Annotated in this window: 48 protein-coding genes (2 of these 48 only partly in view); 25 read left to right on the top strand and 23 right to left on the bottom strand. The window is 65.7% G+C overall.

Features of this window, described 5'->3' with window-relative positions; genetic code table 11:
• The 8 genes from ABCN56_RS06235 to ABCN56_RS06270 all read left to right on the top strand — a co-directional run.
• Positions 1-76: the 3' portion of an ABC transporter substrate-binding protein gene (locus ABCN56_RS06235; protein ID WP_343079892.1), read on the top strand. The gene continues 1,514 nt to the left of window position 1, outside the view; 76 of the gene's 1,590 nt are visible here — the last part of the coding sequence; its start codon lies beyond the left edge, outside the window; it ends in the stop codon at positions 74-76.
• A gap of 1 nt (position 77) precedes the next feature.
• A complete protein-coding gene (locus tag ABCN56_RS06240) occupies positions 78-1,133 on the top strand; it encodes an ABC transporter permease (protein ID WP_425466075.1) in 1,056 nt (351 codons plus the stop codon).
• 2 nt (positions 1,134-1,135) lie between these two features.
• Positions 1,136-2,038, top strand: a complete 903-nt coding sequence (locus ABCN56_RS06245; protein WP_425466085.1) for an ABC transporter permease — start codon at positions 1,136-1,138, stop codon at positions 2,036-2,038.
• Positions 2,035-2,868: an ABC transporter ATP-binding protein gene (locus ABCN56_RS06250; RefSeq protein ID WP_343079895.1), complete on the top strand. Its 834-nt coding sequence runs from the start codon at positions 2,035-2,037 to the stop codon at positions 2,866-2,868. Before ABCN56_RS06245 ends, ABCN56_RS06250 begins: the two co-directional genes overlap by 4 nt.
• Complete coding sequence (locus tag ABCN56_RS06255) at positions 2,868-3,629, top strand: ABC transporter ATP-binding protein (RefSeq protein ID WP_425466076.1); 762 nt, start codon at positions 2,868-2,870, stop codon at positions 3,627-3,629. The genes ABCN56_RS06250 and ABCN56_RS06255 overlap by 1 nt, the downstream gene beginning before the upstream one ends.
• Positions 3,626-4,675: a dipeptidase gene (locus ABCN56_RS06260; protein ID WP_343079896.1), complete on the top strand. Its 1,050-nt coding sequence runs from the start codon at positions 3,626-3,628 to the stop codon at positions 4,673-4,675. Before ABCN56_RS06255 ends, ABCN56_RS06260 begins: the two co-directional genes overlap by 4 nt.
• On the top strand, positions 4,672-5,865 hold the full coding sequence (locus ABCN56_RS06265) for a winged helix-turn-helix domain-containing protein (RefSeq protein WP_343079897.1): 1,194 nt from the start codon (positions 4,672-4,674) through the stop codon (positions 5,863-5,865). The genes ABCN56_RS06260 and ABCN56_RS06265 overlap by 4 nt, the downstream gene beginning before the upstream one ends.
• A gap of 91 nt (positions 5,866-5,956) precedes the next feature.
• Complete coding sequence (locus tag ABCN56_RS06270; protein WP_343079898.1) at positions 5,957-6,847, top strand: DMT family transporter; 891 nt, start codon at positions 5,957-5,959, stop codon at positions 6,845-6,847.
• Positions 6,848-6,849: 2 nt separating this feature from the next.
• On the opposite strand, the gene ABCN56_RS06275 is transcribed toward ABCN56_RS06270, so the two are convergent.
• Positions 6,850-7,719, bottom strand: coding sequence for a MurR/RpiR family transcriptional regulator (locus ABCN56_RS06275; protein WP_343079899.1), 870 nt, complete (start codon positions 7,717-7,719; stop codon positions 6,850-6,852).
• Between the two features lie 141 nt (positions 7,720-7,860).
• Here ABCN56_RS06275 and ABCN56_RS06280 point away from each other — a divergent pair, with 141 nt between their 5' ends.
• From ABCN56_RS06280 to ABCN56_RS06325, 10 genes are all read left to right on the top strand, one after another.
• The gene (locus tag ABCN56_RS06280; protein ID WP_343079900.1) at positions 7,861-8,646 is read left to right on the top strand and encodes an N-formylglutamate amidohydrolase; all 786 of its coding nucleotides are present in this window, start codon (positions 7,861-7,863) and stop codon (positions 8,644-8,646) included.
• On the top strand, positions 8,646-9,152 hold the full coding sequence (locus ABCN56_RS06285; RefSeq protein ID WP_343079901.1) for a TRAP transporter small permease subunit: 507 nt from the start codon (positions 8,646-8,648) through the stop codon (positions 9,150-9,152). Before ABCN56_RS06280 ends, ABCN56_RS06285 begins: the two co-directional genes overlap by 1 nt.
• Complete coding sequence (locus tag ABCN56_RS06290; protein WP_343079902.1) at positions 9,152-10,477, top strand: TRAP transporter large permease; 1,326 nt, start codon at positions 9,152-9,154, stop codon at positions 10,475-10,477. Before ABCN56_RS06285 ends, ABCN56_RS06290 begins: the two co-directional genes overlap by 1 nt.
• A 48-nt stretch (positions 10,478-10,525) precedes the next feature.
• Positions 10,526-11,560, top strand: coding sequence for a TRAP transporter substrate-binding protein (locus tag ABCN56_RS06295; RefSeq protein WP_343079903.1), 1,035 nt, complete (start codon positions 10,526-10,528; stop codon positions 11,558-11,560).
• A 77-nt stretch (positions 11,561-11,637) separates the two neighbouring features.
• Positions 11,638-13,002, top strand: coding sequence for a glutamine synthetase family protein (locus tag ABCN56_RS06300; RefSeq protein WP_343079904.1), 1,365 nt, complete (start codon positions 11,638-11,640; stop codon positions 13,000-13,002).
• A gap of 22 nt (positions 13,003-13,024) precedes the next feature.
• On the top strand, positions 13,025-14,413 hold the full coding sequence (locus ABCN56_RS06305; protein ID WP_343079905.1) for an aldehyde dehydrogenase family protein: 1,389 nt from the start codon (positions 13,025-13,027) through the stop codon (positions 14,411-14,413).
• Complete coding sequence (locus ABCN56_RS06310) at positions 14,410-15,579, top strand: iron-containing alcohol dehydrogenase (protein WP_343079906.1); 1,170 nt, start codon at positions 14,410-14,412, stop codon at positions 15,577-15,579. The genes ABCN56_RS06305 and ABCN56_RS06310 overlap by 4 nt, the downstream gene beginning before the upstream one ends.
• Positions 15,576-16,817 carry an NAD(P)/FAD-dependent oxidoreductase gene (locus ABCN56_RS06315; RefSeq protein WP_343079907.1) on the top strand — a complete coding sequence of 414 codons (1,242 nt, stop codon included), beginning with the start codon at positions 15,576-15,578 and terminating at the stop codon, positions 16,815-16,817. The genes ABCN56_RS06310 and ABCN56_RS06315 overlap by 4 nt, the downstream gene beginning before the upstream one ends.
• 119 nt (positions 16,818-16,936) lie before the next feature.
• On the top strand, positions 16,937-17,677 hold the full coding sequence (locus ABCN56_RS06320; protein WP_343079908.1) for a sugar transferase: 741 nt from the start codon (positions 16,937-16,939) through the stop codon (positions 17,675-17,677).
• A gap of 63 nt (positions 17,678-17,740) precedes the next feature.
• Positions 17,741-18,541: a Stf0 family sulfotransferase gene (locus tag ABCN56_RS06325; RefSeq protein WP_343079909.1), complete on the top strand. Its 801-nt coding sequence runs from the start codon at positions 17,741-17,743 to the stop codon at positions 18,539-18,541.
• On the opposite strand, the gene ABCN56_RS06330 is transcribed toward ABCN56_RS06325, so the two are convergent.
• Positions 18,520-19,176: an ABC transporter ATP-binding protein gene (locus ABCN56_RS06330; protein WP_343079910.1), complete on the bottom strand. Its 657-nt coding sequence runs from the start codon at positions 19,174-19,176 to the stop codon at positions 18,520-18,522. The genes ABCN56_RS06325 and ABCN56_RS06330 overlap by 22 nt on opposite strands.
• Before the next feature lie 11 nt (positions 19,177-19,187).
• On the bottom strand, positions 19,188-20,414 hold the full coding sequence (locus ABCN56_RS06335) for a KpsE/RkpR family capsule polysaccharide export protein (protein WP_343079911.1): 1,227 nt from the start codon (positions 20,412-20,414) through the stop codon (positions 19,188-19,190).
• Positions 20,415-20,501: 87 nt separating this feature from the next.
• Between ABCN56_RS06335 and ABCN56_RS06340 the strand changes: the two genes are divergently transcribed.
• Both ABCN56_RS06340 and ABCN56_RS06345 read left to right on the top strand, forming a co-directional pair.
• A complete protein-coding gene (locus ABCN56_RS06340) occupies positions 20,502-21,317 on the top strand; it encodes an ABC transporter permease (RefSeq protein WP_343079912.1) in 816 nt (271 codons plus the stop codon).
• Complete coding sequence (locus ABCN56_RS06345) at positions 21,310-22,251, top strand: glycosyltransferase family 2 protein (RefSeq protein ID WP_343079913.1); 942 nt, start codon at positions 21,310-21,312, stop codon at positions 22,249-22,251. The genes ABCN56_RS06340 and ABCN56_RS06345 overlap by 8 nt, the downstream gene beginning before the upstream one ends.
• An 18-nt stretch (positions 22,252-22,269) precedes the next feature.
• On the opposite strand, the gene ABCN56_RS06350 is transcribed toward ABCN56_RS06345, so the two are convergent.
• On the bottom strand, positions 22,270-23,040 hold the full coding sequence (locus ABCN56_RS06350) for a hypothetical protein (RefSeq protein ID WP_343079914.1): 771 nt from the start codon (positions 23,038-23,040) through the stop codon (positions 22,270-22,272).
• 127 nt (positions 23,041-23,167) lie between these two features.
• On the opposite strand from ABCN56_RS06350, the gene ABCN56_RS06355 reads away from it, so the two are divergent.
• The gene (locus tag ABCN56_RS06355; protein ID WP_343079915.1) at positions 23,168-26,398 is read left to right on the top strand and encodes a rhamnosyltransferase WsaF family glycosyltransferase; all 3,231 of its coding nucleotides are present in this window, start codon (positions 23,168-23,170) and stop codon (positions 26,396-26,398) included.
• A 251-nt stretch (positions 26,399-26,649) separates the two neighbouring features.
• Here ABCN56_RS06355 and ABCN56_RS06360 read toward each other — a convergent pair whose 3' ends face one another.
• The 5 genes from ABCN56_RS06360 to rfbA form a co-directional block, all read right to left on the bottom strand.
• A complete protein-coding gene (locus ABCN56_RS06360) occupies positions 26,650-27,732 on the bottom strand; it encodes a GSCFA domain-containing protein (protein WP_343079916.1) in 1,083 nt (360 codons plus the stop codon).
• Positions 27,729-28,463 carry a hypothetical protein gene (locus ABCN56_RS06365; RefSeq protein WP_343079917.1) on the bottom strand — a complete coding sequence of 245 codons (735 nt, stop codon included), beginning with the start codon at positions 28,461-28,463 and terminating at the stop codon, positions 27,729-27,731. Before ABCN56_RS06365 ends, ABCN56_RS06360 begins: the two co-directional genes overlap by 4 nt.
• Positions 28,464-28,479: 16 nt before the next feature.
• The gene (locus ABCN56_RS06370) at positions 28,480-31,041 is read right to left on the bottom strand and encodes a glycosyltransferase (protein WP_343079918.1); all 2,562 of its coding nucleotides are present in this window, start codon (positions 31,039-31,041) and stop codon (positions 28,480-28,482) included.
• Positions 31,042-31,092: 51 nt separating this feature from the next.
• Positions 31,093-34,467 (bottom strand): calcium-binding protein, encoded by a 3,375-nt coding sequence (locus tag ABCN56_RS06375; protein ID WP_343079919.1) that lies wholly within the window; start codon positions 34,465-34,467, stop codon positions 31,093-31,095.
• A gap of 178 nt (positions 34,468-34,645) precedes the next feature.
• Positions 34,646-35,536: a glucose-1-phosphate thymidylyltransferase RfbA gene (gene rfbA / locus ABCN56_RS06380; RefSeq protein WP_343079920.1), complete on the bottom strand. Its 891-nt coding sequence runs from the start codon at positions 35,534-35,536 to the stop codon at positions 34,646-34,648.
• Positions 35,537-36,004: 468 nt separating this feature from the next.
• Between rfbA and ABCN56_RS06385 the strand changes: the two genes are divergently transcribed.
• Positions 36,005-36,994, top strand: coding sequence for an NAD-dependent epimerase/dehydratase family protein (locus ABCN56_RS06385; protein WP_343079921.1), 990 nt, complete (start codon positions 36,005-36,007; stop codon positions 36,992-36,994).
• A gap of 13 nt (positions 36,995-37,007) precedes the next feature.
• Here the strand turns inward: ABCN56_RS06385 and ABCN56_RS06390 are convergent, their stop codons facing one another.
• The gene (locus tag ABCN56_RS06390) at positions 37,008-37,637 is read right to left on the bottom strand and encodes a CAP domain-containing protein (RefSeq protein WP_343079922.1); all 630 of its coding nucleotides are present in this window, start codon (positions 37,635-37,637) and stop codon (positions 37,008-37,010) included.
• 152 nt (positions 37,638-37,789) lie between these two features.
• Between ABCN56_RS06390 and ABCN56_RS06395 the strand changes: the two genes are divergently transcribed.
• On the top strand, positions 37,790-39,094 hold the full coding sequence (locus ABCN56_RS06395; protein ID WP_343079923.1) for a UDP-glucose dehydrogenase family protein: 1,305 nt from the start codon (positions 37,790-37,792) through the stop codon (positions 39,092-39,094).
• A 33-nt stretch (positions 39,095-39,127) separates the two neighbouring features.
• On the opposite strand, the gene meaB is transcribed toward ABCN56_RS06395, so the two are convergent.
• Positions 39,128-40,120, bottom strand: a complete 993-nt coding sequence (meaB, locus tag ABCN56_RS06400; RefSeq protein ID WP_343079924.1) for a methylmalonyl Co-A mutase-associated GTPase MeaB — start codon at positions 40,118-40,120, stop codon at positions 39,128-39,130.
• A gap of 154 nt (positions 40,121-40,274) precedes the next feature.
• Between meaB and hrpB the strand changes: the two genes are divergently transcribed.
• Positions 40,275-42,731 carry an ATP-dependent helicase HrpB gene (hrpB, locus tag ABCN56_RS06405; protein ID WP_343079925.1) on the top strand — a complete coding sequence of 819 codons (2,457 nt, stop codon included), beginning with the start codon at positions 40,275-40,277 and terminating at the stop codon, positions 42,729-42,731.
• 5 nt (positions 42,732-42,736) lie between these two features.
• Here hrpB and gndA read toward each other — a convergent pair whose 3' ends face one another.
• From gndA to ABCN56_RS06465, 12 genes are all read right to left on the bottom strand, one after another.
• Positions 42,737-44,149, bottom strand: coding sequence for an NADP-dependent phosphogluconate dehydrogenase (gndA, locus tag ABCN56_RS06410; protein ID WP_343079926.1), 1,413 nt, complete (start codon positions 44,147-44,149; stop codon positions 42,737-42,739).
• A gap of 73 nt (positions 44,150-44,222) precedes the next feature.
• A complete protein-coding gene (gene argF, locus ABCN56_RS06415; protein ID WP_343079927.1) occupies positions 44,223-45,149 on the bottom strand; it encodes an ornithine carbamoyltransferase in 927 nt (308 codons plus the stop codon).
• 170 nt (positions 45,150-45,319) lie between these two features.
• Entirely contained in the window at positions 45,320-46,498 is a 1,179-nt protein-coding gene (locus ABCN56_RS06420) for an aspartate aminotransferase family protein (protein ID WP_343079928.1), read from the bottom strand.
• Between the two features lie 268 nt (positions 46,499-46,766).
• A complete protein-coding gene (locus tag ABCN56_RS06425) occupies positions 46,767-47,678 on the bottom strand; it encodes a Gfo/Idh/MocA family protein (protein ID WP_343079929.1) in 912 nt (303 codons plus the stop codon).
• On the bottom strand, positions 47,678-49,420 hold the full coding sequence (gene araD / locus ABCN56_RS06430; protein WP_343079930.1) for an L-arabinonate dehydratase: 1,743 nt from the start codon (positions 49,418-49,420) through the stop codon (positions 47,678-47,680). Before araD ends, ABCN56_RS06425 begins: the two co-directional genes overlap by 1 nt.
• 218 nt (positions 49,421-49,638) lie before the next feature.
• Positions 49,639-50,703, bottom strand: a complete 1,065-nt coding sequence (locus ABCN56_RS06435) for a Gfo/Idh/MocA family protein (protein WP_343079931.1) — start codon at positions 50,701-50,703, stop codon at positions 49,639-49,641.
• Between the two features lie 22 nt (positions 50,704-50,725).
• Positions 50,726-51,511: a ThuA domain-containing protein gene (locus ABCN56_RS06440; protein ID WP_343079932.1), complete on the bottom strand. Its 786-nt coding sequence runs from the start codon at positions 51,509-51,511 to the stop codon at positions 50,726-50,728.
• A gap of 85 nt (positions 51,512-51,596) precedes the next feature.
• Positions 51,597-52,601: an ABC transporter ATP-binding protein gene (locus tag ABCN56_RS06445; protein ID WP_343079933.1), complete on the bottom strand. Its 1,005-nt coding sequence runs from the start codon at positions 52,599-52,601 to the stop codon at positions 51,597-51,599.
• A gap of 15 nt (positions 52,602-52,616) precedes the next feature.
• Positions 52,617-53,450, bottom strand: coding sequence for a carbohydrate ABC transporter permease (locus ABCN56_RS06450; RefSeq protein ID WP_343079934.1), 834 nt, complete (start codon positions 53,448-53,450; stop codon positions 52,617-52,619).
• Positions 53,447-54,424 (bottom strand): carbohydrate ABC transporter permease, encoded by a 978-nt coding sequence (locus tag ABCN56_RS06455; RefSeq protein WP_343079935.1) that lies wholly within the window; start codon positions 54,422-54,424, stop codon positions 53,447-53,449. The genes ABCN56_RS06450 and ABCN56_RS06455 overlap by 4 nt, the downstream gene beginning before the upstream one ends.
• A 113-nt stretch (positions 54,425-54,537) precedes the next feature.
• On the bottom strand, positions 54,538-55,821 hold the full coding sequence (locus ABCN56_RS06460) for an ABC transporter substrate-binding protein (RefSeq protein WP_343079936.1): 1,284 nt from the start codon (positions 55,819-55,821) through the stop codon (positions 54,538-54,540).
• A 155-nt stretch (positions 55,822-55,976) separates the two neighbouring features.
• Positions 55,977-57,008 carry a substrate-binding domain-containing protein gene (locus ABCN56_RS06465; protein WP_343079937.1) on the bottom strand — a complete coding sequence of 344 codons (1,032 nt, stop codon included), beginning with the start codon at positions 57,006-57,008 and terminating at the stop codon, positions 55,977-55,979.
• 137 nt (positions 57,009-57,145) lie between these two features.
• Between ABCN56_RS06465 and ABCN56_RS06470 the strand changes: the two genes are divergently transcribed.
• Positions 57,146-57,671 carry the start of an alpha-amylase family glycosyl hydrolase gene (locus ABCN56_RS06470; RefSeq protein WP_343079938.1) on the top strand. It continues 1,067 nt past the right edge of the window, so the window shows 526 of its 1,593 coding nt (coding positions 1-526); its start codon is at positions 57,146-57,148; its stop codon lies beyond the right edge, outside the window.

Below are 57,671 nucleotides of genomic sequence, written 5' to 3' on the forward strand. Positions count from 1 at the left end.
GCGCCGGAAAAACGTCCAGGGCTTCGTCATCGGGCCGTCGTTCGACTCCAACAACTATGCGGGCGTGACCAAGTAAGATGCCCCTAATGACAAAGATCAGGGGGCGCCGCGGCGCCCTCTGGCTCTGGCGGATCGCGAAGCTTTTCGCGACCGTGGCGCTGACCTTCCTCGGCCTGCTGATCGTCACTTTCCTGATCGGGCGCGTCGTGCCCGTCGACCCGGTCCTGGCCGTGATTGGCGACCGGGCGCCGCAATCGGTCTATGACCGCGTCTACGTCGAGCTTGGCCTCGACCGGCCGCTCTACGAGCAGTTCTGGATCTACCTCCAGAAGGTCCTGAGCGGAGATTTCGGGCAGAGCTTCCTGACCAAGCGGGCCATCACCGACGACATCGCGCGCGTCTTCCCTGCGACAGTGGAACTCGCCACCGTCTCCATTCTGATCGGCACGCTCATCGGCATCCCGATGGGAGTTCTGGCCGCGGTGCGGCAGGGCCGGCTGGCCGACCAGATCGTGCGTGTCCTGGGGCTCATCGGCTATTCCGCCCCGATCTTCTGGCTCGGCCTCGTCGGACTTCTCGTCTTCTATGCCCGCCTGCACTGGGTATCCGGCCCGGGGCGGATCGACATCGCCTACGAGTACACCTTCACGCCCCGGACGGGGCTGCTCCTCTGGGACAGCGCGAGCCAGGGGCAGTGGGACGCCTTCCGCAACGTGCTGAGCCATATTCTCCTGCCGGCATCGCTGCTGGGCTATTACTCGATGGCCTATATCAGCCGGATGACCCGCAGTTTCATGCTCGCGGAACTGGCGCAGGAATACGTGACGACCGCGCGCGTGAAGGGCGTGCCGGAATGGCGGATCATCTGGGTCCACGCGCTCCGGAACGCCGCCGTGCCGCTCGTCACGGTGATTGCGCTTTCCTATGCGAGCCTCCTCGAGGGCTCCGTCCTGACCGAAACGGTCTTCGCCTGGCCGGGCCTCGGGCAATACCTTACGAACAGCCTCCAGAACGCCGACATGAACGCGGTCCTTGGCGGCACGCTGGTCATCGGCGCGATATTCGTCGGGCTGAACCTCCTGTCGGATCTGCTCTACACGCTGCTCGATCCGCGTGTCCGGAGGCGTGGATGACGGTGACGCGCGAATGGCTCCTGTCGGAACAACCCGCCTCGCGGCGGCAGGCGAGGCTCGGGCAGGCCTACCGGACATGGCTGTCCTTCCGCGGGAACTGGCTCGCCATGGTCGGGCTGGGGATCGTCATCGCGCTGGTCGTCGTGGCGGCTTTCGCCGACGTGATCGCACCGCACGACCCGGTCGTTGGCGGCGACCTGCGCACCGCGCGCCTTCTGCCGCCGGGCGCCGACGGCTATCTGTTAGGAACCGACGACCTCGCCCGCGACATCTTCAGCCGCGTGGTCCATGGCGCGCGGCTGACGCTTCTCGTCGTCACGCTCGTCGCAGTCATCGCGACGCCCATCGGCCTGCTCGTCGGCACGACCTCGGGTTATTTCGGCGGCTGGGTCGATACAATTCTCATGCGGATCACCGACATCTTCCTTGCCTTCCCGCGCCTCATCCTCGCGCTGGCCTTCGTCGCCGCACTCGGCCCGGGGATCGAGAACGCGATCATCGCCATCGCCATCACATCCTGGCCGCCCTATGCCCGCCTGGCCCGGGCCGAGACGCTGACCGTCCGGGGCAGCGACTACATCGCCGCGGTGAAGCTGCAAGGTGCGGGCCCGGTCCGCATCATCTGGGGGCATATCGTTCCGCTCTGCCTTTCGTCGGTCGTCATCCGCGTCACGCTAGACATGGCCGGCATCATCCTGACGGCAGCGGGCCTTGGCTTCCTGGGGCTCGGCGCGCAGCCCCCGCAGCCGGAATGGGGCGCGATGGTCGCGGCGGGGCGGCACTTCCTGATCGACCAGTGGTGGGTCGCCACGATCCCGGGCATCGCGATCTTCGTCGTCTCACTGGGGTTCAACCTGCTCGGCGACGGCCTGCGCGACGTCCTCGATCCGAAGGGGCGCAAATGACCGAGCTTCTGACCGTCGACGATCTTCGCGTCACCTACCCCACCCGGCAGGGCCCGTCCGAGGTCGTGCGGGGCGTCTCCTTCGCGCTTGGCCGCGAAAGGCTCGGCATCGTGGGCGAAAGCGGGTCCGGCAAGTCGCAGACGGGCCGCGCGATCCTGGGCCTGACACCGCCGCCGGGCGTCGCGACGTCGAAGCGGCTCGAATTCGACGGGATCGACCTGCGCGCGGCCTCGCCCGCCACCTGGCGCAAGCTCAGAGGCGCGCGGATGACGATGGTGATGCAGGACCCGAAATTCTCGCTGAACCCTGTCATGCAGATCGGCAGGCAACTGATGGAGGTCCTGAAGTTCCACGGCGGCGAAAGCCGCGCCGACCGAAGGGCGCGCGCCCTCGCGATGCTGGAGGCGGTGCAGATCCGCGACCCCGAGAGGGTCTTTCGCGCCTACCCGCACGAGCTTTCCGGCGGCATGGGGCAGCGCGCGATGATCGCGATGATGCTGGTGACCGAACCCGACCTCCTGATCGCGGACGAGCCGACCTCGGCCCTCGACGTCACGGTTCAGATCGAGGTTCTGCGGATCCTCGACAAGCTCGTGGCGGAGCGCGGCATGGGCCTCATCCTCATCAGCCACGACTTGCGGCTCGTGTCCTCTTTCTGCGACCGGGTTCTGGTGATGTATGCCGGGCGGGTGGTCGAGGAGCTGCGCGCCGCCGACCTGCACAAGGCGCAGCACCCTTACACGCAGGGTCTAATGAACTGTCTGCCGAAGATCGAGGGAGGCGCGCGGCCCCTTCCCACGCTTCGCCGCGACGCGTCCTGGGCGCTCTGATGCTGATCGAGATCGAAAACCTCCACGTCACCTTCGGCCACGGTCTCGACGCCGTCCACGCGGTGCAGGGCGTCAGCCTTGCGGTGAATGAGGGCGAAAGCTACGGGATCGTGGGGGAGAGCGGGTCGGGCAAATCGACCGTGCTGCGGGCCATATGCGGGCTCGCGCCGACCAGCGCGGGGGAGATCCGGATGGACGGCATGCCCCTGCGAACGCCGCGAAGCGCGGCCTTCTACCGCCGGGTCCAGATGGTCTTCCAGGATCCCTATGCCTCCCTCCATCCCCGCCACACCGTGGACCGGGTCCTTTCCGAGCCTCTGGCCATCCACGGCTTCGACCGGCGCGAGGAGCGGATCAACCAGGCGCTGGCCGACGTGGGCCTCGGCCAGGGCTTCCGCTTCCGCTACCCGCACCAGCTTTCCGGCGGGCAGCGCCAGCGCGTCGCGGTGGCGCGCGCGCTGATCCTGGAACCCAGGGTGCTCCTTCTGGACGAACCGACCTCGGCGCTCGACGCCTCGATCCAGGCGGAGGTCCTGAACCTCCTCGACCGGCTCCGCGCGGAACGGGGGCTGACCTACCTCATGGTCAGCCACGACCTCGCCGTGGTCGGGCACATGTGCGAACGGCTCCTGGTCATGCAGAATGGCGAGGGGGTGGAGGAACTGGCGCGCGCGGATCTTCGTGCCCGTCGCGCCGAGACCCCCTATACACGAAAGCTCCTTGCGGCGAGCGAGGGTTACAGACCGGCGGAGGCTTCATGATCCCGGTATTCGACGGCCACAACGACTTTCTGCTGCGGCTTCTGAAGGCGCCGGAAGACCGGGAGACGATCTGGCTCAAGGGCGACGGCAAGGGGCACCTCGACCTTCCCCGCATGAAGCAGGGCGGCTTCGCCGGGGGTTTCTTCGCGGTCTACATCCCCTCGCCCGAGGCCGGTGACGGGCACGATCACGACAAGCTCATGGACGCGCCGCCCTACGACCTGCCGCTTCCCGAACTCATCGGGCTCGACGGCGCGCTGCCGGTCGCGATGGCCATGGTCGGGCATCTCTGCTGGATGGAGCGGACGGGAACCCTGAAGATCTGCCGGAGCGTCCCCGAGATCCGCGACTGCATGGCGCGGGGCGTGATCGCCGCGATCCTGCACATGGAAGGCGCGGAGGCAATCGACGAGGATCTGGACGCGCTCCACGTCTGGCACGCGGCGGGGCTCCGGTCCCTTGGGCCGGTCTGGTCGCGGCCGACGATCTTCGGGCACGGCGTGCCCTTCCGCTTTCCGGGCGACCCCGATACGGGCGATGGCCTGACCGACGCCGGCAAGCGCCTCATCCGCGAGTGCAACGCGCTGAAGATCATGTTGGACCTGTCGCACCTGAACGAGAAGGGCTTCGACGACGTCGCCGCGATCTCGGACGCTCCCCTGGTGGCGACGCATTCCAATGCCCATGCCCTGACACGTTCGACCCGAAACCTGACGGACCGCCAGCTCGCGCTGATCCGCGAAACCGGCGGCATGGTCGGCCTGAACTTCGCCACCATCTTCCTGAGGGAGGACGGACGGAAGCGGCCATTCGAGGGCTGGGACCCGGTGCTGCGCCACCTCGACTACCTCATCGAACGTCTCGGAGAGGACCACGTTGGCTTCGGATCGGACTTCGACGGGGCGACCCTGCCCGCCGACCTCGGCGACGTCGCGGGGCTGCCGCGATTGACCGAGGAACTGAGGAAGCACGGATATGGCGAGACGCTGCTCAGGAAGCTCGCGCACGAGAACTGGCTGTCGCTGCTCGACTGCACCTGGAGATGAGCCTTCCGGTCCTGAAGAACCGCGCCGCTCGACGGCTGTTCCTGGATCGGCACGCGCTGGCCGAGCAGCCGGTCGGACCAGCCAAGGGCGATGACCTGCTGGCACTGATCCGGCGCCTCGGCTTCGTGCAGCTGGACAGCATCAACACGGTCGAGCGCGCGCATCACATGATCCTGTGGTCGCGGCGTCAATCCTACCGGCCCGGCGCGCTGAAACGGCTTCTCGAGAAGGACCGAAGGCTTTTCGAGCACTGGACCCACGACGCTTCGGTGATCCCGACGGAGTTCCTCGCACATTGGCGCCTTCGCTTCGCGCGGGACGCCGAAACGCTCAGAAGCCGCTATCGCGACTGGCAGGGCCCGGAATTCGAAGCGAAGCTCGACGAAGTTCTCGCGCGGATCGCGGCGGAAGGCCCGGTGCGGTCGGGCGAGGTCGGCGAGGACGAGGCGCGGGGCAAGGGCGGCTGGTGGGAATGGCATCCGTCGAAGACCGCGCTCGAATTCCTGTGGCGAAGCGGGCAGCTCGCCGTGACGCGGCGGGAGGGCTTCGCCAAGGTCTATGACCTGGCCGAGAGGGTCTATCCCGAGGCCCCGGCGCTTTCGGAGGCGGAGACGATCGACTGGGCCTGCGGCGCGGCGCTGGATCGGCTCGGCTTCGCGACGACGGGCGAGATCGCTGCGTTCTGGGCGAAGGTCCGGCCGGAGGAGGCGAAGGACTGGGCCGCCAGGGCGCTGAAGCGCGGCGAAATCGAGGAGGTCGCCGTCGAAGGCGCGGACGGGGCGCGGAGGCGCTCCTTCGCGCGGCCGGACGTGATCGGGGCGGCGGATAGCGCGCCGGAAGCCCCTGCCCGGCTGCGCATCCTGTCACCCTTCGATCCGGCCCTGCGGGACCGGGCGCGCGCGGAACGGCTCTTCGGTTTCCACTACCGGATCGAGGTTTTCGTGCCAGAAGCGCAGCGCCGCTACGGATACTACGTGTTCCCGGTGATGGAGGGCGATGCTCTGATCGGCCGCCTCGACGCCCGCGCACGGCGGGCGGAGGGCGTGTTGCAGGTGGCAGGTTTCTGGCCGGAGCCGGGCGTGCGGATGGGCAAGCTTAGGCTCCGGCGACTGGAGGCGGAGCTCGACCGGCTCGCCCGTTTCGCGGGCTGCGACCGCGTCGCGTTCGACCCGGGCTGGCTAAGGCCCTGATACAGTCGAAAAACCGACCTGCCAGTCGGTCGCAATCAAGACAGATTGCGGCACGCGCCCGCACGACTGTCGCGCTCGGGAGGAGCGTGACATGTCAGAGCCAAGTTACCGGGTCGGGGTGATCCTCGTGCTGATCGCGGGGCTCCTGTGGTCGATGATGGGGCTGTTCATCCGGCTCATCGAAACGGCGGGAACCTGGCAGATCCTCCTCTACCGCTCGCTCGGTCTCGTGCCCGTCCTCTTCACCGTGATCGCGCTGCGCGCCGGCCGGGCACCCTTCGGACGCATCCGGCGCGCGGGCTGGACCGGAGTCGCCGGCGGCGTCGCGCTGGTCCTCGCGTTCTCAGGAGCGATCTTCGCGATCCAGTCGACCTCGGTCGCCAACGCGGTCTTCCTCTTCGCCGCCTCGCCACTACTGACTGCGGTCCTCGCATGGCCCCTCCTCCGCGAACCGGTCCGGGGCGCGACCTGGATCGCGATCATGATAGCCGGGGTCGGCATGTTCCTGATGGTGCGCGAGGGTCTCGCGCTCGGCGCGGGATGGGGCAATGGGGCGGCGCTCGTCTCGGCCCTCGGCTTCGCGATCTTCACCATCACCCTCAGGCGCGGGCGGAACGGCGACATGCTGCCGGCCGTGGTGATCGGCGGCGTCCTGTCGATTCTGACGGCGGTGGGCGTCCTCACCCTCAACGGGGAGCCGATCGAGGTGCCGGTTCGCGACATGGCGATAGCCGGGCTCATGGGCGCGCTGATCCTTGGCGGCGGGATGGCGGCCTACACGGCCGGAAGCCGCGCGGTGCCGGCCGCCGAACTGACGCTTCTGAGCATGGTCGAGGTGATGCTCGCCCCGGTCTGGGTCTTCGTGTTCCTCGCCGAGAAGACAAGCTTCAACACGCTCGTGGGGGGCGCGGTGCTACTCGCCGCGATCCTCTTCAACGCGTTTTCGGGAATGCGGCACCGGCCGCCGCCGCCGCTCGCCTGATACTACTTGGGACGTCGGAAGAACCGAGCGCGGGCGAAGAGGTCCTCCAGCCGCTTCATTCGCGCGCGCGTCTCGTCCCAGGTCAGGGCTTCGACCGCGGCGAGGAGGGTTTCGACGAGGACCTGGATCGCAACGGTGGAATCCCAGGCCGACGGCGCCTCGACATGGGCGGACAGCCGGTAGCGGGCGTGAGCGGCCGCGGGGGAGACCCATTGGTCCGTGATCAGGACGACTTCCGCCCCCTGGTCCGCGGCAATCTCCACCAGTTGCAGAACGTTGTTTTCGTAGCGGCGGATATCGAAGGCCAGAAGCACGTCGCCGGGCTCCAGGTCGATCAGCGCGGGCGGCCAGGCATTCGACATGTCGGAGATCAGCGTCACACCCTGCCGGACCACACGCATGTGCGTGACGAAATAGTCCGCGGCCGCGTGCGTGATCCGCCCGCCCATGGCGAAGACCTTCCGATTCTTGTCGGCCATCAGGGCGGCGACGGCATCAAACTCGGCGTGGTCGATCTGCGAGAGCGTGGCCTGCAGGTTGGCCAGGACCGCGTCGGCAAAGCGGTTCAGCACGTGCTGCTCGGGCGCGCCGCCGGCCCAGCGGTCGTGCTTGGCGAGGGGTGAGATGAGGCGCTCCTCGACCTCGACGCGGACACGGGCCTGGAAATCCGGATATCCCTTGTAGCCGAGCTTCTGCACGAGCCGCACGACGGTGGGCGTGGAGACCTCGGCCGCTTTCGCCAGCGCAGTGATCGAGCCGAGGGCCGCCACCGGATAGTTCCGGGTTATATGGCTTGCGAGCTGTCGCTCCGCGCGCGTCAGGCCGTCGAAAGCCGCGCGGATTTCCTGTTCGATCGTCTTCGCCGCCGCCACGCGCTCCCCTCCCGCGCGCAAAACACCCTCAGGTGTCGCGCGGAAAGATCGTAACAGATTTTCAGATTTCGGAAAGATGTTGACAGAAGAGGGGGTGCCAGATGAGCCTTAAGGGGTGACTCGCGACGCGCGAAGGGACTGATGGACAACGCCCAGACCCTGGCCGACCCCGTTGTGATGGTTGAAACCGCCCCAGGACAGGGTCCGTTTCTCTTCGTCTGCGAGCACGCTTCGAACATCTTCCCGGAACGCTTCGGCACGCTCGGGCTGACCGACAAGCAGAGGCAGGCGCACATCGCCTGGGACCCCGGGGCGCTTGGTCTGGCGCGGGGGCTGCTATCACGGCTTGGCGGCGCATTCGTCGCGGCGAAGGTTTCGCGCCTGATATACGACTGCAACCGCCCGCCACACAGCCCCGGCGCGATGGTGGGAAGAAGCGAGATGTACGACATCCCCGGAAATGCCAGCCTGTCGGCGGAGGCGAGGCTGGAGCGTACAGAGGCGATCTATGTCCCGTTCTGCTCGGCACTTCACGGCGAGATCGCGCGACGCCTCGCGGTCGGTCTGCTTCCGGTCATCGTCACCGTCCACAGCTTCACGCCGACATGGTTCGGAGCACCGCGCGACGTCGAACTCGGCGTCATCCATGACGCGGACCCATCCCTTGCGCGGGAGGTTCTTGCCGCCGCGCGGTCCCGGACCGGTCTGAAGGCGGAACTGAATGCCCCCTACTCGGCGGCGGACGGCGTCACTCATTCCCTCAGGCTTCACGCGGTGCCCTACGGCCTGCCCAACGTGATGCTGGAAATCCGCAACGACCTGATCGCCACACCTGAAGCCGAGGAGGCCATGGCCGACACGCTCGCCCCCGTCCTGTCCGCGGCACTGGCGGCGCTTGCCCCACCGCCGGCAAGGAGCGCGACGTGATGCCCGGTTGGATCAGAGCCTATGTGCGGGTTGTCGAGAGGGTGAACTACGTGGTCGGCCGGGTGGCGATGTACATCCTCTTCGTAATGATGGGGATCCTCTTGTGGTCCTCGATCTCGAAGGCGTTCACGCTGCCCTCGATCTGGACGCTCGAAATGGCACAATTCGCGATGGTCGCCTACTACATGCTCGGGGGGCCCTATTCCCTGCAGCTGGACAGCAACGTGCGGATGGACCTTCTCTATCACCGCTGGTCCGACCGGACCCGCGCCTGGGTCGACGCGTTCTCGGTCTTCGCGCTTCTGTTCTACCTGGGCGTTCTCCTCTACGGCGCGGTGGAAAGCACGGCCTATTCGCTCGAATACGCCGAGCGCAGCCCGACCGCCTGGCGGCCCTATCTCGCGCCGATCAAGATCATCATGTGCCTGGGCATCTTCATGATGCTCCTTCAGGCCATCGCCTTCTTCTTCCGCGACGTCGCGAAGATCCGCGGGGAGGAGATCTGATGTCCTACGAGTGGATCGCCATCCTCATGTTCAGCACGATGATGCTGATGATGATGACTGGCCAGCGCGTCTTCGGCGCGATCGGCTTCGTCGCCGTGCTCGCGTCGGTCGCGCTCTGGGGCGTGGGCGGGTCGGACCTGGGCTTCGCCGCCGCCATGAAGCTCATGAAATGGTACCCGCTGCTGACGCTTCCGATGTTCATCTTCATGGGCTACGTCCTGTCGGAGGCGCGACTGGCGGACGACCTATACCGGATGTTCCATGTCTGGTTCGGCCCGGTTCCAGGGGGGCTCGCGATCGGCACGATCGCCCTTATGGTGGTCATTTCTGCGATGAACGGGCTTTCCGTGGCGGGAATGGCGATCGGGGCGACGATCGCCCTGCCGGAACTCCTGAAGCGAAACTACGACAAGCGGATGGTGACCGGCGTGATCCAGGCGGGATCGTCGCTGGGCATCCTGGTGCCGCCCTCGGTCGTCCTCGTCCTCTACGCGATGATCGCGCGACAGCCGGTGGGGCAGCTGTGGCTCGCCGGGGTGATACCGGGACTGATGATGGCGGCGATGTTCATCGCCTACATCGCGCTTCGCTGCCGGCTCAATCCAGCGCTTGGGCCTACCCTCTCTGCCGAGGAGCGGTCGGCCGTATCACCTGCCGAAAAGCGGCGCCTTCTGACGGCCGGGATCCTTCCCGTGCTCATCTTCATGGTGATGATGGTGCCCTTCGTCTCGGGTTACACATCGCTCGTCGAAAGCTCGGTGATCGGCGCCCTCGCCTCGGTCTCCGCCGCAGTGGTGAAGGGCCGGTTCACGCGCCAGGTCTTCGAGACGTCGACGCGCGAGACCCTCGCCGTGTCCTGCATGTTCATGTGGATCATCCTGGCGGCACTCGCTTTCGGGGCAGTTTTCGACGGGCTGGGCGCCGTAAGGGCGATCGAGGGATTCTTCATCGAAAGGCTCGGCCTCTCGGCGTGGGAGATCATCATCCTGATGCAGCTGTCCTACCTGATCATGGGCACGTTCCTCGACGACACGGCGATGCTGGTCATCGTCGCGCCGCTCTACGTGCCGTTGGTCAAGGCGCTTGGATTCGACCTGATCTGGTATGGCGTTCTCTACACGATCACCTGCCAGATCGCCTACATGACCCCGCCCTTCGGCTACAACCTGTTCCTGATGCGCGCGATGGCGCCGAGGGAGATCACCATCATCGACATCTACCGCTCGATCGTCCCCTTCGTGGGCGTGATGATCCTGGCCTTGGTCCTCGTGATGGCGTTCCCCGACATCGCGCTCTGGCTGCCGAACCACGTCTATTCGAAATGAAACACCCCCGGCCAACGGGGGACCCGACCACCAGCAAGGAGAAAGACGATGACGACGACAAGACGCAAGTTTCTCACCGCCGGGGCGGCCGCCGGCGCCGCGACTCTGGCTGCGCCGGCCGTTCACGCGCAGGCTCCGATCAAGTGGCGTCTGCAGACATATGCCGGCCCTGCCTTGGGCGAACACGTGATCAAGCCAGCGATCGACGCGTTCAACGAGATGGCGCAGGGGCAGATGGAGATCGAGCTCTATTTCGCCGACCAGCTCGTGCCGACGAGCGAGCTGTTCCGCGCGATGCAGAAGGGCACGATCGATGCCGTGCAGTCGGACGACGACTCGATGGCCTCGCCGACCGAGGTCACCGTCTTCGGCGGCTACTTCCCGCTCGGCCTGCGTTACTCGCTCGACGTGCCTGCGCTCTTCAACACCTACGGGCTCGACGAGATCTGGAAGGCCGAATACGAGAAGGTCGGCGTCAAGCACATCTCGGCCGGATCATGGGACCCGTGCAACTTCGCCACCAAAAGTCCGATCAATTCGCTCGCCGACCTGAACGGGAAACGGGTCTTCACGTTCCCGACCGCCGGCCGCTTCCTAAGCCGCTTCGGCGTGGTACCGGTCACGCTGCCCTGGGAAGACGTCGAGGTCGCGCTGCAAACGGGCGAACTCGACGGAATCGCTTGGTCGGGCATCACCGAGGACTACACGGTGGGCTGGTCCAAGGTGACCGACTACTTCCTGACCAACAACATCTCCGGCGCATGGATCGGGCATTTCTTCGCCAACATGGACCGCTGGAACGAGCTTCCGCCGCACCTGCAGACGATGCTGAAGATCGCGATGGATTCGTCGCACTATTATCGCCAGCACTGGTACTGGGCGGGCGAAGCGAAGCTGCGCGTCGAGGGCACGGACCTGAAGCTGACCACCATCCCTGACGCGGAATGGAAGCAGGTCGAGGCCGAGGCCCAGAAGTTCTGGGACGAGATCGCCGCCGAGAGCGAGACCAAGGCCAAGGTTGTGGAGATCATCAAGAAGTACAACGATACGATGGTGAAGGCGGGCGTGCCCTACCGCTACTGAACGTCCGAACCAGAAATGCCTGCCGGGCGCGGTCTCCGGATCGCGCCCGAATGTGATGTATCGGGGAGAGAGGAAAAATGCCCGCGAATCTCACGTTCGATGCGCTGAAGAAGGCCGTGGCCTCGGGCGAGATCGATACCGTCCTGACCTGCGTCGTGGACATGCAGGGACGCCTGATGGGCAAGCGCTTCCACGCGCAGCATTTCCTCGACAGCGGACATGAGGAGACGCATGGCTGCGACTACCTCCTGACCGTGGACATGGAGATGACACCCGTTCAGGGATACAAGTCCACGAACTGGACGACCGGCTACGGCGACTATGTCCACAAGCCGGACATGGCCACCTTGCGGCGCGTGCCATGGCTGCCGGGAACGGCGATGGTGATGTGCGACTTCCTCGACCATCATACGCACGAACTCGTTCCACAGGCGCCCCGTTCCATCCTGAAACGGCAAATCGCGCGGGCGGAGGCGATGGGCTTCACGCCGATGATGGCCTCCGAGCTTGAATTCTTCCTGTTCGAACAGGCCTACAACGAGTTGTTCGACAACGGCTACCGCGGCCTGACGCCGCTATCTCGCTACAACATCGACTACTCGATCCTCGGCACGTCCAAGGAGGAAGGCGTGATGCGGGCGATCCGTAACGGCCTTTTCGGCGCGGGCATCCCCGTCGAGAACTCGAAGGGCGAGGCCGAGGCCGGGCAGGAAGAAATCAACGTGCGCTATTCCGATGCGCTAGATACCTGCGACATGCACTCGATCGTGAAGAACGGCGTCAAGGAGATCGCGCATCAGCATGGCGTCGCGGCAACCTTCATGGCCAAGTGGAGCCACAAGCACGCCGGGTCGTCGAGCCACATCCATCAGTCGCTGTGGAAAGACGGCAGGAACGCTTTCCACGATCCGAACGGCTCGCACGGCATGTCGGACACGATGCGCCATTTCCTCGCCGGGCAACTGAGCCATGCCCGGGAGATCACCGCCTTCCTTGCGCCCTATGTGAACAGCTACAAACGCTTCTGCGTCGGCATGTTCGCACCGACAAAGGCGGTCTGGAGCACCGACAACCGCACTGCGGGCTTCCGCGTCTGCGGACCGGACACGAAGGCTGTCCGCGTCGAATGCCGGATCGGCGGGGCGGACGTGAACCCCTATCTCGCTTGCGCAGGACTCCTGGCGGCCGGGCTTGAAGGAATCGAGAAGAAGATGGAATTGGAACCGGAGATTTCGGGCGATCTCTACCAGACGGGCGGCGTGCGGGAGATTCCGAAATCGCTGCGCGAGGCCGCGGCACTGCTGTCAGGATCCAAGATGCTCCGGTCAGCAATGGGGGATGACGTCGTCGAGCACTACGTGCATGCGGCAGAATGGGAGATTGCCGAGATGGACCGGGTCGTGACCGACTGGGAAGTGCACCGAGGGTTTGAACGCGCATGACCTGCGCGGGAGCGAGGAAGACATGACAAGGACGATAAAGTGCATCTCGCCCGTCGACGGGCGCGTCTACGCGGAACGCGAGGCTCTGACTCTCGCGGATGCGGAGGCCGTGATTACCCGCGCCAAGGAGGCGCAGCACCGCTGGGCCGAGCTTCCGCTCGAGGAACGGATCCAGAAGGTGAAGGCGGGCGTCGCCGCGCTCAACGCGATGAAGGACCGCGTGGTGGAGGAACTCGCCTGGCAGATGGGGCGGCCGACGCGCTACGGCGGCGAATTCGGCGGGGTGAACGAGCGAACCGAATACATGGCCGGCATCGCCGCCGAGGCCCTGGCGCCGATGGTCGCTGAGAATACCGACCGTTTCGAGCGGCGCATCGAATGGGAGCCGCAGGGCGTCGTCTTCGTCATAGCCCCCTGGAACTACCCCTACCTGACGGCGATCAACACGATCGTCCCGGCGCTGATCGCAGGCAACGCGGTCGTTCTGAAACACGCTTCGCAGACCCTGCTGGTGGGCGAACGGCTGGCCGAGGCGTTCCATTCCGGCGGCGTGCCCGAGGACGTGTTCCAGAACGTCGTTCTCACCCATGACGTGACCGAAGACCTGATCGGCCAACGCGCCTTCGGCTTCGTGAACTTCACTGGCTCCGTCACGGGTGGCGCTGCGATGGAAAGGGCTGCGGCGGGAACGTTCACGGCGCTCGGCCTCGAACTCGGCGGCAAGGATCCCGGCTACGTGATGGATGATGCCGACCTCGACGCCGCGGTCGACAGCCTGATGGACGGGGCGATGTACAATGCCGGCCAATGCTGCTGCGGGATCGAGCGGATCTACGTGCACGAGAGCCTCTACGACGAGTTCGTGAAGAAGGCCGTCGCCTGGGTCGAGAAGCTGAAGCTCGGCAGCCCCTTCGAATCCGAAACCACGATCGGGCCAATGGCCAACCGCCGCTTCGCCGACACGGTGCGCAGCCAGATCGCAGACGCGGTGGCCGAAGGTGCCACGGCGCTGATCGATCCCGCGCTCTTTCCGGCGGACGACGGGGGCGCCTACCTCGCGCCGCAGATCCTCGTCAACGTCAACCACGAGATGCGCGTGATGCGCGAGGAAAGCTTTGGACCCGTTGTCGGCATCATGCCGGTCAGGAACGACGAGGAGGCGATCGCGGCCATGAATGACTGCGACTATGGCCTGACCGCCTCTCTGTGGACGAAGGACCCGGACCGCGCCGCGCGGATCGGGCGGCGGATCGAGACCGGGACGGTCTACATGAACCGCTGCGACTATCTCGATCCGGCACTGTGCTGGACCGGGTGCAAGGACACGGGACGGGGCGCCGCCCTGTCCGTGCTGGGCTTCCGTTCCGTCACGCGGCCGAAGAGCTTCCATCTCAAGAAAGTCACGACATGAGCGCCGACACAAACGTTCCCACCGCGAATTGGTCCTACCCCACGGCCGTGAAGTTCGGCCCCGGCCGGTTGAGGGAACTGGCAGACCACTGCAAGTCGACCGGCATCACGCGACCTCTGCTCGTCACCGACAAGGCGCTGGCGGACCTGCCGATAACGGCCCAGGCTCTCGACATTCTCGAAGAGGCGGGGCTTGGCCGCGCGGTGTTTTCCGAGGTGGACCCGAACCCAAACGAACGCAATCTGGAAGCAGGGCTGAAGGTCTACCGCAGCGGAGGCCATGACGGCGTGGTGGCCTTTGGCGGCGGGTCGGCGCTGGACCTCGGCAAGCTTATCGCCTTCATGGTCGGCCAGACACGGCCGGTCTGGGATTTCGAGGATATCGGCGACTGGTGGACACGGGCCGACGCCAGTGGGATCGCGCCAATCATCGCCGTGCCGACCACAGCCGGGACCGGATCGGAAGTCGGCCGTGCCGGCGTCCTCACCAATTCCGAGACCCACAAGAAGAAGATCATCTTTCATCCGAAGATTCTTCCGTCGGTCACGATCTGCGACCCTGAACTGACCGTGGGCATGCCCAAGTCCATCACCGCAGGCACCGGGATGGATGCGCTCGCCCATTGTCTCGAAGCCTATTCCAGCCCCTTCTATCATCCGATGAGCCAGGGGATCGCGCTTGAGGGGATGCGGCTCGTCTTCGAGAACCTGCCAAAGGCCTATGCCAATCCCACCGACCTGGTGGCCCGCGCGCACATGATGTCGGCCGCCGCGATGGGTGCGGTCGCCTTCCAGAAGGGACTGGGCGCGATCCATGCGCTTTCTCACCCGGTGGGCGCAGTCTACAACACCCATCACGGCACAACGAACGCCGTGGTGATGCCGATGGTCCTGGAATTCAACCGCAGCTCCATTTCCGACCGGATCGAAGCTGCGGCGGCCTATATCGGCATCAAGGGCGGATTCGAGGGTTTCTACGCGAGGGTCATGGACCTTCGCTCCGACCTCGGGATTCCCGGGGGCCTCGCGGCGATGGGCGTCGAGGAATCGCGACTGGACGAACTGACCGAGATGGCGCTGGAGGATCCTTCCTGCGGCGGCAACCCCGTGGCGATGACGCGCACGAACACGCGGGCGCTCTACCAGGCGTGCATGCAGGCGCGATGACTGCTGAAACCACGGATATCGCTGTCATCGGGGCCGGCGTCGTCGGCCTTGCCATCGCCAGGGACCTCGCGGCAGAGGGCCGCGAGGTGGTGGTCCTCGACCCCGAGCCCCCGGGCTCCGGGGCATCCTACGGGAATGCCGGCACGATCGCCGACTATGCCGTGCAGCCGGTCGGAACGCCCGACGTCCTCCGGAACCTGCCGAGCCTTCTCTTCAACCGCGGTTCGCCGCTGGCCATCCGGCGGGCAGCCATCCCTTCGCTCGCCCCCTGGCTCCTGCGGTTCCTGCGGCAATCGTTGCCGGCGCAGGCCGAACGGAACGCGCGGGCGCTCGCGACGCTTCTCTCCGACGCAGCGCAGCGCTGGCGGGATCTGGCGCAGGAGATCGGCGGGACGGACATCCTGCGGCTTCGCGGCTGCATCTACATGTACGAAAGCACGGCTGCCCGGCGCGCAGCCGAGGCGGATCTGCTGTTCCGCCGCCAGCTCGGCGTTCGGCTGGAACTCCTGACACCGGTGGAGCTGGCCGCCTACGAACCCGCGCTCCCGCCGACGGAGGGCGGCGGGGCCTATTTCCCCGACGCTGTCTTCATGGCCGACCCGGGGCGGATGGTGGGCCTTCTCGCCAAGGCGGCGGAAAAGGCCGGGGCGCGGTTTCTGACGGCGCGGGTCGACACGCTGGAGCGGCGCGTGGACGGGATAGTGATCGGCGGCGGCGGGCTCAAGTTTCATGCGCGCAACCTTGTGATCGCGGCAGGCGCGCATTCAAAGGCTCTGGCGAAGCAGGTGGGGGACCGCGTGCCGCTCGACACCGAGCGCGGCTACCACCTCGAGTACGACATGGAGAACCCCCACCTGTCGCGGCCCGTCTGCCCGACCTCGCGGGGCTTCTACCTTTGCCCCATGGAGGGGCGGCTGCGCGTAGCCGGGACGGTCGAGCTGGGCGGCCTGACCGCGCCGCCCTCGCCGCACCGGATCGCCCGGCTTGCCGAGGGCGCGCGCGCGACCTTTCCCGACCTTCCGGAACCGAGCCGCAACTGGATGGGATTCCGGCCTTCGATGCCGGACAGCCTTCCGGTCATCGGGCCATCGCCGGGTGGCCCCGAAGTCATCCATGCCTACGGACATGGCCATATCGGCCTGACGCTGGCGCCCATGACCGCCGCGATCGTCGCCGCGCTCCTCTCGGGGCGTGACGCGCCCGTGGATCTCGCGCCCTGCCTGCCCAGCCGTTTCTGACGCGGGACCAGCACCGGCCAGCGCGGAAATTCGGCCGGCGGAACCTGTCGTTAACGCGCCCTCAACCATGGCCGGTCTTTCCTCCGGACGTAGGACAGTCGCGGCAGACGGAGGAGGGAATGACGGCACTCAGCCACGATCCGGCACGGGCACGTCCGACCTGCCAACCGGTCACGTCGTCGGAAAGCTCCGGCCCCGCCTACCGGGGCCAGAGATTCCTCGACCTGACGCTGGCCGCTCTCGCGCTGCCGTTCGTCCTTCCCGTCATCGCAGTCGCCAGCCTTGCCGTTCTTCTGCGTGACGGCCGCCCCGTCCTCTACGTCTCCGAAAGGATGCGCGCGCCGCAGGGACGTTTTTCCTGCATCAAGCTGAGGACGATGACGCGCACCGATGCGGGCGCGGCTTCAGCCGTTCTCGGTGGCGATCGGCAGGCGAGCGTGACGTCCCTTGGCCGGCTTCTCCGGCGCAGCAGGATCGACGAGTTCCCGCAGCTCTGGAACGTCCTCAAGGGAGAGATGGGGTTCGTAGGGCCCCGCCCTCCGCTGGAGCGCTACGTCCGCGCCGATGGCGGGACATACACCGAGGTTCTGAAGGTCCGCCCGGGCGTCACGGGCCTCGCCACGATCATATTTCACGCGTACGAGGAAAGGCTTCTGGCCAAGGCGAAGACCGCCGCCGAGACGGAGAGCGCCTACGTCACGCGATGCATCCCGCGAAAAGCGCGGCTCGACCTGATCTACAAGCGGAACGCCTCGGCAATCCTGGACCTCTACATAATCTACCTGACGGCCGCGCGGCTTCTTCCCCTGCCGGGCGGCCGCCGCGTGAGGCGCATTCGCTCACGGGCAAGGGCGAAATGACGACCGCATCCCGCTCCAATGCCGCCGAAAAGAACTTCAACCCTGACAAGGCGGAGAAAGATCGTGTCATCCAGTGACCACCTTGGCGAACAAGGCATTCACGAACGGAAGATCCGCGCCGTCTTCGGCGCCGGCGTCTCCTGCGCGGGCGAGGCGCAGGCATTCGATCATCCGCTCGTCCTTCTTGCCTTTTCGAACCGATCGGGGTCGAACCTCCTCGCGCATTACCTGAGGACGACCCGGGCGTTCGCGGGATTCCACGAACTGCTGAACCATGAGGGCCTGCTCAACCATGCCAAAGAGTGGGGCGTATCGGGTGTGGCCGACTACGTGAAACGGGTGAGCGCGGAGTACGGAAAGCCGGGCCGGATCTTCGGCTTCAAGGCGTCCTGGGATCAGATACTTATGCTTCTGCGCTTCGAAGTGCCGCGCCTCTATGACGGGGTCAGGATCATCCACATTACCCGGCAGGATGTCATCGGACAGGCGGTATCCTACCTCATCGCCCACCAGACAAGGAGGTGGACGAGCCTTCAGGCGGCTGATCCCGGGGCCAGCGTGAACTACGACGAAGCGCTTCTGGAGCGCCTGCTGGAAGAAACGCATCGGTCCGAAGCGATGATCGCGACTCTCTCCAATGCCTTCGCGATCCCGCGACTCGTCGTCACCTATGAGGGCCTTCAGGCACAGCCCGGAGCCCTCCTGAAACGGATCGGTGCATTCACGGGCGTCGATATCGGGCCGCTCACCTTGCCGAAGCCCCGCATAGGCAAGCAGGCAGACGCCGTGAACGAGGAGTTCCGCGCCCGGTTCACGGAACATCTGCGCCGCAGGGCTCTGGCTCAGGCGCGCATCTGGGCCTGATGTGCCGCGATCGCCGCGTCGATATCGTCGAAGAACTCCAGCCGGCCACCTTCCAGCACCATCCCGCAATCGCAGATTTCGCGCAGCATTCCCATGGAATGCGTGACGACTATCGCGCCTGAGCGCGTCATTCTCTCCCTCAGCACCGCCGTGCTTTTCTCGCGGAACGCGCTGTCTCCGACCGAGGTCACCTCGTCGATCAGATAGGTGTCGAAGTGGATCCCCATCGAGACGCCGAAGGCGAGCCGCGAGCGCATGCCCGAGGAATAGGTTCGGACCGGCGCGTGAAAATGCGGCCCCAACTCGGCGAAGTCCCCGACGAAATCCAGAAGAGCGTCGCTGTCCACGCCATAGATCCGGGCGACGAAGCGGGCATTCTGCGCACCCGTGAGGTCGGGGTGGAAGGACCCCGCGAAACCGACCGGCCAGGACACCGTTCCACCGAGCCGCACCTCTCCGCCAGTCGGCTCGACCGTGCCCGCGATCATGCGAAGGAGCGTCGACTTCCCGGCGCCATTCCGACCGACCAGCCCGATCGAGCGCCCCGGCGGCAACCGCATCGTCGTCTGCTCCAGCAGCACTTTCCGCGCGCCCCCAAGCCGTACCTCCTTCGCAAGGTTCACGAGGTCGATCATCGTGGCCGCTCCTACCTCCGGTCCCTAAGGCTCGTCGCCAGAAGCGTGAGGACGGCCCAGCCGAGGAAGAGGAAGAGCCCGACCAGCGACAGGACCAGCCCGCGCCGTGGAAAGACGGAGGCTTCGGCAAGCGTCGGCCGGACGTGGGCGGCAAGATAGCGGCTTTGCCGTCGCGCCTCGGAGCGTGCGGAATCGTATGCGGCGAGCGCGGCCGTATAGGTTTCCTCGGCGAACTGGCGCTCCACGATCAGCCGTTCGTATTCGCCCATCAATGTCGCGAATGCCTCACCCTCGGCCCCGTCGGCCCCGATGCCAAGCTTCTTGCGCTCCGCCTCGATCCGGGCCTCGATCACGCGGACCTTCAGATCGATCTGGGCAATCCTCGGATCTCCCTCGCGCGTCGTCTGGCGCATGAGATCGAGCTCGATGACCGTCGTGGCGAGGTTTTCCTGAAGCGTGGCAAGAAGACCGACTTGGGTCCGGATATCCGCCTCGGGATCGACGATCTGGGTCCGGTTCCGGAACTCCGTCACGGACTGGCGCGCGACCTTCAGCCGTTCCACCGCCTCGTCGAGTTCCTCACGGGCGTAGCGGATCATGTCGTCACGCGCGACGGCCGAGAGCTCGTTGATCATCGCCGTGCTGCGTTCGAAGATCGCCGTGGAAAGACGTTGAGCGTCCGACGGATCGAAGGCCAGCACGCGGATGTCGATCAGCCCGGCCCCGGCATCATAGCTGATGCGCACCATGCGTGGCCAATAGGCGACCAGATCCTCGATCGTGCCGGGCGCGCGATAGGCGAAGACCGGATCGCGCACCGGATCGGCCTTCGACCACATGGAGCGAAGATCGAGCGTTTGGTCGAGATCGGCCACGAGTTCCTGGCTTCGCAGGTATTCGTAGAGGATGTCGGTATCCGAGGAACTCGACCCGGAAAGCGCCGTGATCCCCCCGAACAGCTCCAGCGTCGAATTCACTTCTTCGCGCCGCACGGAGAAGGCGGTATATGACGCAAACTGATCGGCCGCGCGGGTCCACAGGTACCAGGCGCAGATCGCGGCAGGCAGGGCGACGACAACCACGAAGCTCGCGACGATGCCCCAGTGCCGCGCCTTCATACGGCCTCGCGGGGCAGGCGGACGCTGCGGCGCCGCAGCGAGCGGCTTCAGAGGCAGGACACGCCCCGGCGCATCGAGTGTCCCGGCAACAGCGGCTTCATTGCGCTTCTGATCCTGCATTCCGCCCTCCGGTGTCGCCATGAACCTCTTGGCAAGGTGTTGTCAGGCATAAACCGGCAAAGACTTATTTGGCGTAAAGGCGCGGGCATGGCGGTTCTCGGCGGGACCCGAAGAGAATACCGGAGGGGGCACGGACGGCGAAGCCTGCCCACGGCGCGGGCGATCGTCGCGCTGATGCTGCGCGAGATGACGACGAGCTATTGCCGATCGCCGGGCGGCTATCTTTGGGCGGTCCTGGAGCCCGCCCTCGGGATCGCAATCCTGACATTGATCTTCTCGGTCGGCTTCCGCGCCCCGCCCGTCGGGACGAGCTTTCCGCTCTTCTATGCGACGGGCATGGTTCCGTTTCTCTTCTACGGCGAGCTTTCGTCAAAGGTCGCGCAGGCGATCCTCTATTCGCGGCAGCTTCTGGCCTATCCGGGCGTGACCTACGCGGACGCGCTTCTCGCGCGGTTCCTCGTGGCGGCGCTGACGCAGATTCTCGTGGCCTGCCTGGTCCTCGCGGGGATATTCGCGGCCTTCGACACGCGAACGACACCCGACATCGCAGCAGCGGTGCTGGGTTTCGCCATGGCCTCGGCACTCGGCCTGGGGGTCGGAACGCTGAACTGCTTTCTCATGACCCGCTACGCCCTGTGGCAAAGGGTCTGGTCGATCGTGAACCGCCCCCTGTTTCTTCTGTCCTGCGTGTTCTTCACCTTCGATACGGTTCCTGAACCCTACCGCTCCGGCTTGTGGTTCAACCCGCTGGTGCATGTCGTGGGCCAGATGCGCGCGGCCTTCTACCCGGCCTACGACGGAACCTACGTCTCCCCCCTCTACGTCTTCGCCGTGAGCCTTTGTCTCACCGCGTCGGGTCTCGTCTTCCTTCGTCGCTTCCACCGGGAGCTCGTCCATGATTAGGCAATGCGAACGCCCTCATGTTCACATCCTGATGTGCACGCGAAACGGCGCGCGCTTTCTGGAGGAACAACTCGCTTCCTTCCTGACGCAAAGCCATGCGGACTGGTCTCTCTGGGTGTCCGACGACGGCTCCGACGATGCAACGTTGACGATTCTGGAAGACTTCCGGTCAGCGAATCCTTCGCGGGCGGTCCATGTCTTCTCCGGACCGGGACGTGGTTCGGGGGCTAACTTCCTGTCACTCCTTGGGACCAACGGGCCGCCGGCCGGCCATGTGGCGTTGTCGGACCAGGACGACGTCTGGCTTCCGGATCGGCTTGAGAGGGCGCTCGATCGGCTGGCGCTCTGCCGCTTGGGCGCGCCGGCGATCTACGGCGGAACGACGATCGAAGTGCGTGCGGACCTGACGCGCCTGCCCTCTGTTCGCCGCCGACGCAAGACCCCGAGCTTCGCCAACGCCCTGATCCAGAACACGTTGCCCGGCAACACGATCCTGATGAACCCGCGCGCCTATTCCCTCGTCCGGGAAGCAGCGCGGAAGGCAGCAGAGGTGCCGCACCACGACTGGTGGCTCTATGCCCTCATGACCGGGATTGGCGCCGAGATCACATTCGACGACAAGCCGACCGTGCTCTACCGCCAGCATGGCGGCAACTCGGTCGGCGCCCATCGCGGGATGGGCGCCACCCTTCAACGTTTCGCAATCCTTGCCTCGTCCCGTTATGGTGGATGGCTCCGGGCCAACGCCGCCGCACTGGCCGCGGACGGTCTGCCGCTGACAAGCGAGAACGCCACCCTCCTCCGGGAGTTTCGCTCCGCCCTCGATGCCCCGGCTCCTCAAAGGCTGGCGCGATTGGGTCGACTGGGAATTCGCCGCCAATCCGGCTTCGGCACCGCCTGCATCTATGCGGCGACTGCGATGGGCTGGATCTAGGGCGATCGATCAGGGCTGTCAGAAATTCCCTGCGACCGCGCTTCGCCAAAGCCATTGGTCAACCAGCGTACGTTTGCCGAAAATCGACCTCACGACGGGGTTCTTCGTGTCGATGGCCCTCTCCGACTTGGCGGCGTTCACGCGTGCCTTCGAAGCTTCAAGGGCGAGGCCCGTCAGCGTATTGACCTTTGCGATTCCCGCGGCCAGGCAATCCTGCCGGATCACCAGATCGAAGCACCGCGCCGCCCGGGCGATCTCGTCGGCATGGGAGAGGGTCAGCGGATCGTGATGGGCCGTCGAAGCCCCAGGACCGCAGACGAAATACCGCGATTGGCAATTGTCGAGAAGCTGGACGCCGGCGGCCGGCAGATGCGTCAGGAAGGCGTCGAGAGCCCCCATGTCCGCGAAGTTCACCCTTCCGATGAGGTCCACGAGCCGCTGGTGCGCTTCGGACAGACCCGCATATTCCCCGCGCTTCTCCGGAAGGTTGTAGTGGTCGAGCCAGAGGATATGCGAGGCAAGATGCTCGATCGGGTCGCGGATGACGGTGAAGCGGAAGAACGGGCGGGAGGTCGTCTTGGCCAGCTCGCTCCAGAGCCGCAGGTAGACGTGGCCGGAGACGAAATCAACGCCTCCCTCGTCGACCGCACTGCGGAGCAGTTCGGCATTCGGAAGACGCATCTCGATATGGTCGACGGCCCTCGCCTCTCCGAGCGTGTCGCGGAAGAGGGAGTTGACGTAGGACCCGGCCGTCTTCGCGATGTGCATGAAGAAGATCGCGCGCTGCATTTGCCGGGGCCCCTGCCATGTCCAATCCGGTCCAGCGTGGCACGTATTCGTTAACCTTAACCTAACCTCCCTCCTCCTAGGGTCCCGAAGTGCCTGCCGACCTGACCGACACGGAGGGAGAAGCCCCATGCGACCAGTGACGAACGCGAAACTCCGTGACCTCCTTTTCGACCGCTTCCATTACGCGCAGGTTTCGGGCCAGTCGGGCACGGAAGTGGAGTTGCGTCGGCACTTCTCGGAAGTTGGCTCTGCCGCTGGCCTTTCGCCGAGTCCTCTGTTCGCTCGTGAATGGTATGCCCGCGCGTATCCGGACGTCTCCGCGCAAAGCCTCGACGGGTTCGAGCATTTCCTTGCGTATGGCAGCAAGGAACGGCGAAGCCCCGGGCCGCTCTTCGACGCGGAATGGTACGCTTCCCGGCGCGGCACGGAAGGCAAGCCCGTCGAGCCGCTGCTGCATTACCTGACGATCGGTGCCCGGGCTGGTTTCCGGCCGCATCCCCTGTTCTGGTCGGACTGGTATCGGGAGACCTACCTTTCCAAAGGCGATGCGGGCCAGGAGCCGCTGACGCACTACCTTTCCGAAGGCTGGCGGCAGGGCGATCGGCCGAACCCTCTCTTCGACCCCGATTTCTACGCCGCGACCCATATGCGCGACACGACGACGCCGCGCGAGCCCCTGGCACATTTCCTCGCGCTCGCGCCCGGAAACCCGGCCCTGTCTCCCCACCCGCTTTTCGATGGCGAATTCTACCTGAACGCCTTGGCCGCACGCGGACGCATTCCCGAGCGGAGCGCCTTCGAGGACTACCTCTGCGCCGGCGACGACCCGGCGCGGCCGGCGCCACATCCGCTCTTCGATCCGGCGTTTTACCGCAGGGCCTGTGGCGTGGCTCTTTTCGATCAGCCCGCCCTCGCGGAATATGTCGCGCGCGGACCATCGTCGCCGATCGATCCGAACCCGCTGTTTTCCAAGAGGTTCTACTACGACAACGCGCCCGACGTGCGGGCCTCCGGCCAGGATGCCCTCGCTCACTATGTCACTGCCGGGAAGTCGGAGCCGCGGCCATTCCACCCGCTCTTCGATGTGTCGCACTACCGCGCCGGTCTCGACGACCCGGAGGCCCCCAGCCTCCTTCACTACATCGAAAGCGGTTTCGAGATGGGGCGGACCATTCGAAAGACCGAAACGCCAGACACCCTCGCCAGAGGTTTCCCAGGAACGCGGCGCGTGCTCGAAATCCCGCGCGATGACCCGCTCATCGCGCCGGAAGAAGCGAGCCCTGATACTTCTGGCCAGATCGGCGTCTTCGCGCACATCTTCTACCCGGATCTCGCGGAGGAGATGTTGGGCTACGCCAACAAGGCTCCGCGCGGGCGGACACGGCTGTTCATATCGACCGACACGGCATCGAAGGCCCGCGAGATCGAGGCGGCCTGCCTGCGACATGCCCGCCATCCGTACGAGATACGCATCACCCCGAATCGCGGGCGGGACATCGCGCCGATGATCTCGGGCTATCGCGACCGTCTGGCCGAGGTCCGGTTCGCCGTCCATATCCACTCGAAAAAGTCGCGCCACTACGCGAAGGAGTTCACCGCCTGGCGACGGCACCTCTTCGAAGGCACGCTCGGCTCGGAGCAGCTCGTCGCCAACATCCTCGACATCCTCGCGACCGAAGGGATCGGCGCCTACGCGCCTGACCATTTCGGCCCGATACTTCCGCTGATCCAGTGGGGTGGCAATTTCGAAACCGCTCGAGCGCTTGTCCGGATGATGGGGCACGAGTTGCAGAGGGAGGCGCCGCTCGACCTGCCCTCGGGCTCGATGTTCTGGTTCCGAACGGAAGCGCTCGCACCACTTCTGACGCTTGGCCTCACGCCGCTGCACTTCGATCCGGAAACGGGCCAGACCGACGGCACGCTGGCGCACGCGATCGAGCGCATCTTCTTTCACACGGTCGAGATGGCGGGGTTCGCCCACGTGACGGGCAGAGTGACGTCGAAGCATGGAGCCGCAGGCATTGATCGCGCCGCGCTCCGCTGCCACGGCAACCGGCTTCTGCCGACGCCGCGCGACCTCGGCGTCGAAAGGCACTACATCGCGCATTGCCGCCACTTCCTGGCGATGTGCTCGACGATCGATCGGCCGAGGCTCAATCTCCTGATCCCGACCGGTGACACGAGCCGTGCCTACGCGGGCGTCGCCACCGCACTCGACGTCTTTCACGCGACGCGCTCGGAACTGGGGCTGGACTGGGACGCGCGTCTGATCTTCACCGACGCCGCCCCGGGCAATCAGTACATTCCGCCGGAAGGTTTCCGGGTCACATCCTGGCGTGACGAGGACCATGCCCACGAAGACCTGGTCCTCGACGGTTCGCGGCGCGAGATCTTTCCACTCCCGGTCCGGAACAACGATGTCTTCCTCGCCACGGCATGGTGGACGGCGCATGTCGGCCGCGATCTCATGGCGCAGCAGGATCGCATCTTCGGTAACCGCGCGCGCAGGCTCGCCTATCTCATCCAGGACTTCGAGTGCGGATTCCACCCGTGGTCAACGGAATGGGCGCTGTGCGATGCAACCTACGGCGAGCCGAAACGGACGATCCCGATATTCAACACCGCCATACTCGCAGACTTCTTCCACACGGAGGGGTATTTCCGCGGAGGTCACGTCCTCCTGCCGGGCATCAACGGCGACTTCGCGGCGGCCATCCGGCGAGGCTGTGCCAAGGAGCGGATAGTTCTTCTTTACGCCCGCCCCCATGCGGAGCGGAACTGTCTCTCCTTCCTGGACATGCTGGTGAGGCAGCTTCAGGATGAGGCACCTGCCCTGTGGTCCAGGTGGCGTTTCATCGCGATCGGAGAGAACTTCGCGTCGGAGGCGCTGCGATGCGGCGCCCGAATCGAGATCGCCGGGCGGCTGACGCTCGCCGATTACGCTGAACTCGCGTCCCGGGCCGCCCTCGGGATGTCCCTCATGGTATCTCCGCATCCCAGCTATCCGCCGATGGAACTGGCCGAGGCCGGCGTGAGGGTCCTGACGAACATGCACGGATCCCGTGATCCCGCCATTCTCCATGAGAACCTCCACGGTTTTCCGGCATTCGACCTCCGGGCCGTGGCGGCCCGCGTCACGACGATGGCCCAAGACTTCGAAAAGCACCCGGACATGGGCTGGAACGCGAAGCCCAAGGTCGACTGGTTCTTCGGGGGGCGGTCGAACCTGCCGGCAACCGCGGCGAACCTGGCTTCGGAGTTGCGTGCCTCGGTGGAAGATCGGAGCGGAGACAGCACCGCCAGTCCCGCCGGCGGGCCAGAAACCGGAATTCTGCGGCTTCTGCATGGAAAGGGCTGAGCGATCTCAGGCAGCATCTCCCCGGTGACCGAAGCCGTCCCGGCTGGAGTTCTCCCGTCGTCGGTCACCCCGCACCGACACGCCGACGCCGGGTCAACGCCCTGTGAATAACAGCGTTGGAAAGTCCTGGTGCGAAGGCGAAGCTGGAAACGACGCGCAGGGCGCATCGTCGCAGTCACACGATCGGTGACGGTGCCGAAACTCGCCGTCAGCCCTCACGCGCGATTTCCACGCACCGCGGCGCGCCGCCGCTATCGGTTCGCGATCGCTTCCTCGTCGCAGAGTATCCTCAGGCAGTTCTCCAGGTCAGCAACGTGCTCACGGGTCTGGGTCGCCGCAGAGCCGTCCGAAGCCTCGCCACCGGCACGGCCTTCACCCGCGAAATGTCTGAAGAATAGCCGCATCACGTGATCCACGCCGTCCGGAAGAACCTCACGGCAATCCTCACCGAAATATCTTCCGCGGACATGCGGGGCCGTGATGATTTCGTAGGAGGGGAAATAGACGGAGCCCGGCACCAATCGGGTCACGCGTTCCGCGGCCAGCCGGAGCACCGACTTCGACCATGCCGATGAGACGTAGACATGTCTGGGCTCCATGGTCGCATTCAGCGGGACGGGCGAAACCGTCAGAATGAACCGAATGGTCGGATTGACCGCCCGTATGGCCGCCAGCGCCGCAAGAAGATCAGCCAGCGTTTCTTCAAGGTCGAAATTGAGGAAACGCACCTCGCCCGGACGATAGCGCCCCCCCGCGACGCCCGGAGCGAGCGGGAACACTGCGCCGTCTCGGACATCTGCCCAGCACTCCGTTAGGCCCAGTGTGAAGACGAACACGTCCATGTTTTCGAATGCGGAACGCACTGCGGCGAAATGGCTTTCGCGGTCGGCCAGAAGCTCGGCTTCCGACACGAAACCCTCCGGCTGGATTTGCGGCCGGAATGGGTCAATCACGCGCTCGGTCCGGTCCTTCGGCCAGAACGCGGCAAGTGGCCGGAACCGGCCGTAGGCTCGATCGACAAGCTGGCGGAGCTGGCGTGTCGTATAGATGTTGCCGTAGCGGGCGGAGAACATGCCGTAATTGAACCGTTCGGCCAAATCGGGATCGACGAACGCAGGCGCCGGCTCGGTGATGAGATGGTTGAAGCCCGAATTCGAAAGGCGTCGCGCCACGTGCTGGGCAAAGCAGCTGCCGGCAGTCACGACTTTGTCCTCCGGCGTTATGTGGAACGGCACGTCTGACACCGGATCGAACGCTGCGGGGTCCGCGATCCCCGGCTCGTGCTTCCAGAATTGGCGGTCTGGCAGGCCGACGTAGGGGTGTCGCGGGTTCATGCGGCAAGCGCCTCCCGCGCGCGAATCTGATCTACCACCAGGCGGCCATAGGCGGCATTGCCATGTGTTGGATCGTTGGCCCAGTAATCCCGCCCAAGGAAGCCGCCCGCATCGCAAGCCTGCATCGGCGGGTCGAGAAAGACCGCTCCATTTCGCGCGGCGCGTGCCGCGTAGATGTCCCGTTGAAGCCTGTGCAGAGCCAGACGCAAATCATGCGGCGCGAACCCCATGTGCAGGCGCGACCTGAACACGCCGGGATGTCGAGCCAGGTGCGTTTCATCGGCGATGGGGGGCGGTGCGCAGAGGTAGAAGAACCGTGCTTCGCAGAAATGCTCGTGGATTGCTTCGGCATGGCTCAACAGCCGATCGATCCTCCGTTCGAAGTGCAACCGCATCAGGTCATGCGGGACGAACAAGCGTTTCGGGGGAGCAGGAACCGAGCCCAAGGTGGGGTCGCCCATCCGGATCGGCTGCGGCAGTTCCAGGAGGCCGAAAATGTTGTGAAAATTTCCCCCGAGGGACAGACAGACGACCTTTGGACAGGACCCGGTGATTGCCGAGAGATCGAGCCGATTCGCCTTCACGTCGAAAATGCCCGGCTCGCGATTGAGGGCAAGGACGCGGATCTGCCTGCGATCCGCGTCGTCGAGCGCACGGTCGATGGCCTCGACATGGCTCATTCCGACCACGAGAATGCTTTCAGACATAACTGTGTTCTCCTTGAGCGCCACAACTGCCCAAATCGTCTCACGCGGCTGGTAAACGGACGGTTTCAGGACTTGCCGTTCCTATAGCCAGTGGCATCGAAGCGGCCGGTTTCAGAAGGCCATCCTGGCGCCATGCATCGATCAGGACCTCGGCGTGCGGCGCGTCAGGGTCAAACCGAACCGGGCGTCCGTTCGGCGTTTCGCGCACGGCCTCCCCCTGGCCTCCAAGATCGAATGCATAGGTGGGAAGCCCGGTCGCGATCGCCTCGCGCGCCGTGAAAGAGAACGTCTCGGGCCAGATCGACGGAATGAGCCAGAGACCCACTTCGTAACGGGCCGCGAGGAGCGGAAGATCTTCCGGGCGGTAGCTTCCATGCACATGGACGCCGGCGGGAAGGCGATAGGCCGGATCGGCGTTCCCGATGACGACGATTGCGAGATCCCCGGAGAGAGCCGCGGGACTTCGCGCGAGTTCCCCTACAACAGCTATTCCCTTCTGCCAGCCGATGTTGCCGAGAACGCCCACGTTGAGACGCCCTCCCTCGGGCACGCGCGCGCGCGCCGGCACGTGCAAGGGCGCGTGGGGCCGGACGACGATGCGGGCAGCGACCTCCGGATAGGCCTCCGCCACGATTTCCCGCCCGCTTTCGGCGAACACAGTCACAGATTCCGCGGCATCGAGCAGCCGCCCCCACGCGGCGCGCCATCGGCGAAGCGTCACTCGTCCGCCATCGGGCCGCCGGGACAGATGCGCCGGGTCTTCGTCATCGGCGGCGGGCACGCCGCGATAGCGCCCGGCTGCGCCCAGCAGGCAATAGGACGGACTGAGCGGGAAGAAATCGTGGATCAGTATTTCGACCCTGTCGCGCTCGTCCCTTCGCAACGAGAGTATCTGATCCGGCAGAGCGATGGGATCGGGATGGCCGACACCGTTCGAATAGATGATCCGCCGCCGCAGCGCTGGAGCGAGGAGGTGGTCGACGTCGCGCCAGTTATCCGTGTCGATCCGCGACGCACCCACCGGCATGTGCAGTTCCACCCGGCAGAGCGCCGGACCTCCGAACCTCAGCACCACCGCGGCGAGGCCCTCTTCGGTCACGTGCCGCAACCGCCGGGCCAGATCCATCTCCGCCCCGCCACCAAGGCTGTGCGCGACATAGATATCAAGCGCCTTTCCGCTCGCCTCCTGTCGTGCGGCCGCAAGTGCAATGCCCAATGCCAGACGCGCGTCCCCGAGAGGGTCCGTGCGGATGAAGCCCTGCACCTCCGCGTCATAGCCCGGGTAACGGCGCGCGACGATCGCGTTATGCTCGGCAATCAGCCGCGCCTTTTCCGTATTCCCGAAACTCTGCCCGCCGCGGTGTTCGACGAAAAGCGCCGGCTGACACAGGTGCCGCCCCCCTGCGAGGCGGGTTCGTTGGCACCAGTCGACCTCTTCGCCGTAACCGCGCCCGAAAGCTGGGTCGAAGGCCGGAAACCGCCGCAGGAAGTCGATGTTCATCGCCATGCAAAAGCCGACGCCGGTGGGTGCATCCACCGGACCGGCGTGGACATTGATCCGGCGCGCGGCGGCGTCAATGGCCTGCGCCTCTCCCGGAGCCAGCGGTCGCGGCCTGCACGCGACCGGAACCGAAAATATCTCGGCATCGTTGGACATCGGCGTGACGCTGGCAACACGTCTGTCGTCGAGGATCGGCGCAAGGAGGCGCGCGACCCAGCCGCGTGGCACCATCGCGTCGGAGTTGACGAGGACAACATGGTCATCATGAGCCAGCGCCTCTGCGAGGCCCCGGTTCGCCGAGCCCACGAAACCCAGGTTTTTCGGGTTCTCGATCAGCGTCACCGCGCCGGCGGGGGCATTGTCGCGAAATCCCCTCAGAAAGGGGCGCATCCGGGCGTCAGTCGATGCATCCTCGACAAGGATCAGGCGCCAGGGAAGATCCGTATTGGCCAGGATACGCGACAGGGCTTCCCGCGTCAGGTCGAAGGCGTTGTAGACGGGCATGACCAGCGTCACCTTTGACGACCTCCGACTCGGCGTCTTGCCCGTCACAAAAAGGCCCGTCCGGATCTTGGGACACCCCGCCGGCGCGGCGCCCTCCAGACCCAGCCTGCGCTTGACCGCTGCCCGATCGGAAGGATGGCGCCAGAGCGCCCATCGCAGGACTGCGGGCGCACTTCGCAGAAGGCCCACCATGAAGACCACGCGCGTCCGGATTTCCGCGATCAGAACCCGGCGGCGTGGAAACGCGGGCACTTTTCGTCCGACCGCCCCTCGTCGGGTTTCGACCGAGATCCGCAAGGCGCTGCGGTTCGCGGGCAAATCCACTTCGAACCCGACAGGCCCGTTCCCCGCGCCGCGATCGACCACGTCCTGCCTCCATATCCATGGAGCGACTTCCCGGCGCGCGGTTTCATCCTCGACGACCACCCTTTCGCAATCGGCCCAGCCCGAAAGATGCAGCCGGTCGCCGCGCAGTTGACAGGATTCGACACGACCGATCAGGGCTCCATCCGCCCCGGCAATGTCGAAACCGTCCCGGGCGCAGCGGAAATGAATGCAGGCGAAACGGCGGTAGAGGCGGCGGATTCGGGTCATCATGCCAGCGAGCTAACGCGATGATGGTTAAGCCCCGATTATCGCGGCCCGGCTTCAGAGGAAGGAAATGTCATCCAGAAGGAGCCCGGGCTCCCAGATCCCGAGGAGGAGCATCCTGTTTCCGCCGCCGAAATCGAGGAGGGTCCCCGAAGGCGTCACCGTCGCGAAATCCAGGATATCGGCCGGGTCCGCCAGCGCGATCCCCAGCGCTGCCCGGTCCAGAAACACGGTGTCCTCGTCGTCGGCGAAGTCCGTGATCGTGTCCGTTCCGCCGTTGAAGATGAAGCTATCCGCACCCGAGCCACCGGTCAGCGTGTCATTGCCCGCGCCCCCGTCGAGGCTGTCGTTGCCGGCTCCTCCGTCGAGAGTGTCATTGCCACCGCGCCCGGCGATCCGGTCGGCCCCGCCGCCGCCAAGGATCGTATTCTGCGCCGCGTCGCCGCGCAGGACGTCGTCGAAGGCCGAACCGATGAAACCCTCGACGAACACGAACCGGTCGCCCGCGGCTTCGCCCGTGGAAAATACAAGGATCGCCAGGTCGAGCGTGAAGCCCTGCGCGGCGAGGCTGTAGTCCGCCCAGTCGAAGCCATCGCCCCCGTTCATGTAGTCCATGCCGGGCCCGCCGTTCATAACGTCGTCGCCGTCTCCTCCATAAAGGAAGTCATTGCCTCCGCGACCGACGAGAATGTCGTTCCCGCCATTCCCCGACAGGACATTCGTGCCCGAATTCCCACGCAGGATATCGCCATAGGCGCCGCCGAAGATGTCTTCGATCAGGTAATAGGTGTCTCCCGCCGCTTCGCCGGTGTTTAGATGTGTGAGCATGAGGTCGACGGTGATGGATTGCGGCGCGAGCGCATGGTCCACCCGGTCCTTGCCCGCCCCGCCGTCAAGGTGGTCGGCCCCGGCCCCACCCATCAGGATGTCGTCCCCATCGCCGCCATAAAGCCTGTCATCGCCCTCGCGCCCCGCGATTCGATCCGCGCCCGCGCCACCTTCCAGCCGGTTGGCCCCGGAATCGCCCCGCAGCGTGTCGTCGAACGCCGAGCCCTCCAGGTTCTCGACCGAAACGTAGCTGTCGCCGGCAGCATCGCCCGTGTTCGACCGGGACACAGCCAGGTCCGCGGTCACCGCCGCGGCCGCCCCGGCGTAGGAAGCCGTGTCGGAACCCGCTCCGCCGTCGAGGCTGTCCGCGCCTTGTCCGCCTTCCAGCCGATCGTCCCCGACCCCGCCTTCGAGCGTGTCGTTGCCTGCCCCTCCGTACAGGCGGTTCGCCGCGGCGTCCCCCCGCAGCGTGTCCGAGAAAGCGCTCCCGATGAGGTCCTCGATCTCCACGAAGACGTCCCCGGCGGCTTCGCCCGTGTTTTTTCCCCGGTCGGCCAGATCCACGACAAGACCGGTCGCGGCTTGCGTGTAACTCGCCGCATCCCGACCGGCGCCGCCTTCCAGCCGGTCGCTGCCCTGACCGCCCTCCAGAACATCGTCGCCGTCCTCTCCCTGCAGCCAATCGTCTCCGCCCCGACCCGAGAGCATGTCGGCCCCGCCTCCGCCGCGGAGCTGGTTCGCGCCCGCGTCGCCGTAAAGCCTGTCGGCAAACGCCGTCCCGCGCAGGGCCTCGATCCCGCTGTAGCGATGCCCCGCCGCCAGACCCGAATTCGCGTGGAGCCCTGCCAGATCGGCCGTCACCCCCTGTGCGGCGGCGGAGTAGTCGACGAGGTCGATGCCGCCGAGGCCGTCATAGCTGTCGGCACCGCCGCTCGCCACGAACGTGTCGTCCGAGGCGCTGCCGACGAAAGCCTCGGAGGCGGAGGTCCCCTCGAGATAGCGCCCGGCGGCCGCGCCCCCTTGCGTCATCCGCGACAGGTTCAGAATGCTCCGTCCAAGGAAATCCTGCGCGGTCAGGGGCTCGAGCGTGTTCGAGACGATCTCGATAACCTCGTCGCCGTAGGTGATCGTCACACCGTTGGCGGTCGTGACGAAGCCCAGCTGGGAAAGGTTTCGCAGCATCGCGAAGGCGGAAAGATCAAGCGTGTCGCGGGTAATGTCGAAATCGGTGATCCGATCGGTCTGACCATCTGCCGCAAGCACGAAGACGTCGTTGCCCGCGCCACCCGTCATCACGTCCGCACCGGCGCCGTCCATCAGGATGTCGTCGCCAGCGCCACCGCTGAGCGTATCGTTGCCGCCGCCGCCGAAGACGATGTCGTCGAGAGAAGCGCCGGACAGGGTTTCCGCGGCGGCGGTCCCGCTCAGGGTCAGCCCCTCCGATGCCAGAGAGATACGGAACTGGGTGATCCCTGCTTCGGACCCGCTTGCCGCGAAGACCTGGAGTTCCCCGCCGACAACCGTTGCCGCGATCGCGGTGACCTTGGCCAACGCGGTCTGGGCGCCGTCCGAAACCGTGGCGACTTGAAAGAGGCGGCCACCCGGAAGAAGGCGAAAGACGCTGATGCCGTCATCGCCGCCGCCGGCGATGACGTAAGCGCGTCCGGCATGTTCCACGACCTCGATCGCGGTGACGTTAAGGAAGCGCGTGGCCTGGTCGTCGATGACGTGATCTACGGCCCGAAGCGATCCATCGGCGGCCAGTGCGAAGACGGAAAGCGAAGACGAGTCACGGGCCGCGAGGATGGCATAGGTCTGCCCGGCGACGGTCACCGTCTCGAGCGCGCTCGGCGTGGTGATCCCGATCCCGTCGGCGGAGCCCCTAGTATCGACCAGAACGGGCGTCCCGTCCGCGCCGATGCGGTAGCTCGATAGTCCGTTGGTTCCCGGACTTGCGACAAAGAGAAAGGTCTGGCCGTCGAAGACATGCATCTCTGCGACGGCTCCGGCTGCGAAGTCGCCAGGCTGCGGTGTCGGCGCCGACCTGGCTGCGACGCTGCCGCCCGAACCGATCGTGTAGACCGTGAGAGCCGGGGCATCCTTCTGCGTCGCGTATACATGGATCTTGTCACCGATGGTCGCCGTTCCGATGATCGCCATTCCCGGGGGCAGATCGAACGTCGAAAGCTGCGTCCCGGCGGCGAGGTCGACGCCCGCTCCGGTGATTTCGAAAAGGCCCGCCCCCGGTCCGATGTCTCCAAGCGTCACGACGGCCGATGCTCCCGGCAGGTCGAACTCGGCGATCCGCGCCCCGCCGGGGGGCGCCGCGGCCACCGGCAGGGTCATCCTGTCGATGAAAGCGATCTGTGCCCCCGCGGCAAGCCGGTAGGCAGAGATGACGCCGCCGTCGAAGGTGGCCGAAACAAGTACCGGCCCCTGCCCCGTCTGAACGATCTCCAGATCGGACAGGCCCGAAACGTAATATGACTGGTCGCCCGCATAGGTGGCGACGGTATTGACCCGCAGCAAACCCCAACCCCCGGACAGCACACCCCTGTGCCAGACCGAGACTCGGCGCCGATGCTGAACATGACCTTTCGCCATTGTGGCGAAAAAGGATCATTTCCGGAAAATGCTCTTCGCTCGGCAGCTTCGCTTCAGCTCTTCCCTTGGAAAGCGGTCGTTCCCCAAGAGCGGGCTGGAGTACGGCAATCTCTGGTTCCAGGACTTGCCGACAAGGTCGAGCACGTGGCGCGACTAGAGCGCGAAGGTGACGCCCGGATCAGGCCTGCTCCAGGAGACGGTCGAGATAGCCCCCATAGGCATTCTTTCCGAACATGGCCGCGCGATGGGCAAGCTGCTGGCTGTCGATCCAGTGGTTCGAGAAGGCGATCTCGTCCGGGCTGCCGGATTGCAGACCCTGCCTCTCCTCGAGTGTCCTCACGAAGTTTCCGGCGTCCAGCAGGCTGGCATGGGTCCCGGTGTCGAGCCAGGCGTAACCGCGGCCCATCTTCTCGACAGTGAGAAGCCCATCCTGCAGGTAGCTTTCGAGTAGCGTCGTGATCTCGAGTTCACCGCGTGACGAAGGCCGCACGTCACGCGCGCGGGAAGGCGCGGACCCGTCGAGGAAATAGAGCCCGGTGACCGCGAAGTCGGACGGAGGTTGCGCGGGCTTCTCGACGATACCGGCCGCCTTGCCGGCGTGGTCGAAAGCCACGACCCCGTAGCGTTCGGGATCGGCCACCCGGTAGCCGAAGACCGTGGCACCGGTTCTTCGGGCGTCGGCGACGGAGAGAAGCTCGAGAAATCCGTGCCCGAAGAAGATGTTGTCGCCAAGGACCATCGCCGAACCCGCGCCTTCGAGGAAGTCCTCGGCAAGCACATAGGCCTGCGCGAGTCCCTCCGGCTTCGGCTGGACGATGTAGGTGAACCGGACGCCCCACTGGCTTCCGTCCCCCAGCAGCCTCTGGAACGCTCCCCGGTCTTCCGCAGTCGTGATCACCGCGATCTCGCGAATCCGGGCCAGCATGAGAACCGACAGCGGATAGTAGACCATCGGCTTGTCATACACCGGAAGGAGCTGCTTCGAAACGCCGAGCGTGATCGGGTAGAGGCGGGAGCCGGTTCCCCCGGCAAGAATGATGCCCTTGCGCTCGGATGCGGCCTGGATCATCGCCCGCCCTCCTTCCGATCGAGGACGAGCAGAGGTTCACGGCCTCTGCCCGCGGAACCCGAAACGCATGGAGGCACCGCGTGCCCGGCGGAACCGTTGTTCAGGCACCAGCGCGGCGAGGGCCCCTTTCGTCGACAGAGCATGGAATTGGGAGAGCTTCGGCCGGGCGCGCCGGGAACTTCGTTTGCCGTGGTGTCCATCGCAGCTCTCCCATTCTGGTACGAAACCGGACCAGCCATGGCGGGCCTCCGGCGCGCCCATCGGGACAGAATAAGGTTGACATATCGCTAACGGGAACCGGCGCTCCGGCCAATCCTTCGCATGGGACGTCACCAGGTGATGGCCCCCGCAAGGCTCCTTTAACCATCGCGATTCTAGGCTGTGGTGGACCGGCGCGGGCGGCGCCGAGGGAGAGAGTTGCGCGATGCTGGCACAGCCCGGAATGGCCACGGCGAGGGGTAATGGCCGATGAGAATGATCATCACCGGCGGCCTTGGGTTCATCGGTCAGAACCTGGTCGCACATCTGCGGCGGCGCTTTCCTGGGGCAAGCCTGTGGGCGATCGACCGTGACCCGGATGCGCAACCTTGGGAGCTGCCATGTTACGATCGGATCCTGCGCGCCTGTTTCGCGGATGACCACGTGCTGCAATTCTATGACCAAGCGGACGTGGTCGTTCACCTTGCGGCCGAAACGTCAGTCCAGGCTTCGGTGGCTGGTCCCGGGGAAACCTTCAGAAACAACGTGGTGAAAACGCAGAAGTTGCTGGAACGGTTGCGCCGGTTCGCCCCTCGGACGCACTTCGTGTTCGCCTCAACCGGCGGGGCGCTCGCCGGCGACGGACAGTCGGATGCCGTCGATGAAACGCTGTTGCCACAACCCATGTCTCCCTACGGCGCATCGAAGCTTGCGGTGGAGGGATTTCTGACGGCGTATCGCGGCTCCTACGAGCTCAGGTCCGCCACCCTGCGTTTTTCCAACGTCTACGGCCCCTTCGGCTTGCGAAGTCACGGCGTAATTCCGTCTTTCTGCCGCATGGCGCTGACGACGGGGCGGCTGATCGTGAATGGTGATGGCGCGCAGACGCGTGACTTCGTCCATGCGGAAGACATCTCGGAAGCCATCGCCCGGGTGATCGAAATTCGCGCGGAAGGGGTCTACCAGCTTGGCACTGGCGTCGCGACCTCGGTTCTGGAGGTTGCGGGGATATTGCGAAGATCGCGGCCCGAGTTGGGTCTTCGGGTGGCTCACCGCCCCGGCTTCGGCGCCGAGATCCGGCACAGTCTGTCGGACATCACGAAAGCGCGGCGGGATCTCGGTTTCACCCCGCGGCACCGGCTGGACGACGGCATCCGCGCGACGCTGGAGTGGTTCGAGCGAAACGCATCCCTCCAACATCCGTGGCTTGACGACATCAAGGGGGCAGATCAACCCCGGCGCTTGTGGGCCGTCGGCTGACGCCCGCGACGCGTCAGCCTGCGAAGTTCTGCGACAGGAAGAAGCGACCGCAATAGGGGGCCCGTGCCGCGAAGCCCGCGCCCGACCCGACCATCGAGACCCTTCGGTCGAGCAGGTTTTCGCGGTGTCCCTTCGACGTTGCCCACATGTTCACGATGAATTTCGCAAGGCTGGCATATGTATGAGCCCCGACGGGCTTGCCGCCGGATGTCTCGAAACGGCACGCGCTTTCACTTCTGATGCGGAAAGTACCGCCTTCGAGGGCGAAGCGCTGTACCATTCCGATATTCTCGGACGCGGCCCTGAAACGGACCCCCGACCGCTTCATCCGGGCCTTGAGCGTCGATTGCCCTGCGACCCTCGATTTGTGGGACACGGTTTGCGCCCGCGCCATCCATTTGGCATGCGTTTCCGCAATGCCTGCCAACGCCGGCGATCCGGACAGCGGCCCGCTGCCCGCCTTGCAGCGGTGATAGTTCACCTCGGCCCTGATCGTCGCGTCGATCAGGCGCTGATCTATGCCGACCTCGGGGCGTATCAACCTGTCCGATCCAGCAACCTCGGCCACCGAACAGGCCAGGGCGCCCCCTGCCGGGGCAATCCAGACAAGTATTGCGAAAAAGACCCCCGCGACCTTGGCCATCACTGATTTCCACCCCGCAACCTATCGCGCTCGACGCCGACGGTATTCCTTCATTCCGGCAAAACCTTGTCGCGCGGGCCCGTTTCAGGCAAGCGTTGACATCCGTCTTCGCTTTGCCCAATTCGGAACGAAATATCCACGAGGACCGGTTTATGAAGATCGCTGTGATCGGGACGGGCTATGTCGGGCTCGTCTCTGGGGTTTGTTTCTCGGATTTCGGGCACGACGTGGTCTGCGTCGACAAGAATCCGCAGAAGATCGCGATGCTGCAGGACGGGAAGATCCCGATCTACGAACCGGGCCTTGACGATCTCCTCGCGCGGAACGTCGCCGCCGGACGCCTGTCGTTCTCGCAGGATCTCGCGAGGGCCGTCGACGGCGCCGATGCCGTCTTCATCGCCGTCGGCACGCCGACGCGGCGCGGGGACGGCCATGCGGATCTGACCTACGTGATGGCCGCTGCCGAGGAGATCGGTGCCGCTCTGACCGGTTACACGGTCGTTGTGACCAAATCGACGGTGCCCGTCGGCACGAACCGCGCAGTCGCCCGGGCCATCGCGAATGTCAGGCCGGACGCTGAGTTCGACGTGGCCTCCAACCCGGAATTCCTGCGCGAGGGCGCCGCGATCGACGATTTCATGCGCCCCGACAGGGTCGTCGTCGGTGTCACATCCGAACGCGCAAGGGACGTCATGGGCGGCATCTACCGCCCCCTGTTCCTGCGTGACTTCCCCATCCTCTACACCGGTCTCGAGACGGCCGAGATGATCAAGTATGCCGCAAACGCCTTCCTCGCGACGAAGATCACCTTCATCAACGAAATCGCCGCCCTCTGCGAAAGGGTCGGCGCCGACGTGAAAGATGTGTCCAAGGGCATCGGTCTGGACGGCCGGATCGGAAACAAGTTCCTGCATGCGGGGCCGGGCTATGGCGGCTCGTGCTTCCCGAAGGACACCCGCGCGCTCGCCCGCATCGGACAGGAGAACGGGGTTCCGATGCAGATCACCGAGACGGTGATCAAGGTGAACGACGAGGTGAAGCGCCGGATGATCGAGAAGATCGTCGATCTCTGCGAAGGCTCCGTGAACGGCAAGTCCATCGCGGTTCTGGGCGTGACCTTCAAGCCCAACACCGATGACATGCGCGATGCGCCTTCGCTGACCATCGTACCCTCGCTCGTCGGCGGCGGCGCAAAGGTGCGCGTTGTGGACCCGCAGGGCCGACGCGAGGGAGAAGCACTGCTTCCGAGCGTCGCCTGGATGGATGACGCCTACGAGGCGGCGAAGGATGCGGACTGCGTCGTCATCCTGACGGAATGGAACGAGTTCCGTGCGCTCGACCTGAAGCGTCTCGCTTCCGGGATGGCTGCGCCCCGCATGGCCGACCTGCGCAACGTCTACAGCGCGAAGGATGCGCAGGCCGCCGGTTTCACCGACTACGTCGGCGTCGGCCGCTGAACCCGGCGCGGGGCCTCAAGTCCCCGCCCGGCGTCAGACGGCACCTCTTTCCTCATCAAGGATCGACAGAACCTCGCTCGCCGCAGCGGCGGGATCGGCATGCCCCTCCGCGACTGCGAGCCCGAGTGACACCATTCTTTCCCGCAACGCCGGGTCGGCCTTCAGCCGGGCAAGCATTCCCTGGCGCACTTCCTCCTCGAACCAGTGCTGGCGCTGCGCGCTCCGCCGGGTCTCCCAGTGACCTTCCGCCTTCCTCCAGCCGGCGAGGGCGGACATTTCCTCCCACGCGGCTTCGAGCCCCGTCTCTTCCTGCGCGGAAACGGTCATGGCCTTCGGGAAACCCTCCGGGTCCGCTTCGCGTTTTCGAAGCAGGCGCAGCGCGCCAGCGTAGTCCGCGCAGGTTCGGATTGCGGTCGGTTTCAGATCGCCGTCCGCCTTGTTGACGAGGATGAGATCCGCGATCTCCATGATCCCGCGCTTCACGCCCTGAAGCTCGTCGCCACCGGCCGGCGCGAGGAGAAGGACGAAGATATCGCTCATCTCTGCCACGAGCGTCTCCGACTGGCCGACGCCCACCGTTTCGATCAGCACGACGTCGAAGCCGGCCGCCTCGCACAGGCGCACGGCTTCCCGCGTGCGCCGCGCGACGCCGCCAAGCTGCGCCTGGCTCGGCGAGGGTCGGATGAAGGCCCGCGGATCGCGCGCCAGCCGTTCCATTCGGGTCTTGTCACCAAGGATCGAGCCCCCCGACCGCGCGGAGGACGGATCGACGGCCAGAACGGCGACGCGCAGGCCCTTGCCGGTCAACATCGTCCCGAAGGCCTCGATGAAGGTCGACTTGCCGACGCCCGGCGTGCCCGACAGCCCGATCCGCAGCGCCTCCCGCCCGCCCCGCGCCAGCCGTTCCAGAAGCTGCGTGGCGGCCTGCCTGTGATCGGCCCTCGCGCTTTCCACGAGCGTGATCGCACGCGCGAGAGCCCGCCGATCCCCTTCCACGACCCGCTTGGCGAGTTCGTCGATATCCATTCTCCCGGGACCCTTCCGCCTGTCTCCGCAACAACCGCCGGCGCGGCCCGGGCACCTTGCCCCGCATGGCTTCCGTCGTCCAGTGCATCCGGATGCTATCACTGCTCACCCGCTGCCTCTGGCCAAGCGGACTGCCACCGGCGATAAGGCGCACATGCCCGTGCCTCTGCCTATCGACGATGCGCTCCCTGCTCTCCTGACCGCCCTACGGTCGGAAGGCCGCGCCGTGCTGACCGCGCCCCCCGGCGCGGGCAAGACGACGCGCGTGCCGCTCGCGCTGCTCGAAGGCGGTCTGACCGAAGGACGGATCGTCATGCTCGAACCCCGCCGCCTCGCAGCGCGCGCCGCGGCCGAGAGGATGGCGGAAAGCCTCGGCGAGCCCGTCGGCAGCACCGTAGGCTACCGGATCCGGGGCGAGACGAAGGTGTCGCCCGGGACCCGGATAGAAGTCGTCACGGAAGGCATCCTGACCCGGATGATCCAGTCCGACCCGGAGCTATCGGGAATCGGAGCGGTGATCTTCGACGAATTCCACGAACGCAGCCTGAACGCGGACCTCGGCCTCGCCCTGGCATGGGAGGTCAGGGGCGCGCTCCGCGAGGACCTGATCCTCCTCGTCATGTCCGCGACGCTCGACGCGCTTCCCGTCGCCGCGCTTCTCGACGGTGCGCCCACCGTTTCGTCCGAGGGCCGCGCCTTCCCCGTCGAGACGCGGTGGCTGCCCCGGCCGGCCGACCGGGCCCGGAGCTTCGAGGCCGAGGCGGCCGCGCTGACGCTCCAGGCAGTCGAGGAGACGGAAGGCGGCGTCCTCGTCTTTCTTCCGGGAGAGGGCGAAATCCGGCGCGTCGCGGCGATGGTGGAACGGCATGTCCCCGCGGACTGCGCGGTTCGGCCGCTTTTCGGCGCGATGGACTTCGCCGCCCAGCGGGCCGCGATCGCGCCCGTATCCTCCGGGCGGAAGGTCGTGCTCGCGACATCCATCGCGGAAACCTCGCTCACCATCGAGGATATCCGCGTGGTGGTCGATTGCGGGCGGGCGCGCCGCGCGCGCTTCGATCCCGGGTCCGGGATGTCGCGGCTCGTGACCGAACGCGTCACGCGCGCCGAGGCCGAGCAGCGCCGCGGCCGCGCGGGACGCGTCGCGCCGGGCCTCTGCTACCGGATGTGGATGAAGGGAGAGGAAGGCGGCCTTGCCCCCTTCCCGCCGGCAGAGATCGAGGCGGCGGACCTGGCGGGCCTCGCGCTTGAACTCGCGCTGTGGGGCGCGGGCACGGGGGAAGGGCTCGCCTTCCTCACTCCGCCGCCGGCGCCCGCGCTGGCAGAGGCCCGCGCCCTTCTCGCAGACCTCGGCGCGATCGACGCGCAGGGCCGCATCACGCCGCACGGCAGGAAGCTGGCCACCCTGCCGCTGCATCCCCGCCTGGGCCACATGCTGCTCCTGGCGGGACCAGAGGCCGCGACGCTCGCCGCTCTTCTGGCCGACCGCGACCCGCTGAGGGGTGCGCCTTCCGATCTCATGCTTCGGCTTGCCGCGATCCGCGACCCTAAGGGCTACGAAGCCGAACACCCGCACGACGTCCACCGCGGCGTCGTGGAACGCATCCGCGCCGAGGCGAAGCGCCTGTCTCGCATGGCCGGGTCAAGCGACGCCAAACTTTCGCCTGCGGAGATGGCCGCGCTCGCCTATCCCGACCGGATCGGGCTCCGGCGCAAGGGTGAGGCGCCGCGCTATCTTCTTTCCGGTGGCAAGGGCGCGGCGCTCGATACCGCCGATCCGCTGTCCCGCGCGCGGCTGCTCGTGGTGACCGGCCTCGACGGCGATCCCCGCGAGGCGCGCATCCGCCAGTGCGCGGAAATCCATGAGGCCGCGCTGCGCCGCCTGTTCTCCGACCGGATCGCCTGGACCGAGACCTGCGAATGGGCGCGGCGCGAGGGACGCGTAGTTGCGCGCCGGCAGGAGCGTTTCGGCGCCATCGTCCTCGATGACCGGCACTGGCCCGACGCTCCGCCGGACGCGATGGCGCGCGCCGCGCTCGACGGGGTGCGACAGATCGGCCTTCCCTTCACGGACGCGGCGCGCCGCCTTCAGGCTCGCGTCGAATTCCTGCGGCGGGAGGGCACCGAGCTCCCCGATTTCTCCGATGAAGGCCTCCTCGAGAGCGCCGGAGACTGGCTTCTGCCCTTTCTCTTCGGCAAGCGGACGGAGGCGGACCTCAGGGGTATGGACTTCAACGAACCGCTGAAAGCCGCGCTGACGCATGAGGAGCGGACCCTCCTCGACCGCCTTGCCCCGGCTCACTTCACCACCCCGCTCGGCCGCGCCGTTCCGATCGACTATTCGGGTGAGCACCCCGCAATCTCGCTGCGGCTTCAGGAGCTTTTCGGAGTGACGGTGCATCCGACCGTCGGACCGAAGCGGTTGCCTTTGCGCATCACGCTCCTGTCACCCGCGAGCCGGCCCGTGCAGGTGACGATGGACCTGCCCGGTTTCTGGAAAAGCTCTTACGCCGACGTCCGAAAGGACATGCGCGGCCAGTATCCGAAACACCCCTGGCCCGAGGATCCGACCGAGGCCGAGCCGACCCTGAGGGCGAAGCCGCGCAAGGGTTGAGGCGTTCAGCCCTTCGACATTGCCCAAGGCCCGTGGAACCCGGTGCCCGGCTTGTCCATCCGTTCGAACCCATGCGCGCCGAAGAAGTCGCGCTGGCCCTGGATGAGGTCCGCCGTCCCCCGCGCGCGTGTCATCTGGTCGAAGTAGGCCAGTGCCGCGGAAAGGGCCGGGGCGGGAATCCCGCTCATCGCCGCCGCCGCCACTGTGCGTCGCAGGGGCGCAACCCCGCTGGCCAGAATCTCGGCGAAGGCGGGCGCGAAGATGAGCTGCCCCTCCGGCAGGCCGGCCCTCACCGCCTTGGCGATGTCGTCGAGCAATGCCGAACGGATGATGCAGCCCGCTCGCCAGATCTCGGCGATCCGGGCGAGGTCGAGCCCCCAGTTGAAGTCCTCGGACGCCGCGGTGAGGAGCGAGAGACCCTGACCATATGCGATGATCTTCGCGGCAAGGAGGGCGGTTTCGAGGTCCGACACGCCGGGCACGCTTCCCTCCGAGGGGGCGTCGAAGAGCGTGGCACCCTTCGCCCGTGCCGCTCGCATCGAGGAAAACGACCGCGCCGCCACCGCCGCCTCGATCGTCGTGGCGGACTCGCCTAGGCGCAGCGCCTCGATCAGCGTCCAGCGGCCCGTGCCCTTCTGCCCGGCGCTGTCGCGGATGACCTCCACCATGGGCCTGCCGGTCTCGGGGTCGGTCGCGGAAAGCACCTTGCTGGTGATTTCGATCAGGTAGGACTTGAGCGGACCCTCGTCCCACTTCGCGAACAGGTCCCCTGCCTCGGCCGGGCGCATGCCCGCCCCGTCGCGCAGAAGGCCCCAGACCTCGGCGATCATCTGCATGTCGCCGTATTCGATGCCGTTATGGACGGTCTTGACGAAATGGCCCGCCCCGTTGGGGCCAAGATGCGCGGCGCAAGGCGCGGCCTCGTACTTCGCCGCGATCGCCTCGATGATATCCTGAACGCGCGCGTAGGTCTCCGCCGGACCGCCCACCATTATCGAGGGTCCGTGCCGCGCGCCTTCCTCGCCGCCCGAAACACCCATGCCGAAGAAACGAATTCCCTTTGCCGCAAGCTCTGCCTCGCGGCGGCGCGTATCGTGAAAATCAGCGTTGCCCGCGTCGATCAGAAGATCGTCCTGATCGAGAAGCGGCACCAGTTCCTCGATCACGGCATCAACGGGCGCGCCCGCCTGCACCATGATGATGATCGCCCGCGGCGTGGCGAGCGAGGCGACGAGCCCCGCCGCGGAAACCGCACCGGTGAAGCGGGGGCGCAACTTCCCGGAGGCTTCCAGGAAGTCCCCTGTGACGGAGGTCGTGCGGTTGTGAACGGCGACCGGGAAACCCTTCTCGGCGATGTTCATGGCAAGCGCCGCGCCCATTGTGCCGAGCCCGACGAGACCAATTCGTGCCCTTTCCATTCGCCCTTCCCCGTTAGCGCAAACGCGGCGTCAGACTACCACGGTGAACCGCACGGGCAAGAACGGGAGGAGTTCAAACGCCGAGACACCAGCGCAGGACCGCCTTTTGCGCATGCAGACGGTTCTCGGCCTCGTCGAAGATGACCGAGTTCGGGCCATCCATCACCGCGCTCGTCGCTTCGTCGTCGCGATGCGCCGGCAGGCAATGCATGAAAAGCGCGTCGGGCCTGGCCAGGCTCATGAGCTGCTCGTTCACCTGGTAGGGCCGAAGCTGGTTGTGGCGCCGTTCGCGCGCGGACTGCGGATCGTGCATCGAAACCCAGGTATCCGTGACGATCGCGTCGGCGCCCTGCACGGCCTTGGCCGGGTCCCGCTCTATGACGATGTTGGCGCCCTTTTTCCGCGCGAAGTCGACGAAGACCGGCTCCGGGTCGAGGGTTTCCGGCCCCGTGAAGGTCAGGTCGAAGCCGAACTGGCCGGCCGCGTGGATCCACGAGGCGCAGACGTTGTTGCCGTCGCCGGACCAGACGATCTTCTTCCCGCCGATCGGGCCACGGTGCTCTTCGTAGGTCATGACATCGGCCATGATCTGGCAGGGATGCGTGCGGTTGGTAAGCCCGTTGATGACCGGCACGTCGGCATATTCCGCCATCTCCAGAAGCGTCGCTTCTTCGAAGGTACGGATCATGATGAGATCGACGTAGCGGCTCAGGACGCGGGCCGTGTCGGCGATGGTCTCGCCATGGCCAAGCTGCATCTCGCTGCCCGAAAGCACCATCGTCTGGCCGCCCATCTGCCGCACGCCGACGTCGAAGGAAACCCGCGTGCGCGTCGAAGGCTTCTCGAAGATCAGCGCGACCATGCGGCCGGCGAGCGGCTGCTCGTCGTCGGCCTCGCCTTTCGGGCGGTCATTCCGCGCCGTCTTCATCGCGCGCGCGCTGTCGATCATGGCGCGGAGGTCCGCCGGGTCGGTCTTGTGAATGTCGAGAAAGTGCTTCATTCGCTTCGTCTTTCATCTGTCGGGGAAGGGGCGTGTTTCGCCCCCTGCCCCGGTCTTGCCGGAGGCGTCTTCCTCCAGAGGATATCCTTGCCCGAGGAAACCCGGGCCACTTGAATTCCCGCTACGAGAGCTGCACGGCTCTCCTTCGCGGACGCTCGGTGCGATGACGCTCAGACATTGCCGGTGACCTCCGCCGCCGCCCGGTCAAGGCGGGCGACTGCCTCGGCGATTTCTTCGTCGGTGATCGTCAGGGGCGGCAAGACCCGGACGACGTTGTCCGCCGCCGGCACGGTCAGCACATGCTCGCCAAAGCCGGCCTTCACGACATCCGCGGGCGCGACCTTGCACTTCAGGCCGAGCATGAGCCCCTGGCCACGCACGCTTTCGAACACGTCGGGATGCGTGGCGACCAGCGCCTCGAGCTTCTGCCGGAAAAGCGCGGCCTTCCGGTTCACCTCGGAGAGGAAGTCAGGATCCGCGATGATCTCCACCACCTTCGCGCCGACCGCGCAGGCCAGAGGGTTGCCGCCGTAGGTCGAACCGTGCGTTCCGGCGACCATGCCGGAGGCGGCCGCCTCCGTCGCGAGCACGGCGCCGAGCGGGAAGCCCCCGCCGATGCCCTTGGCGACCATCATGATGTCCGGGGTGACGCCCGCCCATTCATGCGCGAAAAGCCGGCCGGTCCGGCCCATGCCGCACTGAACCTCGTCCAGGATCAAGAGCGCGCCGGTCTTGTCACAGAGTTCCCTGAGGCCCTTCAGACACTGGTCGGGAAGCGGGCGGATGCCACCCTCCCCCTGGATCGGCTCGATCATGATCGCGGCCGTCTTCGGCCCGACCGCAGCTTTCAGGCCGTCGTGATCGCCCCATTTCAGGTGCACGAACCCAGGCATGAGCGGCCCGAAGCCCTTGACCATCTTCTCGGAACCCGCGGCCGCGATGGCCCCGGTCGAACGCCCGTGGAACGATCCCTCGAACGTCACGATCTCGACCCGCTCGGGCTGGTCCTTGTCGTACCAGTACTTGCGCGCCATCTTGATGGCCAGTTCGGCAGCCTCGGTGCCGGAGTTCGTGAAGAACACCGTATCCGCGAAGGTCGACGACACGAGGGCCTCTGCCAGCCGCTCCTGTTCCGGGATCCGGTAAAGGTTCGAGACGTGCCACAGCTTCTGCGCCTGCTCGGTAAGTGCGGCGACGAGTTCCGGATTGGCGTGGCCGAGGGCGTTGACCGCGATGCCCGCGCCAAGGTCGAGGTATCGCGTCCCATCCGCTTCGGTGAGCCAGGAGCCCTCGCCCCGTACGAAGGTCAGCGGGGCACGGTTATAGGTGGGAAGAACGGCGGGGATCATCAGCGCATCTCCTGGGAGCGGAAGCTCATCCGTGCATCAGGCACGGGGGCGAAGTCAACGATTTCGGGGATGTGGCGAACGGCCACGGCAGATCGTAACGTCAGGCGCGGGTTGCGTGACGTCGGGGACGGGCGGTGATGCGAGTCCGAGCGATCATGGCCGCGTCGATAGCGCATGGCCCCAACTGAGTCCACGGAGAAATGGGGCGCCGACCGACAGTGCACCGCCCTGTGTTCCGCATGCATCGCCAGGGGTCCCGGCAAGCGCGTCAGAATTCGAAGGGATCGGTCAGAACCCTGCGTCCCAGCGTCATCGCGTCGGCGACGTGGACCATCGGCGCGAGGTCGACGTCGCTCCGCCCCCCGCGCACAAGATCGGCCATGCGGGCATAGAGCGCGCGGTATTCCCCGGCGATCGTCTCCGCGCTTTCCATCCGTTCGCCGCCGATGAAGAGCTGGTTGCCGCCCATCCTGAGCGACAGCGGGCCCGCATCGGTTTCGATGTCGATGTTCCAGGTCTGCGGACCCTCCTGACGCCAGTCGAATTCGGCGCTGACATTGCCGGAGAACTGCAACTCCGCCGCGATGGGAGTATCACGGTTCCTGGGGAACTCGAGCCTGGCCGAGATCAGGTGGACCGGCTCGGGCAGGATTTCTGTGAGGATGGAAAGCGCGTTGATCCCAGGGTCGAAGACGCCCATGCCGCCGGGCTTGAAGATCCAGTCCTGGCCCGGGTGCCACTTTCGAACATCTTCGCGCCAGGTGATCCGGACCTTCCGGACCGCCTTGTCGGCAAGCCAGCGCTTCGCTTCCGGAACGCCCAGGGCCATGCGGCTGTGCCAGGTGGCAAAAAGGGTCAGGCCCCGTTCGGCCGCCAAGGCCTGAAGCGCGTGGACTTCGGCAAGCGTCGCGCCCGGGGGCTTTTCCAGCATCACGTGACGGCCCGCCTTCAGCGCGGCTTCCGCGACGGCATAGCGTGGCACCGGCGGCACGCAGATCGAAACGACCGGGACATCGGGCCGCGCCGCCAGCATGTCCGCGATGTCCGTATGGGACTCCACGCCCTCGACGCGGCCCTGCCGGGACGCGGTCGCCGCCAGGTCCCAGTCCGGGCTCTCCGCGATGGCGGGAACGTGCTGGTCCACCGCGATCTTGCCGATGCCGACGAGGGCGATCTTCATCAGTGGGAGTCTCTGCCGACCGGAGCGCCGCGGCAGCCCTTCAGGAAGTCGAGGTCGGCCCCGGTGTCGGCACCCTGTACGTGCGTCTGGTGCAGCCAGGCGTAGCCGCTTCCGTATTGCTCATGGCGGGGTTTCCACGCGGAGAGCCGCGCCTTCATCTCCTCCTCCGTTATGTCCAGGTGCAGGCGGCGGTTCGGAACGTCGAGCTCGATCATGTCGCCATCGTGGACGATCGCCAGCGGGCCGCCCGCCGCCGCCTCCGGCGAGGTGTGCAGCACGACCGTTCCATAGGCGGTGCCCGACATCCGCGCATCCGAGATCCGGACCATGTCGGTGATCCCCTTCCTCAGGACCTTCGGCGGCAGGCCCATGTTGCCGACCTCGGCCATGCCGGGGTAGCCCCTGGGGCCGCAGTTCTTCAGGACCATCACGCAGGTCTCGTCGATATCGAGGCTCTCGTCGTTGATCTTCGCCTTGTAGTCATCGATGTCCTCGAAGACGACAGCCCGTCCCCGGTGGGCAAGAAGCGAAGGCGTCGCCGCGGAGGGTTTCAGAACCGCACCGTTCGGGGCGAGGTTGCCGCGCAGGACAACGATGCCGCCAGACTGCGTCAGCGCCTTGTCGGCGGGCAGGATCACGTCCTCGTTGTGGTTCCTCACATCCTTGACCTGGTCCCACATCGTCTCTCCGGATACGGTCAGCGCGTCCCTGTGCAAAAGCCCGGCCTCGCCGAGGCGCTTGATGACGACGGGCAGGCCGCCCGCGTAGAAGAACTCTTCCATCAGGTACTTGCCCGAGGGCATCAGGTTCACGATCGTCGGGATGTCGCGGCCGCAGCGGTCCCAGTCGTCGAGCGTGAGGTCCACGCCGACCCGGCCCGCGACCGCCAGAAGGTGGATCACCGCGTTCGTCGAGCCACCGATCGCCGCATTGGTGCGGATCGCGTTCTCGAAGGCCTGTTTCGTCATGACATCCGAGGGCTTCAGATCGTCCTTCACCATCTGCACGATGCGCCGCCCCGTGAGTTGCGCCATCACCCGCCGCCGGCTGTCCACCGCCGGGATCGCGGCATTGCCGGACAGAGCCATGCCGAGCGCCTCTGCCATCGACGCCATGGTGGAGGCGGTGCCCATCGTGTTGCACGATCCCGGTGACCGCGACATCGACGCCTCCGCCTCGGCGAATTCCTCCGCAGTCATCTCGCCCGCCTTCACGGCCTCTGAGAACTTCCACAGATGGGTGCCCGAACCCACCCGCTCGTTCCGGTAATACCCGTTCAGCATCGGCCCGCCGGTGACCACGATCGACGGGAGATCGGTGGAGGCCGCCGCCATAAGAAGGCTCGGCGTGGTCTTGTCGCAGCCCACCATCAGCACGCAGCCATCCATCGGCTGGCCGCGGATCGCCTCCTCCACCGCCATCGCGGCGAGATTGCGGAACATCATCGCCGTGGGGCGGAACGCGCTCTCCGAGGCGGAGAAGACCGGGACCTCCACCGGGAAGCCGCCGGCCTCGTAGATGCCGTGCTTCACCCGCTGGGCGAGGTCGTGCAGATGCGCGTTGCAGGGCGTCAGTTCCGACCAGGTGTTCAGGATGCCGATGACCGGCCGGCCGTCGAAAAGGTCATGCGGAAATCCCTGGTTCTTCATCCAGCCGCGGTGGTAAATCGCGTCGCGGGACGTGCCGCCGAACCACTCCTGCGACCGGAGTTTGCGGGGCCAGGGGGCGGGCTTGAACGTCATGGCTTTCCTCTCGGGCTTCCGTCACCGTCCGCGCTGATGGCAGGTTGAGTTCCCATCGCCACACGGAGGGACGCTGACTGTTGCACGGCGAAGTCGCCGGAAGCGGCGACGATTCCGCCGGCGAAGCTTAGCGCCGGCCGGCCGAGATTGTGAACAGCATCGTTGAGTTGCCGCAGACACCGCGACCGATGCGTCGCTGCGGAAAAGCGGTCCGAAATCTAGATGGTGAGGCTTATGCTTCCCGCTTTCGCCGATTCCTCCGCCCGGTCGAGGACAAGCTGGAGCGCCGCACCCCGCGCGAAATCGGGTTCCGGAACGCCTCGGTTTCGGATCGCCGCGATGAATCGCTGATAGTTGGTCGGCACCCTCGGCGTTCGGATCGTTCGCCAGGTCGCAGTCACGAGATCGGGGGCGAGACAGGCGCGGAGCCGGCTGCGGTTCTTTTCGAAGGCGACTTCCAGCCCGCCCTTGTCGCCATAAATGCGAAGCCGCAGGTCGTTGAGATGACCCGAGGCGAAGCGCGTCGCGGTCACGGTGCCGATGGCGCCGCCCTCGAGCGCCACCTGCATCGTGACACTGTCGTTCGCGTCCAGAAGGTACTCGCCGATCCGGTTGCCCGGCGCCTTGTCGAAGGTCTTCGTCCGCGCGGAAATCTCCGTCGCGTCGCGCCCCGCGATGTAGGTCGCGAAGTCGAGGATATGGATCCCGACATCGCCCAGGACCCCTTTCGAGCCATGCGCCGTGGACAGGCGCCAAAGCCATTGGCTCTCGCTCTTCCAGTCGCCCCAGGCAGGCTGGGTCAGCCAGCTTTGAAGATAGGACGCTTCGAAGTGCCTGACCGTTCCGATCGCGCCGGCCGCGACAAGCTCGCGCGCCCTCTGAAGCGCGGAGACGTTGCGATAGGTCAGGTTGACCATGTTGATGATGCCCGCCCGGTCGGCCGCTTCCGCCATTTCCGCCGCACGGGCATGGTCGGTCGAAAGCGGTTTTTCGCAGAGGATGTGTTTTCCGGCCGCGATGACGGGCATCGTGGTGGCGTGGTGCGCCGCGTCCGGCGTGACGTTCGTCACCGCATCGAACCCGCCCCACTCCAGCGCGACCGCAAGGGAGGCGAAGCGCTGCGGGATGCCAAATTTCTCGCAGAACGTCTCGAGCTGCTCGGGCCGGGTGTCGACGCCCGCAACGAGACTGACACCCGGGATCCTGGCGAAATGCTCGGCATGGTTCGCCGCCATGCCGCCGGTGCCGAGGATCAGAAGACGGATCGGCTTGGGGGTGGTCATTTCTGGCGTCTCCTCGGAAGCCTCAGCGGTAGCCTTCCTCGCCTGCCTGGTGCAGCCGCGGCCCGCGCTCCTCGATCTTCTCGGGCGCCTTGTCCACCGGGACGTTCGGCGCCGCGTTTGGGTCGGCGATGCGCGCGGCCGGGTTGTGGGCCCACTTCACCGCGTTCCGGATCACCCTCTGCACATTCCCGTCGTGATAGGTCGGATAGGTCTCGTGACCGGGGCGGAAGTAGAAGACATTCCCCGCGCCACGCTTGTAGGTCAGGCCGGACCGGAACACCTCGCCGCCCTGGAACCAGCTGATGAAGACCGTCTCCAGGGGCTCGGGAACGCCGAACGGCTCGCCATACATCTCTTCGTTTTCAAGTTCGAAATGATCCGGAAGTCCGGCCGCGATCGGATGATTGCGCGAGGTGAGCCAGAGCCTTTCGCGCTCCCCCGCCTCGCGCCAGGTCAGGTTGCAGGGCGCGCCCATCAACCGCTTGAACGGCTTCGAGAAATGCGCCGAGTGGAGGAAGATCATTCCCATCCCGCCCCAGACCGCGTTGCAGACACGTTCGACAACGGCGTCCGAAACCTCGCCGTGCGCGGCGTGCCCCCACCAGATCAGGACGTCGGTTTCCGCGAGCCTTTTCTCGGTCAGGCCATGTTCGGGGTCCTGAAGCGTCGCTGTCGAGGCAGTGATCGCGGCGTCCTCGTTCAGCGCATCGGCGATACAGCCGTGCATCCCGTCGGGATAAATGCCCGACACGATCCTGTTCTTCCGCTCGTGGACGTTTTCGCCCCAGACGACCGTACGGATGGCCATGTCACACTCCCTGGAACTGCTCCGCCGTGACGGGCAGCGTTCGATGATCGCAAACGAGAGGAACGCCCCTCCCGTCCAGTGGATTTCAGCTCACGGGTTTACCGGCGGAATCGAAACGGTGCAGGTGCTCGGGCTGTGGCGCTACGCCGAGCTTCGTTCCAAGAGGCACTTCGTGCTTGCCCTTGCGGCGGACGATCAGCGGCTCTTCCGCGCCGACGTTCACGAAGAGGAAATGGTCCGAACCCAGATCCTCGACATGCACGACCTCTCCCGACCAGACGGCTCCTTCGTCGACGATGTCGATGTGCTCGGACCGGATGCCGAGCGTGTCACAGTCGTAGGCTTCGGCAAAAGCACCCTTGAGGAAGTTCATCTTCGGGCTGCCGATGAAGCCCGCGACGAAGATCGAGTTCGGGGAATCGTAAAGTTCCGCCGGCGTTCCCACCTGTTCCACCCGCCCGTCGCGCAGAACGCAGATCCGGTCGGCGAGCGTCATCGCCTCCACCTGGTCATGGGTGACGTAGATCATCGTCACGTCCTTCATGTCGTGGTGAAGCTTCGCGATCTCCAGCCGGGTGGCCACGCGCAGCGCAGCGTCGAGGTTCGACAGCGGCTCGTCGAAGAGGAACACGCGCGGGTCGCGCACGATCGCCCGTCCGATAGCCACACGCTGCCGCTGACCGCCGGACAACTGCTTCGGCAGCCGGTCCAGAAGGTGGTCGATCTGAAGCATCTCGGCCGCCTTGCGGATACGGGTGTCCATTTCCGCCTTCGACGATTTGGCCAGCTTCATGCCAAAGGCCATGTTGTCGTAAACGTTCATGTGCGGGTAGAGCGCGTAGCTCTGGAACACCATCGCGACGCCGCGCTTGGAGGGGATTACGTTGTTCATCCGGTCCGCGTCGAACAGCAGGTCACCCGATGTGATGGCCTCCAGACCGGCGATCAGCCTGAGAAGCGTGGACTTGCCGCAGCCCGACGGGCCGACGAAGACCATGAACTCGCCTTGCCGGATTTCAAGGTCGATGCCCTTGATCACCTCGACTGAGCCGAAGGACTTTCGGACCGCCTTGAGTACGATGTCTACCATTCTTGCTTCTCCGGATCAGCCTTTGACGCCGCCAGCGGTGAGGCCCGCCACGATCTTGCGCTGGAAGATGAGGACGAGCACCACCAGCGGCACCGTCACGATGACCGAGGCCGCCATGATCGTGCCCCAGGGGGTTTCGTATTGCGAAGCGCCCGAAAGAAGCGCGATGGCCACGGGCACCGTGCGCTGGGTCTCGGACGAGGTGAAGGTGAGCGCATAAAGGAATTCGTTCCAGGCGCCGATGAAGGCGAGAAGCCCGGTCGTCACGAGAGCGGGCCAGAGAAGCGGCAGGAACACCTTCGTTATGATGACCCAGGGCGTTGCGCCATCCATGATCGCGGCCTCCTCGATCTCGATCGGCAGGTCGCGCATGAAGGTCGTCAGCACCCAGACCGTGAAAGGCAGCGTGAAGATCGTGTAGCTCAGGATCATCGCCCAGGGCGTGTTGTAGATGCCGAGGAAGCGGACGAGTTCGAAGAGACCAGCCAGAACGGCGATCTGCGGGAACATCGAAACCGCGAGGATCGTCATAAGCAGTAGCCCCCGCCCCCGAAACCGCACACGGGCAAGCGCATAGGATGCCGTGACCGCGAGGAAGAGCGCGAAGAGCACGGTGGCCGAGGCGATGAACAGCGAATTTCCCACCGAGCGGATGAAGTTCGGGCCGCCCAGCACCGCCCTGTAGTTGTTCAGGTTCAGCTCGACCGGCAGGTAGTTCACGATGAAGTAGGCCGTGCCGCTCTCGAAGCTGGTCAGGATCGCGTAGTAGAAGGGGAACACGGCGACGATCACGATCACCGCGACGGCGAGGTAGAACATCACCTTCTTGAAGACGTCCATGGCGGTCATCTGTTGCCCTCCCCGGTCAGGTCGACCCGGCCGATCCAGATGTAGAGCGCCACGAAGGTGGCGATGATGGCGAAGAGAAGCGTCGACTGGGCCGAGCCGTAGGCGAACTTGTCGAACTCGATCAGGTTTTCCCGGCTCACGATCGACATGGTCTCGGTCGCCGCGGAGTTGGGCGTGAGAAGGTAGATCAGGTCGAAGACGCGCAGCGCGTCCAGCATCCGGAAGATCACCGCCACCATAAGCGCGGGCCGGACAAGCGGCAGCGTCACCTTGAGGAAGACCTTGACCGGATGGACGCCGTCGACCTTTGCCGCCTCGTAGATGTCCCTCGGGATCATCTGGAGGCCAGCGAGGATGAGAAGCGCCATGAACGGTGTCGTCTTCCAGATGTCGACGACGAGCACGGCGAACATTGCGGTGTCAACGTTCGCGGTCCAGGCGATCTTCTGGTCGATCAGCCCGACGCGCAGAAGCATGTCGTTGATGATGCCGAACTGGTCATTCAGCATCCAGCCCCACATCCGCGAGGAGACGACGGTGGGGATCGCCCAGGGGATCAGGATCGCGGCGCGCACAAGCCCGCGCCCCTTGAAATTCGCGTTCAGGACGAGGGCGATCAGCAAGCCGAAGAGGGTCTCGAAGAAGACCGAGATGACCGAGAAGCGCACGGTGTTCCAGACCGCGTTCCACCACACCGGATCGACGAGCGTGCCACGCCAAAGGACCCGGCCGGAACTCAGCTCCCGGCGCGAAAGGTAGTTGTCGAAGCCGATCCACTTGCCGCCGTAGAGGTTCGTCAGCGAGGTGTCCGTGAACGAGAACCAGATCGAACGCGCAAGGGGCCACGCGGCGACCGCGAACAGGACGGCGAGCATCGGCGCGAGGAACCAGATGGCGGCCCGGACGCGCTGCTGCTGCAGACTGACCTCTCTTGCCCGGCCTGAGACGCCGGAGCGGGCCTGAGTGTCTGACATGGTCATCCCCCGGTGTGCAATTCAGCCGGCCAAGCCGTAGCCGGCCGGCTGTGTTGGGTCAGACGGGCACCACGAGGGCGCCCACCTGGAACGGGGCGGTCAGTCCCGCCGGATTACCAGCTGTCGCCGCCCTTGAGGTCTTCGAGCATGACTTCGAGTTCCTCGAGGTTCTCGGCAGCCGTGCCCTGACCGGAGAGCGTGTTGTGAACCGCGTTCCAGAACAGCGACGAGACCTCGTTGTACTTCACTCGGGTCGGCGCCGACGGACGCGGCACGGCCTGAAGGAACACGTCCTTCCAGCGCGGGATGATCGGCTGGGCGGAAGCAATGTCGGCGTCATCGTAGAGCGTGATGATCGTCGGCAGCTTGGAGCCCTCGATCGCGTTGCCCTTCTGGAACTCCTCGGAACCCATGTACATCGCGAGCGAAACCGCTGCTTCCTGGCTTTGAGAGTATTTGGACACCGCGACGTTCCAGCCGCCGAGCGTCGCGGCCGAAGTGTCGTGCCCCTGCCCCGTCGGGAGAGTGGCCACGTCGAAGAGCCCCTTCACAGCCGAATCGTCCGCGTTGCCGAGACCGTAGGCGTAGGGCCAGTTGCGCATGAAGACCGCGTTGCCGGTCTGCCAGACGCCGCGTGAGTCCTCTTCCTGGTAGGCGAGCACGCCTTCCGGGGAGATCGTGCCGACCCAGGAGGCGGCGAGTTCGATGGCTTTGACGGCGTTCTCGTTGTTGATCGAGATGGTGCCATCGGGTTCGACGATCTGGCCGCCGCCCGAGGACTTCACCCATTCGAGCGCGTCGCAGGTCAGGCCCTCGTAGGAGTTCCCCTGCCAGACGAAGCCCCACATGTCCGCGTTGCCGGCCGCACGCTCGGCATCCTGGACTTCCTTCGCGGTCGCGGTCAGTTCTTCCCAGGTCTTGGGAACGGACTTGCCGTATTTCTCAAGGAGATCCTTGCGGTAGTATAGCGCCGGGGCATCCGTGAAGACCGGCATGGCGACCAGGCGCCCGTCGACCGTCTGCGACTCGATGATCGCGGGGAAGTGACGCGGAGCGACGTCCTTGGCGGCTTCCGTCAGGTCGACGAAGTGGTCGGCAAGCTGCGGCGCCCAGATCACGTCGGACATGTAGAGATCGACGTCGCTGTTCTGTGCGGCAAGCCAGAGGCGATACTGGCCGAACTGGTCGGTGGTCGACGAGGGCATCGTGACGAGCTTGACGGTGTGGCCCGTCGCCTCTTCCCAAGGCTTCCAAAGCTCCTGCATGATCTCGGTGTCCCTGCCAACCGAGCCGAAGGCGATCGTAATCTCGTCGGCCAGAACGGCAGTCCCGGTGACAGCAAGGAGCGCGACCGCGGCGGACGACTGCAGGGCAGCTGCCTTGAACGAAAAAGTCATGGTTTCCTCCCAAATATCCGCTGGCGGATACCTGCCCGCCAGCCTTCGTATACGGTGGCGCAATTGCCACCCGAAACGTTTCGGAAAAATACCGCAATCGGTTTGCGCCTGTCAACGAGTCGTTTGCGACGCTCCAGCCACGTCAAGGTGCCGCATCACGGCTGCTGCGGGGGCGCGACAGATTCCCTTTCCACGAAGCGCAACTCGCCGAGTTTCTGGAGCGCGGCGGCCGGCACATTGGCGACCGCGCCAGCGAGGAATTCGGCGAGCGGCTCCCAGCTCAACTCAAGTGCGGACTGAGTCGTGGTCAGCGGGGGATCGAAGGCGTTGGCCTTGATGTCGGGCAGGAGATCGTCGTGCGCGACGACAGAGACATCCTGCGGCACGGACAAGTGCATGGCGCGCAGCGCATCGTACAATCCCTTGGCAATCCTGAGGTTTCCCGCGATCACGGCGGTTGGCGGACGGGGGTTCTCCGAAAACAGGCGCACCGCCGAGATGATCCCGAAGCCCTCCTCCATGTCCGCGCACAGGTGCAGATGCGGGTCGTAGCGCAGGCCGGCCTCACCCAAGGCTGCGCGGTAGCCTTCGCGCCGCGCCTCGACGAAAGTCAGGCCCTCGCGCCCGTTCAAGAACGCGATGCGCCTGTGGCCCTGATCCGTCAGGTAGCGCGTCAGACGATGGGCGACGCCGAAATTGTCGATGTCGAAATAGGGATAGTCCGGCTCTTCCCGGTCCCGGCCGTGAACGACGAACGGGACCTTCTGCGACTGGAGGAATTCGATGCGGGGATCATCGCGCACCGGTTCAAGCAACACGAAACCGTCCAGGGAGCCGCCGCTTATCAGGCGCCGGTAGATCTCCAGGATCGGCTCGCTTTCGTCGGCGATGTTCAGGACGAACTGCATCCGCCGCCGCGCGAAATGCGCGGACATGCCGCCGACCGTCTGCACGAAGATCGGGGCCTCCGCCATCTTCGGCATGTTCGGAAGGACGAGACCGACGATGCCGGAACGCCCGCTCACCAGCTTTCGAGCGGCAACATTCGGCTGATATTTCAGCTTGATGGCAGCCTCCTTGACCCGCCGCCGCGTTTCCTCGCTTACATCTGCGTGGTCGTTGAGGGCGCGGCTGACCTGAGTGACCGAGAGGTTCAGGTGCCGGCTCAGGTCCTTCAGGGTCGTCATGCTGTTTCCCTGGCGGTGCCGCCAATTGCCTAGAGAAGCAACTTGCCAATCCGAAACGCTTCGGGCAAGGCTAATCGACAGCCAAAACGTTTCGGCGGCGGGATTCGAGCCGCCAAACCCCATTCAAGGTGTTGAAAATGGCCGACAAGGACTGGTGGCGCGGGTCTGTGACCTATCAAATCTACCCTCGGTCCTTCATGGACGCCAACGGCGACGGGATCGGCGATCTGAAAGGCATAACCCAGCGCCTCGATCACATCGCGGATCTGGGCGTGGACGCGATCTGGCTATCGCCCATCTTCACTTCGCCCATGCTGGACATGGGTTACGACGTGTCGAACTACACCGACATCGACCCAAGCTTCGGCACGCTCGCCGATTTCGACGATATGGTCGCCAAGGCGCACCGCCTCGGCCTCAAGGTCATCATCGACCAGGTGATCTCGCATTCCTCGAACCGGCACCCGTTCTTCCAGGAAAGCCGGATGTCGCGCGACAACCCGAAGGCCGACTGGTACGTCTGGGCGGACCCGAAGCCCGATGGCAGCGCGCCGAACAACTGGCAAGCGATCTTCGGCGGCATCGCCTGGGAATGGGAGCCCCGCCGTCACCAGTACTATTTCCACAACTTCCTGAAGGAACAGCCGGACTTCAACTTCCACA

The organism is Ostreiculturibacter nitratireducens (assembly GCF_032670585.1).
In the GTDB taxonomy this organism is placed as follows: domain Bacteria; phylum Pseudomonadota; class Alphaproteobacteria; order Rhodobacterales; family Rhodobacteraceae; genus Ostreiculturibacter; species Ostreiculturibacter nitratireducens.

Excerpts from the sequence above, each read along its gene's own strand:
- ABCN56_RS06240 (WP_425466075.1), top strand. The coding sequence starts at position 78 with ATGCCCCTAATGACAAAGATCAGGGGGCGCCGCGGCGCCCTCTGGCTC.
- ABCN56_RS06250 (WP_343079895.1), top strand. The coding sequence starts at position 2,035 with ATGACCGAGCTTCTGACCGTCGACGATCTTCGCGTCACCTACCCCACC.
- ABCN56_RS06255 (WP_425466076.1), top strand. The coding sequence starts at position 2,868 with ATGCTGATCGAGATCGAAAACCTCCACGTCACCTTCGGCCACGGTCTC.
- ABCN56_RS06260 (WP_343079896.1), top strand. The coding sequence starts at position 3,626 with ATGATCCCGGTATTCGACGGCCACAACGACTTTCTGCTGCGGCTTCTG.
- ABCN56_RS06265 (WP_343079897.1), top strand. The coding sequence starts at position 4,672 with ATGAGCCTTCCGGTCCTGAAGAACCGCGCCGCTCGACGGCTGTTCCTG.
- ABCN56_RS06270 (WP_343079898.1), top strand. The coding sequence starts at position 5,957 with ATGTCAGAGCCAAGTTACCGGGTCGGGGTGATCCTCGTGCTGATCGCG.
- ABCN56_RS06280 (WP_343079900.1), top strand. The coding sequence starts at position 7,861 with ATGGACAACGCCCAGACCCTGGCCGACCCCGTTGTGATGGTTGAAACC.
- ABCN56_RS06285 (WP_343079901.1), top strand. The coding sequence starts at position 8,646 with ATGCCCGGTTGGATCAGAGCCTATGTGCGGGTTGTCGAGAGGGTGAAC.
- ABCN56_RS06290 (WP_343079902.1), top strand. The coding sequence starts at position 9,152 with ATGTCCTACGAGTGGATCGCCATCCTCATGTTCAGCACGATGATGCTG.
- ABCN56_RS06295 (WP_343079903.1), top strand. The coding sequence starts at position 10,526 with ATGACGACGACAAGACGCAAGTTTCTCACCGCCGGGGCGGCCGCCGGC.
- ABCN56_RS06300 (WP_343079904.1), top strand. The coding sequence starts at position 11,638 with ATGCCCGCGAATCTCACGTTCGATGCGCTGAAGAAGGCCGTGGCCTCG.
- ABCN56_RS06305 (WP_343079905.1), top strand. The coding sequence starts at position 13,025 with ATGACAAGGACGATAAAGTGCATCTCGCCCGTCGACGGGCGCGTCTAC.
- ABCN56_RS06310 (WP_343079906.1), top strand. The coding sequence starts at position 14,410 with ATGAGCGCCGACACAAACGTTCCCACCGCGAATTGGTCCTACCCCACG.
- ABCN56_RS06315 (WP_343079907.1), top strand. The coding sequence starts at position 15,576 with ATGACTGCTGAAACCACGGATATCGCTGTCATCGGGGCCGGCGTCGTC.
- ABCN56_RS06320 (WP_343079908.1), top strand. The coding sequence starts at position 16,937 with ATGACGGCACTCAGCCACGATCCGGCACGGGCACGTCCGACCTGCCAA.
- ABCN56_RS06330 (WP_343079910.1), bottom strand. The coding sequence starts at position 19,176 with ATGATCGACCTCGTGAACCTTGCGAAGGAGGTACGGCTTGGGGGCGCG.
- ABCN56_RS06335 (WP_343079911.1), bottom strand. The coding sequence starts at position 20,414 with ATGCAGGATCAGAAGCGCAATGAAGCCGCTGTTGCCGGGACACTCGAT.
- ABCN56_RS06340 (WP_343079912.1), top strand. The coding sequence starts at position 20,502 with ATGGCGGTTCTCGGCGGGACCCGAAGAGAATACCGGAGGGGGCACGGA.
- ABCN56_RS06345 (WP_343079913.1), top strand. The coding sequence starts at position 21,310 with ATGATTAGGCAATGCGAACGCCCTCATGTTCACATCCTGATGTGCACG.
- ABCN56_RS06350 (WP_343079914.1), bottom strand. The coding sequence starts at position 23,040 with ATGCAGCGCGCGATCTTCTTCATGCACATCGCGAAGACGGCCGGGTCC.
- ABCN56_RS06355 (WP_343079915.1), top strand. The coding sequence starts at position 23,168 with ATGCGACCAGTGACGAACGCGAAACTCCGTGACCTCCTTTTCGACCGC.
- ABCN56_RS06360 (WP_343079916.1), bottom strand. The coding sequence starts at position 27,732 with ATGAACCCGCGACACCCCTACGTCGGCCTGCCAGACCGCCAATTCTGG.
- ABCN56_RS06370 (WP_343079918.1), bottom strand. The coding sequence starts at position 31,041 with ATGATGACCCGAATCCGCCGCCTCTACCGCCGTTTCGCCTGCATTCAT.
- ABCN56_RS06375 (WP_343079919.1), bottom strand. The coding sequence starts at position 34,467 with ATGGCGAAAGGTCATGTTCAGCATCGGCGCCGAGTCTCGGTCTGGCAC.
- rfbA (WP_343079920.1), bottom strand. The coding sequence starts at position 35,536 with ATGATCCAGGCCGCATCCGAGCGCAAGGGCATCATTCTTGCCGGGGGA.
- ABCN56_RS06385 (WP_343079921.1), top strand. The coding sequence starts at position 36,005 with ATGAGAATGATCATCACCGGCGGCCTTGGGTTCATCGGTCAGAACCTG.
- ABCN56_RS06390 (WP_343079922.1), bottom strand. The coding sequence starts at position 37,637 with ATGGCCAAGGTCGCGGGGGTCTTTTTCGCAATACTTGTCTGGATTGCC.
- ABCN56_RS06395 (WP_343079923.1), top strand. The coding sequence starts at position 37,790 with ATGAAGATCGCTGTGATCGGGACGGGCTATGTCGGGCTCGTCTCTGGG.
- meaB (WP_343079924.1), bottom strand. The coding sequence starts at position 40,120 with ATGGATATCGACGAACTCGCCAAGCGGGTCGTGGAAGGGGATCGGCGG.
- hrpB (WP_343079925.1), top strand. The coding sequence starts at position 40,275 with ATGCCCGTGCCTCTGCCTATCGACGATGCGCTCCCTGCTCTCCTGACC.
- gndA (WP_343079926.1), bottom strand. The coding sequence starts at position 44,149 with ATGGAAAGGGCACGAATTGGTCTCGTCGGGCTCGGCACAATGGGCGCG.
- argF (WP_343079927.1), bottom strand. The coding sequence starts at position 45,149 with ATGAAGCACTTTCTCGACATTCACAAGACCGACCCGGCGGACCTCCGC.
- ABCN56_RS06420 (WP_343079928.1), bottom strand. The coding sequence starts at position 46,498 with ATGATCCCCGCCGTTCTTCCCACCTATAACCGTGCCCCGCTGACCTTC.
- ABCN56_RS06425 (WP_343079929.1), bottom strand. The coding sequence starts at position 47,678 with ATGAAGATCGCCCTCGTCGGCATCGGCAAGATCGCGGTGGACCAGCAC.
- araD (WP_343079930.1), bottom strand. The coding sequence starts at position 49,420 with ATGACGTTCAAGCCCGCCCCCTGGCCCCGCAAACTCCGGTCGCAGGAG.
- ABCN56_RS06435 (WP_343079931.1), bottom strand. The coding sequence starts at position 50,703 with ATGACCACCCCCAAGCCGATCCGTCTTCTGATCCTCGGCACCGGCGGC.
- ABCN56_RS06440 (WP_343079932.1), bottom strand. The coding sequence starts at position 51,511 with ATGGCCATCCGTACGGTCGTCTGGGGCGAAAACGTCCACGAGCGGAAG.
- ABCN56_RS06445 (WP_343079933.1), bottom strand. The coding sequence starts at position 52,601 with ATGGTAGACATCGTACTCAAGGCGGTCCGAAAGTCCTTCGGCTCAGTC.
- ABCN56_RS06450 (WP_343079934.1), bottom strand. The coding sequence starts at position 53,450 with ATGACCGCCATGGACGTCTTCAAGAAGGTGATGTTCTACCTCGCCGTC.
- ABCN56_RS06455 (WP_343079935.1), bottom strand. The coding sequence starts at position 54,424 with ATGTCAGACACTCAGGCCCGCTCCGGCGTCTCAGGCCGGGCAAGAGAG.
- ABCN56_RS06460 (WP_343079936.1), bottom strand. The coding sequence starts at position 55,821 with ATGACTTTTTCGTTCAAGGCAGCTGCCCTGCAGTCGTCCGCCGCGGTC.
- ABCN56_RS06465 (WP_343079937.1), bottom strand. The coding sequence starts at position 57,008 with ATGACGACCCTGAAGGACCTGAGCCGGCACCTGAACCTCTCGGTCACT.